The sequence below is a fragment of the Crenobacter intestini genome (genome assembly GCF_004919095.1).
GTDB classification, from domain to species: domain Bacteria; phylum Pseudomonadota; class Gammaproteobacteria; order Burkholderiales; family Chromobacteriaceae; genus Craterilacuibacter; species Craterilacuibacter intestini.
Genome location: NZ_STGJ01000003.1, coordinates 225,859 through 268,189, shown reverse-complemented (window position 1 = coordinate 268,189; position 42,331 = coordinate 225,859). Strand labels below are relative to the sequence as shown.

Annotated in this window: 40 protein-coding genes (1 of these 40 cut by a window edge); 19 read left to right on the top strand and 21 right to left on the bottom strand. The window is 67.7% G+C overall.

Annotated features, from left to right (window positions below; all coding sequences use genetic code 11):
- The coding region (locus tag E5K04_RS05225) for a helix-turn-helix transcriptional regulator (protein ID WP_136551830.1) at positions 1-262 on the top strand (262 nt) is incomplete at its 5' end.
- A 98-nt stretch (positions 263-360) separates the two neighbouring features.
- Here E5K04_RS05225 and E5K04_RS05220 read toward each other — a convergent pair.
- The 5 genes from E5K04_RS05220 to E5K04_RS05200 all read right to left on the bottom strand — a co-directional run bounded on the left by E5K04_RS05220 (position 361) and on the right by E5K04_RS05200 (position 6,205).
- Positions 361-1,479 (bottom strand): hypothetical protein, encoded by a 1,119-nt coding sequence (locus E5K04_RS05220; RefSeq protein ID WP_205700301.1) that lies wholly within the window; start codon positions 1,477-1,479, stop codon positions 361-363.
- Between the two features lie 440 nt (positions 1,480-1,919).
- A complete protein-coding gene (locus tag E5K04_RS05215) occupies positions 1,920-2,711 on the bottom strand; it encodes an SDR family NAD(P)-dependent oxidoreductase (protein ID WP_136551829.1) in 792 nt (263 codons plus the stop codon).
- Positions 2,708-3,478: an SDR family NAD(P)-dependent oxidoreductase gene (locus E5K04_RS05210; RefSeq protein ID WP_136551828.1), complete on the bottom strand. Its 771-nt coding sequence runs from the start codon at positions 3,476-3,478 to the stop codon at positions 2,708-2,710. The genes E5K04_RS05215 and E5K04_RS05210 overlap by 4 nt, the downstream gene beginning before the upstream one ends.
- 1 nt (position 3,479) lies before the next feature.
- Entirely contained in the window at positions 3,480-4,856 is a 1,377-nt protein-coding gene (locus E5K04_RS05205) for an aspartate aminotransferase family protein (protein ID WP_136551827.1), read from the bottom strand.
- A gap of 11 nt (positions 4,857-4,867) precedes the next feature.
- Complete coding sequence (locus tag E5K04_RS05200) at positions 4,868-6,205, bottom strand: glutamine synthetase family protein (protein WP_136551826.1); 1,338 nt, start codon at positions 6,203-6,205, stop codon at positions 4,868-4,870.
- Positions 6,206-6,369: 164 nt separating this feature from the next.
- Between E5K04_RS05200 and E5K04_RS05195 the strand changes: the two genes are divergently transcribed.
- Positions 6,370-7,020 (top strand): GntR family transcriptional regulator, encoded by a 651-nt coding sequence (locus E5K04_RS05195; RefSeq protein WP_136551825.1) that lies wholly within the window; start codon positions 6,370-6,372, stop codon positions 7,018-7,020.
- Between the two features lie 13 nt (positions 7,021-7,033).
- Here the strand turns inward: E5K04_RS05195 and E5K04_RS05190 are convergent, their stop codons facing one another.
- The 8 genes from E5K04_RS05190 to E5K04_RS05155 all read right to left on the bottom strand — a co-directional run bounded on the left by E5K04_RS05190 (position 7,034) and on the right by E5K04_RS05155 (position 16,133).
- Complete coding sequence (locus E5K04_RS05190; protein ID WP_136551824.1) at positions 7,034-9,010, bottom strand: methyl-accepting chemotaxis protein; 1,977 nt, start codon at positions 9,008-9,010, stop codon at positions 7,034-7,036.
- Between the two features lie 137 nt (positions 9,011-9,147).
- Positions 9,148-10,119 carry a M14 family metallopeptidase gene (locus E5K04_RS05185; RefSeq protein ID WP_136551823.1) on the bottom strand — a complete coding sequence of 324 codons (972 nt, stop codon included), beginning with the start codon at positions 10,117-10,119 and terminating at the stop codon, positions 9,148-9,150.
- A gap of 79 nt (positions 10,120-10,198) precedes the next feature.
- A complete protein-coding gene (locus E5K04_RS05180) occupies positions 10,199-11,002 on the bottom strand; it encodes a penicillin-binding transpeptidase domain-containing protein (RefSeq protein WP_168929163.1) in 804 nt (267 codons plus the stop codon).
- A 75-nt stretch (positions 11,003-11,077) separates the two neighbouring features.
- The gene (locus tag E5K04_RS05175; protein WP_136551821.1) at positions 11,078-13,393 is read right to left on the bottom strand and encodes a Tex family protein; all 2,316 of its coding nucleotides are present in this window, start codon (positions 13,391-13,393) and stop codon (positions 11,078-11,080) included.
- Between the two features lie 63 nt (positions 13,394-13,456).
- Positions 13,457-13,807, bottom strand: coding sequence for a SpoIIAA family protein (locus E5K04_RS05170; protein WP_136551820.1), 351 nt, complete (start codon positions 13,805-13,807; stop codon positions 13,457-13,459).
- A gap of 37 nt (positions 13,808-13,844) precedes the next feature.
- Positions 13,845-14,708: a DMT family transporter gene (locus tag E5K04_RS05165; RefSeq protein ID WP_235844274.1), complete on the bottom strand. Its 864-nt coding sequence runs from the start codon at positions 14,706-14,708 to the stop codon at positions 13,845-13,847.
- A 10-nt stretch (positions 14,709-14,718) separates the two neighbouring features.
- A complete protein-coding gene (locus E5K04_RS05160) occupies positions 14,719-15,606 on the bottom strand; it encodes a DMT family transporter (RefSeq protein WP_235844272.1) in 888 nt (295 codons plus the stop codon).
- Positions 15,603-16,133 (bottom strand): hypothetical protein, encoded by a 531-nt coding sequence (locus tag E5K04_RS05155; protein WP_136551819.1) that lies wholly within the window; start codon positions 16,131-16,133, stop codon positions 15,603-15,605. The genes E5K04_RS05160 and E5K04_RS05155 overlap by 4 nt, the downstream gene beginning before the upstream one ends.
- A 203-nt stretch (positions 16,134-16,336) precedes the next feature.
- Here E5K04_RS05155 and E5K04_RS05150 point away from each other — a divergent pair, with 203 nt between their 5' ends.
- The 3 genes from E5K04_RS05150 to E5K04_RS05140 all read left to right on the top strand — a co-directional run bounded on the left by E5K04_RS05150 (position 16,337) and on the right by E5K04_RS05140 (position 19,349).
- Positions 16,337-17,863: a methyl-accepting chemotaxis protein gene (locus tag E5K04_RS05150; protein ID WP_136551818.1), complete on the top strand. Its 1,527-nt coding sequence runs from the start codon at positions 16,337-16,339 to the stop codon at positions 17,861-17,863.
- Between the two features lie 98 nt (positions 17,864-17,961).
- Entirely contained in the window at positions 17,962-18,990 is a 1,029-nt protein-coding gene (locus tag E5K04_RS05145) for a histone deacetylase family protein (RefSeq protein WP_136551817.1), read from the top strand.
- 107 nt (positions 18,991-19,097) lie between these two features.
- Positions 19,098-19,349, top strand: coding sequence for a hypothetical protein (locus tag E5K04_RS05140; protein WP_205700300.1), 252 nt, complete (start codon positions 19,098-19,100; stop codon positions 19,347-19,349).
- Positions 19,350-19,405: 56 nt separating this feature from the next.
- On the opposite strand, the gene E5K04_RS05135 is transcribed toward E5K04_RS05140, so the two are convergent.
- Positions 19,406-19,894: a glutathione peroxidase gene (locus E5K04_RS05135; protein WP_136551815.1), complete on the bottom strand. Its 489-nt coding sequence runs from the start codon at positions 19,892-19,894 to the stop codon at positions 19,406-19,408.
- Positions 19,895-20,443: 549 nt separating this feature from the next.
- Here E5K04_RS05135 and E5K04_RS05130 point away from each other — a divergent pair.
- The 8 genes from E5K04_RS05130 to E5K04_RS05095 all read left to right on the top strand — a co-directional run bounded on the left by E5K04_RS05130 (position 20,444) and on the right by E5K04_RS05095 (position 27,372).
- The gene (locus E5K04_RS05130; RefSeq protein ID WP_136551814.1) at positions 20,444-20,881 is read left to right on the top strand and encodes a ProQ/FINO family protein; all 438 of its coding nucleotides are present in this window, start codon (positions 20,444-20,446) and stop codon (positions 20,879-20,881) included.
- A 163-nt stretch (positions 20,882-21,044) separates the two neighbouring features.
- The gene (locus tag E5K04_RS05125) at positions 21,045-21,830 is read left to right on the top strand and encodes an oxygen-binding di-iron domain-containing protein (RefSeq protein ID WP_136551813.1); all 786 of its coding nucleotides are present in this window, start codon (positions 21,045-21,047) and stop codon (positions 21,828-21,830) included.
- Position 21,831: 1 nt separating this feature from the next.
- Positions 21,832-23,235 carry a hypothetical protein gene (locus E5K04_RS05120; RefSeq protein WP_136551812.1) on the top strand — a complete coding sequence of 468 codons (1,404 nt, stop codon included), beginning with the start codon at positions 21,832-21,834 and terminating at the stop codon, positions 23,233-23,235.
- A gap of 3 nt (positions 23,236-23,238) precedes the next feature.
- Positions 23,239-24,363, top strand: coding sequence for a hypothetical protein (locus tag E5K04_RS05115; RefSeq protein ID WP_136551811.1), 1,125 nt, complete (start codon positions 23,239-23,241; stop codon positions 24,361-24,363).
- Positions 24,364-24,377: 14 nt separating this feature from the next.
- Complete coding sequence (locus E5K04_RS05110) at positions 24,378-24,920, top strand: GTP-binding protein (RefSeq protein ID WP_136551810.1); 543 nt, start codon at positions 24,378-24,380, stop codon at positions 24,918-24,920.
- A 1-nt stretch (position 24,921) separates the two neighbouring features.
- Positions 24,922-25,557, top strand: coding sequence for a roadblock/LC7 domain-containing protein (locus tag E5K04_RS05105; protein WP_136551809.1), 636 nt, complete (start codon positions 24,922-24,924; stop codon positions 25,555-25,557).
- A 25-nt stretch (positions 25,558-25,582) separates the two neighbouring features.
- Positions 25,583-25,945 carry a roadblock/LC7 domain-containing protein gene (locus E5K04_RS05100; protein WP_136551808.1) on the top strand — a complete coding sequence of 121 codons (363 nt, stop codon included), beginning with the start codon at positions 25,583-25,585 and terminating at the stop codon, positions 25,943-25,945.
- A gap of 38 nt (positions 25,946-25,983) precedes the next feature.
- A complete protein-coding gene (locus E5K04_RS05095; RefSeq protein ID WP_136551807.1) occupies positions 25,984-27,372 on the top strand; it encodes a diguanylate cyclase in 1,389 nt (462 codons plus the stop codon).
- A 70-nt stretch (positions 27,373-27,442) separates the two neighbouring features.
- Here the strand turns inward: E5K04_RS05095 and glyA are convergent, their stop codons facing one another.
- From glyA to ilvD, 4 genes are all read right to left on the bottom strand, one after another.
- Positions 27,443-28,696 carry a serine hydroxymethyltransferase gene (gene glyA, locus E5K04_RS05090; protein ID WP_136551806.1) on the bottom strand — a complete coding sequence of 418 codons (1,254 nt, stop codon included), beginning with the start codon at positions 28,694-28,696 and terminating at the stop codon, positions 27,443-27,445.
- Positions 28,697-28,779: 83 nt separating this feature from the next.
- Positions 28,780-29,880, bottom strand: coding sequence for a hypothetical protein (locus E5K04_RS05085; RefSeq protein ID WP_205700299.1), 1,101 nt, complete (start codon positions 29,878-29,880; stop codon positions 28,780-28,782).
- Positions 29,881-30,268: 388 nt separating this feature from the next.
- On the bottom strand, positions 30,269-31,039 hold the full coding sequence (locus E5K04_RS05080) for an ABC transporter substrate-binding protein (RefSeq protein WP_205700298.1): 771 nt from the start codon (positions 31,037-31,039) through the stop codon (positions 30,269-30,271).
- Between the two features lie 90 nt (positions 31,040-31,129).
- The gene (ilvD, locus tag E5K04_RS05075) at positions 31,130-32,986 is read right to left on the bottom strand and encodes a dihydroxy-acid dehydratase (protein WP_136551804.1); all 1,857 of its coding nucleotides are present in this window, start codon (positions 32,984-32,986) and stop codon (positions 31,130-31,132) included.
- A gap of 170 nt (positions 32,987-33,156) precedes the next feature.
- Between ilvD and lgt the strand changes: the two genes are divergently transcribed.
- From lgt to E5K04_RS05045, 6 genes are all read left to right on the top strand, one after another.
- Complete coding sequence (lgt, locus tag E5K04_RS05070) at positions 33,157-34,008, top strand: prolipoprotein diacylglyceryl transferase (RefSeq protein ID WP_136551803.1); 852 nt, start codon at positions 33,157-33,159, stop codon at positions 34,006-34,008.
- Positions 34,009-34,148: 140 nt separating this feature from the next.
- Positions 34,149-34,994 (top strand): putative selenate ABC transporter substrate-binding protein, encoded by an 846-nt coding sequence (locus E5K04_RS05065; RefSeq protein WP_136551802.1) that lies wholly within the window; start codon positions 34,149-34,151, stop codon positions 34,992-34,994.
- 9 nt (positions 34,995-35,003) lie between these two features.
- The gene (locus tag E5K04_RS05060; RefSeq protein ID WP_136551801.1) at positions 35,004-35,798 is read left to right on the top strand and encodes a phosphonate ABC transporter ATP-binding protein; all 795 of its coding nucleotides are present in this window, start codon (positions 35,004-35,006) and stop codon (positions 35,796-35,798) included.
- Positions 35,799-35,854: 56 nt separating this feature from the next.
- A complete protein-coding gene (phnE, locus tag E5K04_RS05055; protein WP_235844271.1) occupies positions 35,855-37,363 on the top strand; it encodes a phosphonate ABC transporter, permease protein PhnE in 1,509 nt (502 codons plus the stop codon).
- A gap of 437 nt (positions 37,364-37,800) precedes the next feature.
- Positions 37,801-39,588, top strand: coding sequence for a sulfatase-like hydrolase/transferase (locus E5K04_RS05050; RefSeq protein ID WP_136551799.1), 1,788 nt, complete (start codon positions 37,801-37,803; stop codon positions 39,586-39,588).
- A 184-nt stretch (positions 39,589-39,772) separates the two neighbouring features.
- A complete protein-coding gene (locus E5K04_RS05045; protein ID WP_168929161.1) occupies positions 39,773-40,867 on the top strand; it encodes a GGDEF domain-containing protein in 1,095 nt (364 codons plus the stop codon).
- A 7-nt stretch (positions 40,868-40,874) separates the two neighbouring features.
- Here the strand turns inward: E5K04_RS05045 and E5K04_RS05040 are convergent, their stop codons facing one another.
- The 3 genes in view from E5K04_RS05040 to bufB are tightly spaced (at most 12 nt apart) and all read right to left on the bottom strand, a layout consistent with a single transcriptional unit that may run on beyond the window.
- Positions 40,875-41,315 (bottom strand): DoxX family protein, encoded by a 441-nt coding sequence (locus tag E5K04_RS05040; RefSeq protein ID WP_136551797.1) that lies wholly within the window; start codon positions 41,313-41,315, stop codon positions 40,875-40,877.
- Between the two features lie 12 nt (positions 41,316-41,327).
- Positions 41,328-42,044, bottom strand: coding sequence for an HvfC/BufC N-terminal domain-containing protein (locus tag E5K04_RS05035; protein ID WP_136551796.1), 717 nt, complete (start codon positions 42,042-42,044; stop codon positions 41,328-41,330).
- A protein-coding gene (gene bufB / locus E5K04_RS05030; protein WP_136551795.1) for an MNIO family bufferin maturase crosses the window boundary here: on the bottom strand, positions 42,041-42,331 show its final stretch. The gene runs 537 nt beyond the window's last position; 291 of the gene's 828 nt are visible here — the last part of the coding sequence; its start codon lies beyond the right edge, outside the window — the gene reads right to left on this strand; it ends in the stop codon at positions 42,041-42,043. The genes E5K04_RS05035 and bufB overlap by 4 nt, the downstream gene beginning before the upstream one ends.

Below are 42,331 nucleotides of genomic sequence, written 5' to 3'. Positions count from 1 at the left end.
ACACCTCCTTGTGGCGCCTAGTGTGAGGCTCTCGTGGTGTCTAGGAAAGGAGGGGCGATTCACCTCCCCTTTGCGATACATAAAAGAAATCAGGCTGAATAAGGCCAAGAGCCTGCTTGTTCACGAACATTTGCCAATAAATGTCGTACTGGAACAAGTTGGATATAAGAGCGCCTCGCAGTTTAGCCGAGAATTTAAAGAGTACTTTGGTCACCCTCCCAGCGAGGCTGCCAACATTTCTTATTCCTATATAAAACAATGAATTTATTGGTCTCATGGCACTGTGGCTTCGTAGGGACTTCCACTTAATTAGAAAAAACCAGACTAACAAGGAGTAAATCCCATCGTATCGATGCCGACTCATTGCGGAAACAACACTGGGCGCGCCGGCTCAGAAACAAAAACGCAGGTTACGTCGTGAGCACACCCTGGCACGATGGCCAACGAGTGACTGGAAGCAAGGAAACGCTTATCGTAGGCCGCATAGGCCAACCCGCGCTGAAGGCGATAGGACCCTTGAAGATTGGCCGCGCACGAGCGATCCAGAATTTTGAAAAAAGCGCCGTGATGCTCTCCGGTGTCCAGAGCGCCTTCCAGATAGGCCACCTCCGCCTCGGCGTAACGCGCTCTCGCTTGGCGGGCGTCCGACCCCAGCGCCGCCGGAAGGCCCTCGGTGCCGTATTTCCAGCGGTTTGCTTGCGGGCAAGCGGCCAGTTCTGCCGCGCTTAGCGGCGCCCAATCAAATTCGCAGTTCAGATCCTGGCATTGGGCCCAAGCGATCGCTTGGCCATTGTCGACCGGCGTTGGCCGCTGGGCGTCGAAATACAGCCACGAACCCGGGTCGGCGACCACGTAACGTACGCGCACACCGCTTGGCGGTCGTGCGAAACCGACGTAGCGCTGCACGAATTGTCCGCCCGCGGAAAAACCTGCGACCGTGACCGACTTCAGACGCGGCCACCGCTCAACAAGACGCTGTTGAAGTGCGTCGAGTGCCTGAAAAGAAGTCACGCCGCCTTCTTTTGCTTGGCCGCCGTCGATCCACGATGAACAGCTCCACAAGGCATCATTTTTTTTGGCGGCAGGCACCCCGGGGAAATCACAGCTTTTTGCGACGGAAGTTTCGACCTGGAACAGCGGTGCGACCACCACGGTGTCAGCAGCGCACCCCGCCTGTTTTGCAGCGCGCGCTGCGGCAAGCAGGGTTCGATTGGCGTCACGGGGATAACCGTGAACAACGACCAGTGCTGACTTCACTTCACGACGATCCGGAAGTTCTCCGGAGGGGAGGCGCGCCGTGTAAAAACCCAACACGCCGGAGGCGCCAAGCTTTACGCTCGCGGCTTCAGCGAGGGTCGACAGGGCCGGCACGGCCAATGGGTGCGCAAAGGTGAAACCCGGGGCCGACATCACGGCGAGTGCAATCGACAGTCGCATGGCAGCTACCCCCACCCCCTTCACGACCTCAAGCGTTGGCATGTTGGTTTCTCCAACAAAGTGCATCTACACGGAGCGTCTCTATGCAAGCCTGCGTATGCCAATGATGCCGGCTGCCATACACCCGACGCCAACAGAATGCTTACTTGAAGCGCACTGAACTGTGCCAGCCAACACACCCTTTTGCCATAGATGCGGAGATTGGTAGCGTGCCTCAACGCACGCACACTGCGCGCAAGCCAGTCTGGCGCCAGCACGGCCCAGTCTGTCGCCGCCCGCAAATACAGGCCACCTCGGCAAAGCGAGTGGGAATCGTGCCCGCCACGGCAACAGGTGGGCAGCGCAGGATTCTCGCAACGCGGCTTCGCCTTCCACGCGGCACATTGACCAGCAAGCAGCACCCCAGGCCGAAGGGATCGGTGGCTTTCACTCGCCGGCAACAAGCGCCCCCTTTACGACTGCGGCCACAGACGACCGCGCGTTCAATACCCCGCAGTCAACCCGAAGTCGAGCGCGGCGCTGGCGCCGCTGACCGCCGCGGCGGCGGGAGACAGCAGGAAGGTGATGTAGGCGGCGACTTCGTCCGGTGTGATGAAGCGCGCGGCCTCGCGTTGCGGGTAGTGTGCGAGCAGGCCGGCGAAGTAGGCTGCCGGGTTGCCGTTGCCGTAGCGGTCGGCCTGGAACTGCAGCATCGGGCTCATGATGTCGGACGGGCACAGCGCGTTGACCCGCACGCCGAAGTGCGCGAGCTCCAGCGCGAGCGCCTTGCTCATCACGGTGAGCCCGCCCTTGCTCGCGCAGTAGATGGCGGCGCCGGCGTTGCCGACCACGCCCGCGTCGGAGCTCACGTTGACAATCGCCCCGCGGCTTTGTTTCAGCGCCGGGATCGCCCGGCTGCACAGGAAGAACGCGCCCTTCAGGTTGACGTCGATGCAGCGCAGCCAGTCGTCCTCGCTCGCCTCGGCGCTGTCGCCCTCCACCCACACCCCGGCGCAGTTGATGAGCGCGTCCAGCCGCCCGTAGTGCGCCAGCACGTCGGCGACCAGACGTTCGCAGTCGACGACGCGGGTGATGTCGGCGCTCAGCGCCACACCACCGCAGTCGCTCGCCAGCGCGGCGAGTTGCGCGCGCGGGTGGTCGGCCAGCGCGAGCGATGCCCCCAGCTGCGAGAGCTGGCGGGCGCAGGCGCTGCCGACGCCGCCGGCGGCGCCGACGATCAGCACCACCTTGCCGGCGAACAGGCCCGGCGCAAAGATTCTGGTATCTATGTTCATATGCCCTTCTTTTCCTGCAGGCAGTTGCCGCCGTCGACCACCATCAGCTGGCCGGTGATGTAGCTAGCGCCCGGGCTCGCCAGGAAGGCGACCATCGCCGCCATTTCCTCGGGGCTGCCGGCACGCTCAAACGGCGTGTGGCGCGACGCGACGATTTCGCTGTCGGTCTGCGACGCGGTCGCCACCCAGCCGGGCGCGACGTTGTTGATGGTGACGCCGAAACGGGCGACGTCGAGCGCGATGCTGCGGCTCATCCCCACCATCGCCGCCTTGGCCGCGCTGTACGCCGCCTCGCCCGGGTTGCTGACCAGCGGGCCGGTCACGCTGCTCACGTTGACCACCCGCCCCCAGCCCTGCGCCACCATCGCCGGCAGGAAGGCGCGGGTGACGTTGTAGCAGGTGGTCAGGTTGCGGGTGATCGCCGCGTCCCAGTCGTCGTCGCTGCCCTCGTGAAACGGCGCGAACGCTTCGGGCACGCCCACCTGCGCCATCCCGGCGTTGTTGACCAGGATGTCGACTTTGCCGATGGCCGCGGCGAGCGCACGCACCGCTTCGCGCCCGGAGAGGTCGCACACCCGGCCCTCGGCCGCGTGGCCGGCGGCGCGCAATTCTTCGGCGCGCGCGTGGATGCGCGCGGTGGTCGACACCAGCACCACCTCGGCGCCCAGCTCGGCGAGCAGGCGCGCCGACGCGAAGCCGATGCCGGCGGCGCTGCCGGCGCCGGTTACCAGCGCGCGCTTGCCCTGCAATGCAAACAGCGGGTGCATGTCAGCCTTTCAGCTCAAGGAGCAGCGCGTCGAACACTGCGATGAAGCGGGCGATGTCGGCGGGCGGGGTGTCCGGGCACACCAGCATCATGTTGTGGAAGGGCGTGATCAACAGGCCGCGGTTGAGCAGGTAGAGGTGCACGATCTGCTCGAGCTCACTGTCGAGGATCGCGTCCGCTTCGCTGCCGTTCTTCGGCGGCACCGGGCAGAACTGGAACTCGGTACGCGCGCCGACCTGCGTCACGCACCACGGCAGGCCGTGCCGCGCGATGGTTTCGCGCAGACCCGCCGCCAGTTGCCCGGCCAGACCGAACATGGTGCGGTAGGCCTCGTCGGTCATCACCTCGGCGAGGTTGGCGCGCATCGCCGCCATTGCCAGCATGTTGGCGCTCAGCGTGGTGCCGATGCCAGAGTGGCCGGCCGGCGCTGCGCGCTTGGCCGCCTCGGCGCGGCGCGCGGTGTCGGCCGAAAAGCCGTACACCGCGCAGGGCACGCCGCCTGCCACAGGTTTGCCGAGCACCACGATGTCGGGTGCCATGCCGTGCGCGCGGGCGTAGCCGCCGGGGCCGCTACTGATGGTGTGCGTCTCGTCGATCAAGAGCAGCGCACCCGCTTCGCGGATCAGCGCCTCGGCCGCCGGCCAGTAGCCGTCTTCCGGCAGCACCATGCCGATATTGGTCATCGCAGGCTCAGCCAGCACGCAGGCGACGTCGCCCTTGGCCAGCGCTGACTTCAGCGCTGCAAGGTCGTTGAATTCGACGACGCGGGTGTGGTATGTCAGGTTGTAGACCTGCCCCAGCAGGCTGGCGCGCTGCACCGGGCGGCCGCCTTCCAGGTCGACGAACACGTCGTCGACGGTGCCGTGGTAGCAGCCGTTGAACACCAGGATCTTGTCGCGGCCGGTGATCGCGCGCGCCCAGCGGATCGCGAAGCGGTTGGCGTCGCTCGCGCTCAGCGCGAACTGCCACTTGTCCATGCCGAAGCGGCGGGAGAGCTCGGCTGCGACCCACGGCGCGTCGGGCGACGGCAGCATGGTGGTGAAGCCGCGCTGGCACTGCGCGGCGATGGCGCGCGCCACCGGCGCCGGCGCGTGGCCGAACATGGCGCCGGTGTCGCCCAGGCAGAAGTCGGTGTAGGCAAAACCGTCGACGTCGCGGATGCTGGCGCCCTGCGCCGCCTCCACGTACAGCGTGAACGGCGTCGACCAGTCGTCCATCCAGTGCAGCGGCACGCCGAACATCAGGTGTTCGGCGGCGTCGGCCGACAGCGCGCGCGAACGTGGCCGCGCAGCGGCGAAGGCCGATCGCTCGCGCTCGCGCAGTTGCAGCGCCTTGTCCCAGTTCACGCCGTGGCGCAGGGTCTGTGTGTTTTGTTCCATGTCGATTCCCCTTAGACGTGCAGTTGCAGGTGTTCGCGTTCCCACGCGGTGATGCCGCGGTTGAAGGTCTCGAATTCCTTCTCTTTGACCGCGCAGAAGGCATCAACAAATTCGCGGCCGAGGATCTCGGAGAGTTCGCTGGACGCCTGCATCAACTCGACCGCGTCTTCCAGGCTGCGCGGCAGCTCGAAGTCGAGGTCGTACGCGCTGCCCTCCATCGGCGCTGAGGGCTCTAGTCCCTGCACCATACCCAGGTAGCCGCAGGCGAGCGTCGCCGCCATCGCGAGGTAGGGGTTGACGTCGACACCCGGCACGCGGTTTTCCACGCGGCGGCCCTCTGCGCCGGACGGCGGCACGCGGATGCCGCAGGTACGGTTGTCATACCCCCAGCGCACGTTGATCGGCGCGGCGGCGTGACGGGTCAGTCGGCGGTAGGAGTTCACGTAGGGCGCGAGCATCGGCATCACCGCCGGCAGGTAGCGTTGCATGCCACCGATGTGTTGGAAGAAGAGCTCGCTTGCGCTGCCGTCGTCGCGGCTGAACACGTTGCGTCCGCTGGCGGTATCGACCACGCTCTGGTGGATATGCATGGCGCTGCCCGGCTCGCCCTCCATCGGCTTGGCCATGAAGGTCGCGAAGATGCCGTGGCGGTACGCGGTCTCGCGCACCGCGCGCTTGAAGAGGAACACCTGGTCGGCCAGCGCCATCGCGTCGCCGTGGCTGAAGTTGATCTCCATCTGGCAGGCGCCGACCTCGTGGATCAGCGTTTCGACCTTCAGTTCGGCCGCGCTGCAGAAGGTCGAGAGTTCCTGAAAGAAGGGGTCGAAGTCGTTGACCGCGTCGATCGAGAAGCTCTGACGGCCGATCTCGCTGCGCCCGGCGCGCCCGGTCGGCGGGCGCAAGGGCTCGTGCGCGTTGTTGTTCTGCGCGATCAGGTAGAACTCCATCTCCGGCGCCACCACCGGCCGCCAGCCGCGCGCCTCGTAAAGCCCCAGCACCTTGCGCAGCACCGCGCGCGGCGACATGGCGATCGGCTTGCCGTCGAAGTCTTCGCAGTCGTGGATCACCACCGCCACCTGCTCCATCGCCCACGGCACCAGGCGGATGGTCGACGCGTCGGGCACGCACACCATGTCCGGGTCGTGGGCGCCAGCGAAGCGCGCGTAGTCGGCGAACTCGCCGTTGACGGTGATGGTCAGCACCGCGCGCGACATCTTCATGCTGTCCTCGGCGAGGAACAGGTTTTTCGGGACGATCTTGCCGCGCGCCATTCCCGTCATGTCGGGGATCACGCACTCGATCTCGTGGATCGCGTGTTCGCGGATAAAGGCCTGCATCGCTTCGTTCATGGGGTTCTCCGTTGCCGTGGCGGGCGGCGGCATGCGTGAGCCGGCTGCCCTGTTGTGAGCGCAGCATAGATTTGATCAAATCTTAATGTCAACATTTGATCAAATATTGGCAGCCGCAGGCACCCCTGCTATGCTCGGCCGACCTTATCCGCTTGCGATCCACCATGAAGACCGACGACGCCTCGACCCTGCAGGACCAGACCTACCAGCGGCTGCGCGAAGCGCTGATGCTCGGGCGCTGGCTGCCGGGCGAGCGGCTGAAGATCCAGCCGCTCGCCGCGGAACTTGGCGTCGGCACCATGCCGGTACGCACCGCGCTGCAGCGGCTGGTCGCCGAGAAGGCGCTGATCAACGTCCCCAACTGCGGGGTGACCGTGCCGCAACTGGACGTCGGCGCCTTCGACGACATCCTCGCCACCCGCATCCTGCTCGAGGGCGAGGCGGCACGGCTGGGCGCGCAGAGGCTGGATAGTGCAGAGCGCGCCGCGCTGCAGGCGCTGGTGGGGAAGATGGACGCGGCGATCGCCGCGGGCGACGTGAAGGGGTATCTGGATGCGAACGAGGCGTTCCACCTCGCGCTCTATCGGGCGGCGGGCTCGCCGATGCTGATGACGCTGATCGAGACGGTGTGGCTGTACGTCGGACCGATCTCCAACAACCTGCAGCAGGACCCGGCGGTGTGGGCGAGCATGAACGACGCGCACACCGCCCTACTGCTGGCGCTGGAAAACGACGACGCAAACAGCGTGGCTGGCGCGATCGCCGACGACCTCAAGACCGCCGGCGCCTACCTGCGCACGCTGTGCACGGCGTAGGCCACGCGCGCAGCTAAGCGTAGTGGACCGGCCGCCCAAGCTGGTTCAGGCAGGCCCTCAGTTGCTCGCGCGCGGCCGGATCGGCGCTGAACTGGATGGCAACCGCCGTCAATGCACCCTCGGCCGTCTGGCGGACGATGCGGCCGGACAGACGGATAGGCTGCTGGCTGCGATACGCGTCGAGCGAGTCCTGCGGCGGACGCAATTCGAGCTGCACCGGCGCGGCGGCGTCCGGCAGCGCCTGCGGCAGCCTGACCAGCATACCCCCGAGCGACAGATTCTGTGAAATGCCCTCCTCGCACACGCCACCTTGCTCGAGCACGACGACCAGCTTGTTGTCCGCGCGCGGCTCGGCGCGCTGCTCGTCCGACTCGCCCGCCTGCCCCCCGCTCTTGTCGAACTGGAAGTCCGCGAGCAAGGCGCTCATCTGCCCGGCCACCTGGTAGAGGTCCTGGCTGATCACGTCGGTGATGTTGATGCGCGAAGTGCTCTGTTCGAGCGTCGTATACAGCCCGGAGAGCTGGCGGGTCTGGCTGCCCAGATGGCGGTTCTGCTCGTCGACCACCCGGTGGATGCCCTCGGCGCACGCACGGGTGGCCTGAGTACTGTCCGCGATCACGTCCATGCAACGGGAGCTCTGCCTCGATTGTTCAAGCCCAGCCGCGAGGCTGTGCTCGATCGCTTCCATCGCCTCGCGGCACGCGCAGAGCGAGCCACCAAAATGCTCGACGATGCGCATGATGTCGTTGGCGGCCAGCGAGGTGCGCTGGGCGAGCCCGCGCACCTCGTCCGCCACCACGGCAAAGCCGCGCCCGGCCTCGCCGGCGCGGGCCGCCTCGATCGCAGCGTTCAGCGACAGGATGTTGGTCTGCTCGGTGATGCGGCGGATGGTGTCGACGATCAGGCCGATATTGTCGCCGGCCTTGCTCAGCTCGCCGAAACGGTTCTCGGCCTCGCGCGCCTGCGCGGCGATATTGGCGAGCTCCTGCTGGCTGCGCGCCACGGCCGCGCGGCCGTTCTCGACGCGTTCGAGCGCGTCGCGCACCTGCTCAAGCGTCTCGTCGGACAACTGCTTGACCTGGTCGGCGGTGCCGAGCAGCGCGTCGGAGATCTGGTTCACCTCGTCCGCCTGCGTCGACTGCTGGGTGTTGACCGTCACGATATCGTTGCTGATATCGGAAATCTGGTAGGACGACACCGAAATCTGCTGGCTGACCTGATGGATGCGCCGCATATGGTCGGCCAGCTGCACGACCATGCGTTCAAGCTGGCCAAGCAGGCTGTCTGGTGGATAGCTGGCCTTGGGTTCATGCAGCTTGCCGGCAGCCACTTCGCTCGCCATGCGCAAGGCATGGGTTGGCTCGCCGCCGAGCAGGGCGAATAGCCGCCGCCCCAGCAACAGGTTGCTGCCCAGCAGCAGCAAGGCGGCCACGGCGACGGCCAGCCCGAAATGGACCATCGAATGCAGGGAGCCGGACAGCTCGCCGTCCGCCTGCGCCGCCCGGGCTTCGAGCGACGCGGACAACTGGTCCAGCGCCGAGGTCAAGGCCAGCGCCTCCTGGTCGAAGCCGCCGGCGCCCTTCATCAGCGCGTTGCCGGCGTCCCGCCCCTCGCGGATGTAGGCGAGCGCCATCTTTTCACCGGTCTGGTAGTAGGACGGCAGGCGGGCCGCCACCGCGTCCAGCGCGGCGGCCTGCCCTGGCTGCTGACGCTGCAAGTCGGCCAGCAGCGCCTGTGCCGCCGTGTAGTGCTGCCTGGCGTCGGAAAAGTCGGCCTCGCCGACCGCCGAGGCGTCGGTCAGGAACTGCTGCACCTGCACCACATGAAAGCGCAGGTCCTTGAACTGGCGCACGGCTGCCTCGGATTGCCGGGCCGACTGGCTGGCCGCCAGCAAGTCGCGCCCCTCCAGCCAGAGCGCAAAACAGCCGATGGACAGAAGCAGGGCAAAAACAAGGGATTGCCGCAATAGCAACTTGCGCAGGGAAAACATGGTCGGGCTCAATATCGATATGCAAGATCTGAATAACCTTGCACTATATATGACAATAGCCTTATTTGTCTTCCGCGCCAGCGCGCATGGCCGAACCGGTGCCCGGCCACCACCGCCAGGCGGCCGCCCCTACGCGTTTAGCCGAGCCGGCCGCTGTCGCGGGCAAGGTAGAACCACTCCTGCCCGGCCTGCGCCTTGGTGTTGGGGAACACGATGCGCCCGTCGTCCACCGCCAGCACCGGCGTGCCGTCGGCGCGGGTGCCGATGCGCTGCCCCTTGGTGACCGCATCGAAGCTGGTCCATTCGCGATCGAACGCGTCGTCCGCGTGCAGGCGGTCGACCACCTCGTAGAGCGACAGCGACTCGATGCCAGCCACCACCGCAGGTTCGGCGGCGTCAATCAGGCCCAGGTGGGCGAGCGTGCGCTCGATCGCGTTGTAGGCGACTTCCGGCGCCGCCGGGTCGTCGTGGCGGCCGCACTCCAGCGTCAGCGCCCAGCCGCCGCTGCGGCGCATCCACTCGGTGGTGCCCATGCCGTAGCGCGGGTCGCTGTTGAGTTCGGCCTGGCGGGTTGCCGCCTCGCCATAGCGCTCGACGCGGCGCTTCACCCCCAGCGCGTAGGTCGACAGCCAGCCGTCGACCGCGCGGCCCACGCCCAGACGGCGCGCCAGCGCCTCTTCCTTGGCGGCGTGCGCGAAGGGTTCGAGCCCCGCCTCGTTGTCGCGCGGGCCGAGAAACACGAAGGCCTCGCCGCGCGACTGGAAGGAATGCAGGTCGAGCAGCACGTCGTGGCGAGCCAGGAGCGGGCACAGCCAGTTGGCGACATGGTCCTCGAACTCGCGCGGGGTGTCGGTCGGCGCGAGGTTGCGGTTGAGGTTGCGGTCGCCCGAACGCTCGCCCTTCTGGTAGGCGAGCGGGTTGGTCACCGGCACGAAGGTGACGGCGCCGGCCTTGAGCGCGCGCTCGCCGGTATCGAACTCGCGGACCATGCGGCGGATCGCCGCGGTACCGCACACCTCGTTGCCGTGGACGGCGCCGAGGACGATCAGGCGCGTCCCCGCTTGCGGGGACGCGTAGGAATGGGCAGCAAACTGCAGGGGAAGGGTCATGACGGTCTCTGTTCGGCTAACCGCAAGAAGATAAACCCTAAGCGCACCTCATGCCAATGAGGTGCACCCCACCCCCGTTTCAGATGGCCAGCCCCAGCGCAGCCAGCGCCTCGCGCGCGAGTGCCTCGCGCTTGGGCAGCTCGTCCATGCGCCCGCCCGCGACCTCCATGTTCAGCGCGAACGCGTACGCCTTGCCGCCCTGCTCGACCCAGCCTGCGAACCAGCCGACCGACGGCAGCTGACGACCGCTCCAGCCGGTCTTGCCGTAGAGCCGCCACCCGTCGCCGCTCTCCTTGAGCGCGATCCCGCGCACCGATGCCTGCACCGCGGCAGGCAGCGGCAGGCGGCCGCGCGCGAGCCTGGCGAGGAAGGCCGCCTGTTCGTTCGCGCTGATCCTGAGCGCGCCGCCTTCCAGCCAGAAGTTGTCGACGGCCGGGCCGATGTCGCGGTTGCCGTAACCCAGCCTGTCCAGACCCGATTGCATGCGCTTGGGGCCGATCGCGCGCGCGATTTGCTGGAAGGCCGGCACGTTGGACGCGGCGAAGGCCTGGCCAAGGTTCATGTCCTGTTTCCACGCAGCGAGGAACACCGGCCGGCCGTCGTAATGCCAGAACACCGCGTCCGCCGACGGCACGACGCCGTAGTCGAGCGCGAGCAGGCTGTTGACGAACTTGAAGGTCGACGCCGGCAAATAGGGCGTCGCCGCACGCTTTCGGTTGTACGCCAGCGTCTCACCGCTGTCGGCGTCGACCAGCACGAAGGTGACGGCCTCGCCGTGGCGGGAGAGTGCGGCGTCCAGCGCCTGCTGGCGGCTCCCGGCCTGCGCGGCCAGCGGCAGGCAAAGCAACAGGGCGGCGCCCAGTGCAAACAGTTTCTTGAACATCCAGCCGGACCTCATTCAGTCATTCAAAAACAAACCCCGCCAAGCGGCGGGGTTGGAGAGCGCGCGCATTTTACACTAGCGCTTGAGGCGGGCAAACGCCTCGGCCATCGCGTTGTTCTGCGGTGCCTTCTCGGGTGCGCGGCCCTTGCCCTGGCCGGCCCCCTGAGACGTGCGCGGGCCGCTGCGGCGTTCGGCGGCGGCACCGGCGGCCGGTGCCTTGTCGTCCAGCCGCATGGTCAGCGCGATGCGCTTGCGCGGCACGTCGACCTCGAGCACCTTCACGCGCACCACGTCGCCGGCCTTCACCACCTTGCGCGGGTCGTCGACGAACTTGTTCGACAAGGCCGAGATATGCACGAGGCCGTCCTGGTGCACGCCGATGTCGACGAAGGCGCCGAAGGCGGCGACGTTGCTGACCACGCCCTCCAGCAGCATGCCGGGTACCAGGTCCTTGATGTCCTCGACGCCGTCCTGGAAAGTGGCGGTCTTGAACGCCGGGCGCGGGTCGCGGCCGGGCTTGTCCAGCTCCTTCAGGATGTCGACCACCGTCGGCAGGCCGAAGCGCTCGTCGGTGTAGTCGGCGGCGTTGAGCGACTTGAGGTAGCCGCTGTCGCCGATCACGCCAGCCACCGCGCGGCCACTCGCCTTGACGATCTTCTCGACCAGCGGGTACGCCTCGGGGTGGACCGCGGAGGCGTCCAGCGGGTTGGCGCCGCCGATCACCCGCAAGAAGCCCGCCGCCTGCTCGAAGGTCTTCTCGCCCAGCCGCGGCACCTTCATCAGCGCCTTGCGGTCGGCGAACGCGCCGTGTGCGTCGCGGTAGGCGACGATATTGCCCGCCAGCGTCGCGTTGAGGCCGGAGATGCGCGCCAAGAGCGGCGCCGACGCGATATTGACGTCGACGCCGACCGCGTTCACGCAGTCCTCGACCACCGCGTCCAGGCTCTTCGCGAGCTGGCTCTGGTTGACGTCGTGCTGGTACTGGCCGACGCCGATGCTCTTGGGCTCGATCTTCACCAACTCGGCCAGCGGGTCCTGCAGGCGGCGCGCGATCGACACCGCGCCGCGGATCGAGACGTCGAGGTCGGGGAATTCGCGCGCGGCAAGCTCGGACGCCGAGTACACGGAAGCGCCGGCCTCAGAGACCACCACCTTGTGCATCGCAAGCTCGGGCAGGCCGCGCACGAGTTCGCCGGCGAGCTTGTCGGTCTCGCGGCTGGCGGTGCCGTTGCCGATCGCGATCAGCTCGACCCTGTGCTTCACGCACAGCCGCGCCAGGATCGCGAGCGCGCCGTTCCAGTCGCGGCGCGGCTCGTGCGGGAAGACGGCAGCGGTGTCGACCAGCTTGCCGGTGTCGTCGACCACCGCGACCTTCACGCCGGTGCGCAAGCCCGGGTCGAGGCCCATCGTCGCGCGGCGGCCGGCCGGCGCGGCGAGCAGCAGGTCGTGCAGGTTGGCGGCGAACACGCGGATCGCGTCGCCGTCGGCCGCGTCCTTCAGGCGGCCAACCAGTTCGATCTCCAGCGACAGGAACACCTTGGCGCGCCAGGCGAGGCGCACGGTGTCGAGCAGCCACTTGTCGGCGGCCCGGCCCTGGTCGGCCACGCCGAAGCGCGCCGCGATCAGCCCCTCGTACACCGAGCGTTCGGCTACCGGCGTGTCGTCCGGCTGGTACTTGAGCGCGACGGCGAGCACCCCCTCGCCGCGCGCGCGCAGGATCGCCAGCGCGCGGTGCGAGGGCAGCGAGCGGATCGGCTCGCGGTGGTCGAAGTAGTCGGAGAACTTGGCGCCCTCGCCTTCCTTGCCTTCCACCACGCGGGTGGCGAGTTCGCCCTCGGCCCACAGCCGCTCGCGCAGACGGCCGATCAGCTCGGCGTCCTCGGCGAAGCGTTCGATCAGGATCGCGCGTGCGCCGTCGAGCGCGGCCTTGGCGTCCGCCACGCCCTTGTCGGCGTCCACATACGCGAGTGCGGCGTCTTCGGGCGTGAGTGCCGGGTTTTCCAGCAGCGCCAGCGCCAAAGGCTCGAGCCCGGCCTCGCGCGCGATCTGCGCGCGGGTGCGCCGCTTGGGCTTGTAGGGGAGATACAGGTCTTCGAGCGTGGTCTTGTTGTCGGCCGCCTCGATCGCGGCCTGCAAGGGCGCATCAAGCTTGCCCTGCTCGGCGATGCTGGCGAGGACCACCTGCCGGCGTGCGTCCAGTTCGCGCAGGTAAGTCAGCCGCTCGGCAAGCGTGCGCAACTGGGTGTCGTCGAGCCCACCGGTGACTTCCTTGCGGTAGCGGGCGATAAAGGGGACGGTCGCGCCCTCGTCGATCAGCGCGACGGTCGCTGCAACCTGCGATTCGCGCACCGAGAGTTCGGCGGCGAGGCGGCGCTCGATGGATGGGATCATGCGGCTTTCCGTATCAACCGGGAAAAGCCGCTACTCTACCGCCGGTTGCGGCGATTGCAAGCGTCAGCCGGCGCGGGCGAGCCAGACCTGCGCCTCTTCGACGGTCTCGAAGTACTGTGCCTTGGCGTCGGACAGCATGCCGGCCAGGTGCGCGGCGAGCTTGATCCACACGTCGTCGACGACGATGGCGATGCGGCCGAAGTCCTCTTCGTGCGCGCGCACGAACTTCACTTCCTCGATCGCCATGTCGATGGTGAAGTCACGCATCTCGGAGAGGTCGAGCAGCACGTCCGGCTTGCCGTGCTCGGCCAGCCGCTTCATCAGCGCCTCCTCGAACAGCTTGAAGTCGGCAAGGGTAAACTCGTTGAAGAGCGCGACGTCGAGGCCGTAGTCCTGTTCGCGGATCGAGATCATGGTATGCCTTTCCTGCAGTGGTTATGCTGTGCTCATTCTACCGCCGTCCGGCGACGATGCCACTGACGACAATCAATACTATGGCAGCGATCGACGACACGGGCAGCGGCTCGCCCCACAAGCCCACCCCCAGCAGCGTCGAAAACACCACGGTCAGGTAGGAGAGGTTGGCCGCGAACAGCTTGCTGCCGACCTTGTACGCGCGGGTCATCGCCAGTTGCGCGAGCGTCGCGGTCAGCCCGACGCCGGCGATCGCCAGCCATGCGTCCCGGTCCGGCATCTGCCAGTCGCCGGTAAGCGAGATCATCAGCGCGCCGCCGATCGTCGACACCAGCGCAAAGAAGAACACCACCCGCCACTCGGGCTCGCCGCGCCGCCCGAGTTCGCGTACCTGCAGGTAGGACCAGCCGGCGAGCAAGCCCGACGAGAGCCCGAGCACGCCGGCCAGCCACGCGTCGGCGGCGAGCGTCGGCCTGAGCAGCAGCACCACGCCGGCAAAGCCCGCGGCCAGCGCGACAAGCGCCCCTGCGCGCAGCCGCTCTCGCAGCAGCAACACCGAGAGCAGCGCGAGGAACATCGGCGAGGTGTAGTTGAGGGTGACCGCGGTCGACAGCGGCAGGTGCACGATCGCATAGAAGTAGCCCAGCAGCGCGCAGTACGCGACCACGCCGCGGCGCAGGTGCACCGGCCAGTTGGGCGTCGCGAAGCGCTGGCGGCGCGCGAGCGCCGGCACGCCGATCAGCACCACGCCGAACAGCGAGCGCCAGAACACCAGCTCGACCGACGAGAGCGTCGCCGAGCCGAGCTTGACGAACACGCCCATCTGGGCAAACAAAAGCGCGGCGACCACCATCCAGCCGGCACCCAGCCGCACGCCGGCGGTCGCAATTAATTTCTTCATCAGTCGGTTTCTAGCGTGACAGGCGCGCGGCGAGCACGCCCGAGGCAATCACCATGGCCATCGCGGCGACGCTGGCAGCGCCCAGGGGCTCTCCCCACAGCGCAAAGCCCAGCAAGGCCGAGAACACCACGGTCAGGTAGGCAAGGCTCGCCACCGCGAAGCGCCGCCCTTCGCGGTAGGCACGGGTCATGCAAAGCTGGCCGGCAAGGCCGGACACCGCGACCCCGGCGAGCGCAGGCAGGCTCGCCGCGTCCGGCGCCGAGAAGCCCGGCCCCAGCGCGAGCAGCAGCGCGCCGACGCCGCTGGCGATCCAGAAGAACCAGAACACCGTCCGCCAGGCAGGCTCGCCCAGCTGGCCAAGCTCGCGCACCTGGAACACCGCGAAGCCCGCGCTGACGCCCGAACCCAGCCCGATCAGCGTCGGCCACCACAGGCCGGAGGAGAAACTCGGCTGCAACAGCACGATCACGCCGGAAAAGCCCAGCGCGAGCGTCCCCAACAGCGCGGCCGATGGCCGGTCACCCAGCTTCGCCACGCACAGCAGCACGAAAAACAGCGAAGACGTGTAGTTGAGGGTGACCGCGGTCGACAACGGCAAGTTGGCGAGCGCGTAGAACAGCATCCCCATCGACGCGTAGCCGATCAGCGCGCGCTTGGCGTGCGCGCCCAGATGCGGCGTGCGCGGCGACTGGCCGCGCAGCGCCATCAAGCAGGAGAGCACCAGCGCACCCAAGAGCGTGCGCCAGAACAGGATCTCGAACGGGCCGTGCCGGGCAGCGCCCAGCTTCACGCACACGCCCATCAGCGCGAAGGCGGCGGCGGCGAGCACCATCCACCACGCGCCAAGGCCGCGCGTGCGTACGCCCGCCCAGGGCAGACGGGAGACCTGCGCCGTCATCGTTTACCCCCGCCCACGCGCAGGCCGCGGCACAGCCGCGCGAAGTCCTGCCGGTAGCGGTGGAATTCGGACGCGTTGGCGCTGCAGTCGGCGTCCAGCAACTGGCGGCCGTCGGCGCCAAGCTGCATGACCCGCAGGTGGCGGCGCACGATCCACAGGCCGTTAGCGACGTTCTCGCTTTGCCGGTAATCGACCTCGAGCCGGCCTTGCTTGCGGTCCAGCCGCACCGCGTCGGCCGCCTCGCGGCCGCCAGACGCCTTGCGGTAGCGCCGCTCGAGCCGGCCGAGCACGTCGCCCTTGCCCGCCTTGCGCCAGGTGATGCTCGCACGCGCGTCGCCGCGCTCGCGGTCTTCCATGCTTTTGGGGTGGGCGGCCAGTTCGCGCTTGTTGCCGTCGCCGACCGCGCTCACCCGCCAGCGCTCGGGCACGTCGAGCGTCAGCGGCCACGCGCGGTCGCGGTACGCCGCCGCGTGGCTCGCGCAAGGGATCAGCATCAGGCAGAACAGGGACAGCAACAGGCGTTTCATCGGCGTTTCCGGGGGGACTCGCCCGTTGGCGGGCGAGCCTCCTATTGTGCCCCAACTCATACTGCATCAACCACCCCCTGCCGGAAACCCTGATTGCGTGAAACGTAAGTTGCCGTTTTCAAACGGTTGTTTTAGAGTCACGCGTCATAAGCCATGCCGGCGCGTCGACCGGCCTCACGGCATACAACACGAGGAGACTTGCCATGAACGTCCAGTCATTGCTTGAGTGGTTCATCCCGCCCGAGGTACGCACCCAGCCCGAGCTGCTGATCCGCGCCCGCACCCTGGTCAGCGCCGCGCTGACCGCCGGCCTGCTCGCGCCCTTGTTCGCGCTCTCCTACTTCAAGCTCGGCCACGCGCTGATGGGCGAAGGCATCCTCGCCGGCTGCGTCGCGCTGCTGGTGGGGGTGTTCGTGCTCAAGGCGACCGGCTGGGTGAAACTGACCGCCGAGTATGTGGTGTGCTGCCTGTTCGGCCTCGTCAACTGGATGGTGATCGTCAACGGCGGCATCCTGTCGACCAGCGCAGTCTGGTTCGCCGCCGTCCCGGTCGCCGCGGTGTTCGTCGGCGGCCGCGTCAGCGGCATGGTGTGGGCGGTGCTGACCCTGCTTGCCATCATCGGCGTGCTGCTCGCGTCGCAGGCCGGCCTGTTGCCGCCGACCCCGATCCCGCACGAAGAATTTCCGGTGTTGCAGGCCAAGTCGCTGGTCGGGCTCGCGCTGACCGTGTTCATCCTGTCGCTGTCCTTCGAGAAGGCCAAGAGCCGCGGCTTCGAGCGGCTGGAAGCCGCACGCCGCGACAGCGAGCGCGCGTCGCAGGCGCTGCGCGAGATGATGGAGCAGGTCACCCGCTCGATCGACGCGGCCGGCGCCGAGAGCCGCGACATCGCCGCCAGCTCCGCGTCGATGGCGCGCACCATGGGCGAACAGAAGCAGCGCTCGGATTCGATGGTCGTCGAAGTCAGCCAGATGACCGCGCTCAACGCGCAAAACGCCGAAGGCGCCGAACGCGCCAACCGCACCGCGGGCGAGGCCGGCTCGGCGGCCAGCGGCGGCGGCGAGGCGATGGACCTTGCCGTGCGCCAGCTCTCCGACGCGCGCGCGGTGATCCGCCAGGCAGCGCAGAAGCTGGAGGAACTGGGCGAGCGCAGCGCCGAAGTCGACAACATCGTGCAGATGATCCGCGAGATCGCCGACCAGACCAACCTCCTGGCGCTCAACGCGGCGATCGAAGCGGCGCGCGCCGGCGAATCCGGCCGCGGCTTCGCGGTGGTCGCCGACGAAGTCAGGAAACTGGCCGAGCGCACGCAGAAGGCGACGCTCGACATCGGCGACAAGATCCGGCTGATCCTCGAGGGCACCCAAGCGTCCATCGTCGCCATGCGCGATGGCAACGCGCAGATGAAGACCGGCGGCGAGCACGCGCAGCTGGCTCAGGAAAAGCTCTCCGGCATCATCAGGAGCACGCACGAACTCGCCTCCCTGCTCGACACCGTCAGCGCCTCGCAAAACCGGCAGAACGCGGTGTTCGGCCACTTCAGCCAGGACATCCACGCCGTCGGCGAGGCCAGCGGCCAGCTCTTCAGCGAGACCGAGCACATCGCGCAGGCGACCCGCCGCCTCGACACCCTGCTCGCCGAGCTCGCCGGCACGGTGCGCCGCCTGGACCATGCACCGGCGCACGGCACGGCCAGCTTCACCGAGGCCGCCCACCGGCCGGCTTACGCTTAAGGCCACCTTTGCGGCGGGTCAAGTTTTGGCGGCCCGCCGTTTGACCCGTCCGCCCGCGCGGCGCAGCATCGCATTTTTACCGACCCGGGCCACCCAAGATGCTGACCGTCTACACCGACGCCCACCGCCTGCACGCGGGGCGCGCCGAACTCTATAACGGCACGATCACGCCGTGCTTCGAAAAACCCGAACGCGCAGACATGGTGCTCGCGCGCGTGCGCGACAGCGCCCTGGGCGAAGTGCGCGCCCCTAAGGATCACGGCCTCGCGCCGGTGCTCGCCGTGCACGATGAAGGCTATGTGCGTTTCTGGGAGACGGCATGGCAGCGCTGGAGCGAGGGCGGCCGGGACTGGGACGCCCTGCCCAAGATGTGGCAAGTCCGCCGGCTGCGCGCGACCATCCCCGACCATGTCGAAGGGCAGCTCTGCTACTACTCGATGGACGCCGGCACCCCGCTGACCGCCGGCACCTGGCAGGCGATCACCGGCGCCGCCAACGTCGCGGTCACCGCCGCCGACCACCTCCTGAGCGGCGCGAAGAGCGCGTTCGCACTGACCCGCCCGCCCGGCCACCACGCCGCGCGCGACTACTGCGGCGGCTACTGCTACTTCAACAACGCGGCCATCGCAGCCGAGCGGCTGCGCGCGGGCGGCGCGCACCGCGTCGCGCTGCTCGACGTCGACTACCACCACGGCAACGGCACGCAGGATATCTTCTACCAGCGCGACGACGTGCTGTTTTTGTCCATCCACGGCGACCCGCGCACCGAGTACCCGTTCTTCCTCGGCCACGCCGACGAGACCGGCGAAGGCGCGGGCCTGGGCTACAACGCGAACTTCCCGCTGGCGGCGGGCAGCAGCGTGGACGCCTGGTTTGCCGCGCTGGACGCCGCATGCAAGCGCATCGAGGCGTATGGCGCGGACGCGCTGGTGATCTCGCTCGGCGTCGACACCTACGAGGGCGACCCGATCTCGCGCTTCTCGCTCGCGCACGACGACTTCCTGCGCATCGGCCAGCGCCTCGCCCGGCTGGGCCTGCCGACTCAGTTCTGTTTCGAGGGTGGCTACGCGGTGGAGCCGATCGGCGTCAACGCGGTCAACGTGCTGCAGGGCTTCGAATTAGGGTAATTGATCTAGATCAGATGGCTTTCGCTTGTCACTACCCTGCCGCTGTTGCGCCGCCTAGGCTGAAATCAGGACACAGCCCGATGGCTGCACAAGCAAGGGAGGACATCATGGGACAAGCGATCAAGACGCTGCTGGCCACGCTGGAAGCCAACAAAGAGACCAAGGATCTGTACTGCCCGAGTGGTGGTCCGCCGCTGAAGGCGGCCGTCAGCCACGAGCTGTACGCGGAACTGATGGCGATGTCGGCACTGTTCGAACGCGACATCCAGTGCTTGGCGGGCGACCTGCTCGCCGCCGCGATCCGCGATCTTGAAACCGAGTTGAACGCTCAGCTCGACGAAATGGTGCCTAAAGCCTGAACCCAAATCAGGCAGCAGGCCTCCCCAAGAGCCGCCTTGCGCGGCTCTTGTCTCGTTCAGAGCAGGCGCTCGATATCGGCTGCCAGCTTGGCCGGCCGCGTCTGCGGCGCGTAGCGTTCGACGACATGGCCGTCGCGGCCGACCAGGAACTTGGTGAAGTTCCACTTGATCGCAGGCAGGCCCAGCAAGCCCGGTTTTTCCTGCGTCAGGTAGCGCCACACGGGGTCGGCCTCGGCACCGTTGACGTCGACCTTGGCCATCACCGGGAAGCTGACGCCGTAGTTGCGCTGGCAGAATGCGCCGATTTCGGCACTGTCCCCCGGTTCCTGCTTGCCAAACTGGTTGCACGGAAAAGCGAGCACGCAAAAGCCTTGTGCACGGTAGCGTTCAAACAGCGCCTCAAGCTCCGCGTACTGCGGCGTAAAGCCACACCGGCTCGCGGTGTTCACGATCAGCAGCACTTCGCCGCGGTGGCGCGACAAGGGATAGGGGCTGCCGTCAAGCGCCAGCGGCGTGAAGTCGTACAGGGAAGCGGTGTCGGGCATCGCGGGCTTTCGCGCAGGTCAGGCTGGTCAGGCTAGCACGGCTGCATGCCCGATGGGCAAAAAGAGAGGCGTGGCGGCAAGGGGGAACCGCTACGCCCCGAGGAAGAAACAGCTTGCTGTGCGGGAACCCGGCTTGCGCCAAAGCTAAAGCCCGGATCCCAAATTCAGGTTAGAGCAAGATTATGAAATTGCGAGACGCAATTCTTGCGAAGGGTCTGCGGCAGAGCTGCTTCGCCGCGCTGGGCGAAGGCCTGCTGGCTGCAGGCAAAAAAATACCCCGGACGAGGAGTCCGGGGCCAATGCAAACAACAAAGGAGAAACCATATGAAGCGATACGGATATTAGCAATTCGCGATATTGTAATCAAGCACCCAAACCGTATACCTGAATTAGGAGTCGCATTTTTGTAAACCAGCGGGTGGACAGCACCGAAAATCGGCCGCACAGGCTACGACAGCGCCCGCTGAGCGTGTAGAATCCCCGCTTGACCCATCCGCCGCTCGCGCCGCGGATCCGTGCACTCTACCGTATAAGGCACCACGCATTACCATGGCCCAAAACAAAGAAACCGCACTGAGTGAAGCCCTCAAGGCAGCCGTGCAATCGATGAGCAAGAAGAAGCAGACCGAGATGATTGCCGGCAACCTTTACTCCAGTTACCCGGTTTTCAAGCAGTTCAAGCCGCTGGCAATCGGCATCCACGAAGCGCTGGGAGCCGCCTTGCCGCAGTACGACACCCAGCTGATCGGCCGCGTGCTCTCCAACCACTGCCGCAAGCCGCGTTACCTCAAGTCGGTCGCCCGCGGCGGCAAGCGCTTCGCGCTCGACGGCAAGCCGGTGGGTGCGGTGACCGAGGAAGAACAGGCGGCCGCCCAGCGCCAGTGCGAACAGCTCGAGGAACGTGCGCGCCTGGCCGAGCAGACCGCCAAGCCGCAGGCTGCCGCACCGGCGGCACCTGCTGCAGCGCCGGAAGCCGACCAGTCCTGAGCGCTTCCCGCTTCATTGCAACGCCCGCCCGGCCATGCCGCGCGGGCGTTGTGCATTGCGCCAGAAAAACCCCAAATGGATAGATCTCGATTGATAAATATCAATAACGGGTAATGCTCAATGGGTAATGATTGCCGGATCCAACCAATCCGGGAATGCAAGCATGGCAGTCACCCTGTACGACGACGGCACCCACAAGTGCATCGGCTTTACCGAGCTGGTCCAGGGAGAGGGCATCCAGGCCAACCAGTTCGCCATCATCCACAACGGCGAGGGCATGCTGCTCGACCCGGGTGGCAACCTGACCTACAAGCACCTGATCGCCGAGATGGCGGATTTCTTCCTGCCCTCGCACACCCGCTACATCTTCGCGTCACACCAGGACCCCGACATTATCGCGTCGGCCAACGGCTGGCTGCTGATCACCGACGCTCAGATCATCATCGCGCAGGAGTGGACGCGCTTTTTGCCCCACTTCTGCGTGAAGGGCGCGACCGAGGGACGCCTGATCGCGATCCCGCCGCGCGGCATGCAGATCGAACTGGGCGGCAGCCCGCTCGAGATCGTCCCCGCGCACTACCTGCACACGGTCGGTTTCTTCCAGGTCTACGACCCGGTCAGCAAGATCCTGTTTTCCGGTGACATCGGCGCGTCGCTGGTCAGCGGCGGCGCCGCCGCCGCCCCCGTCACCGACTTCGACCGCCACCTGCACGACGCGCACATGCTCGCGTTCCACCGCCGCTACATGAGCAACAACAAGGCGTGCCGGCTGTGGGCGCAGATGGTGCGCCGGATGGACGTCGAGTGGATCGTGCCCCAGCACGGCAGCTCCTTCCGGGGCAAGGCAATGGTCGGCCGCTTCCTCGACTGGTTCGAGACGCTGGAATGCGGCACCGACCTGGTCGGCGAAGCCGACTACCCGCCGCCGTCCGGCCGGGCGGCGTCCTAAGATGGCCTCCCCGCTCGAACTGGCGCCACTCGCGCTGCTGCCCTGCCTCGTGCTGGCCTGGTACCTGTACCGGCGACGGCTGGCCCGCCGGCCGCTTTCACTGCCGCAGGCCACGGCCAGCCGCGCTGAAAGCGCCGCGACAACGCACGCCGCCGCCATGATGCCTATGCCCGCGCCCCTCGCAGAGCCGGGGGAAACGGACGCGACAGCACTCGAGGGGAGCGACGCCACGGCGATCGACGTCGACGCGGTCGACCCGAAGACCGAGGCGCAGATCTACATGTCCTTCGGCTACCTCGAACGGGCGGCCGAAGTGCTGCGCGCCCATATCGGCGAGGCAGGCGGCGACGAGGAAACGCTCGCCACGCTCTGCCGGCTCTACCTGGAACTGCGCCTGCCGGACGAGTACTGCGACATCCTGCAAAGAAGGCAGCTGGACAAGGCCGAACTGGAAGCCGCGATCCGCAGCGGGCTCAGGCTGTCGCGCAACCACCTCGGGCTGCACGTGCTCGCCGACGAGCGGCTGGGGCTGGGCCCCGCCGCCTTCGCACCGGCCACGCCCGCCCTGCCGCCCGCGCAGGCAATAACCGGGGCGCCGGCGCGCCAGGCGGCGACGCACGCGAGCGCCGTCCCGTTGCCGCAGGGCGAGTCGGCACGGCTGATCGCCGCGAACGACGCCAGCCTTGGCGCGCTCAGCGCCGACGAGACGCGCGTGGTGCGCCTGTTCATGCCGGCAACGCGCCGCATCCGCCTGTTCCTCGCGGCCGAGGACGCCGAAAACGCCCTGCCCGCGCTGCGCGAAGCGCTGCGGGCGCAACCGGACAAGCCGTCCTTGCTGATCGACCTGATGCAGGCGCACTACCTGCAGCGCAATGTCGACGCCTACGCCCGCACCCTGTGGCAGTTCTTTGCCGCGCTCGGCGACAACGGCGCGGCCCTGCGCGACAAGCTGCTGCACTACGGCCTCGCGCTGGGCCACCACCCGGCGTTCGCCGCGCTCGCCGAGGCCCGGGGACGGGCCGAGCTCGAGGCGATCGGCCGCCGTTACGGTTTTTGCGCGCAGCGCCCTGCCGCCAAGGCAGACAGGTGGCTGGTCAGCCGCGACACGCCGGACAATGCCGCCAGCGCGCAAAGCCAGGACCTGCTCGCCGAAGCGGACAGTTACCTGAGCTTCGGCCAGCTCGACGAGGCGCTCGCGCTGCTCGAAGCCGCAATCCTACGCACCCCGCACGAGCTCGCGCTCTACCCGCCGCTGTTAGAACTCTACGAACGGATGGGCGAGCCTTCACGGCTCGCTGCCCTGCAGCACGCGCTGGCGGGGCAGGCTGTCGGCGCCCCCGCGGAAGCAAAGGCCTTGCTTGGCGCCTGCGCAAGGCGCCTGCACCCCATGGACGAGGTGGCCTGAGACATGATGACCCCACCCCAGACCCAAGCTGTCACGGTCCTGCCGCTGGGCATGGACGAGCGCAAGCTCGCCGTGCTGCGCATGGCCTTCAGGATGCACCAGGCCATCCGCTACCAGCTGGCCGAAGCTGCCGGCGACACCCCTGCACTCGCCATCGTCGACGTCGACAACCCGCAAGGCTGGCAGGTGTGGGACGAATTGCGCGGCGCACACCCGGCGCTGCCCGCGCTCGTGGTCAGCGCGTACCCCCAGCCGGACGCGCCGGCGCCTTTGCTCGCCAAGCCCATCCGCGTCGAGACGCTGTTCCCCGCGCTGCAGCAACTGCTCACCAAGCCGGCCGTACCGGCCATGCCGCCCCGCGCAGCCGAGCCGGCGGCGGTGCTGCCGCCCGTACCGCCGCCCGCCACCAGGCCCGCCCCCCAAGCGCCGGCGGCCAGCGACGCCGGCCTCACCCGCAGCGCGATCGAACGCGCGCAACAGGTGAGACCGGCCAGGGAATGGCCGGACAGGGTCGAATCCTTCGACCCGACCGCGGGGCTGTACGGGGTGCTCACCTCGCTGTACCGGCAAAGGCGGGCCGCCGCCGTCTTCGTCGACGCGCAGGAAGTGCTCCGCCTCTATCCCGCCGAAGAGCGCTGCGTATGCTGCGTGGCGCCGGACACGCTGGCGCGCCTGTGCGCAGCCCCCACGCCGGCGATCAAGCTGCGCGCGCTGCAGGGTGCGCACGAACACCCGCCGGTCGACGCGCCCACCGCCCAGTCGGTGCTGTGGCAGCTCGCGCTCAAGAGCGCGCGTGGCCGCATGCCGGAAGGCGTCGGCGCCGACAGCCTGATCCGCCTGCGCCACTGGCCGAACCTGACCCGGCTCGCGCCCTTGCCGGACGCGATGCGGATGGCCGCGTTCTGGACGCGCACGCCGGCCAGTCCGCGCATGGCACTGCGCATGCTGGGCGTCGAAGTCGCCGACCTGTGCAACTTCATCGCGGCCTGCCACGCGATCGGCCTGATCGACACCCGCCGCGCCTCGCCGCAGACGGCCACGGCGGCCGCGCAAGTCGCACCTGCGCCGGCAGCCGCGGCGCCGCGCGGCCTGCTCTCCCGCCTGCTCGCGCGCCTGCGCGGCCAATAGAATCAGGAAGACCGATGCGTCAACAGGACAACAAGATCATCTTTACCGGCCCGGTCGGCGCCGGCAAGACCACCGCGATCGGCAGCATCAGCGAGATCGCGCCGGTCAAGACCGACGCGCGCGCGAGCGACATGACGCTCGCGCGCAAGGCCGAGACCACCGTCGCCCTCGACTACGGCCGGCTTTCGCTGGAAGGCGGGGTGCGCGTGCACCTGTACGGCACCCCTGGCCAGGAGCGCTTCGACTTCATGTGGGAAATCGTCAGCCAGGGCGCGCTCGGGCTGATCGTGCTGGTCGACAATACCCGCCCCAACCCGAGCGCCGACCTGCAGTTTTTCCTGACCGCGTTCAAGGCGCTGCTGAACGACGCGCCGCTGGTGATCGGCGTGACCAAGACCGACCTGTCCGCGCAACCGAGCGCCGAGGACTACGCGAACCTGATGGAGAAGTTCGGCCTGCGCCCGCCGATCCTCGAAATCGACCCGCGCGATGGCGACGACGTGCGCCAGCTCCTGATGGCGCTGCTGTTCTCGATCGACCCGGGCCTGGAGGGATGAGATGAATACGACTTACCAGCTGTGCGGCCCCTACTACGCGCGGGCGACGCCGGGCGGCGCGTACTACGCGACGACCACCCCGCACCGCGACCCCGGCCGCGACCTGATGATGCATATCCTGCGCGACGGCGCACGCGTGCCGCTGGACGGCGCGACGCTCGCCGCCTGGTACCCGGATGAGGCGCCGGAAACGCTGCTCGAGCGGCTTTACCGCCTGCAGAAGCTCGAATTCGTCGAGGCACTGGAGGGACCACCCACTCCCGTCGAAGCAAGGCTGGAAGCCCTGCTGCCGCCGTGGCTCGCGCAGCTCTCGGCGAACGGGCGCGCGCTGCTCGCCGACGACAACGGCCTTTGCTACGCGAACGCGGGCTTTGCCCACGAGACCGCGGAAGAACTCTCGGCGCTGTGCGGCGACCTGATCACGCTGACCCGCCGCCACAGCCGCCTGCTGCACAACAACCTGCAACTGGCGAGCCAGGCCTGGGCGCTCACTTCGCCCGGCGGCGACGCCGAGCTGGGCTTTCACCCGCTTTTGATCGGCGAGCAGCCCTTCATGCTGGTGATCGGCGGCGCCCCCCGACTGACCTCGCCACGCCTCGTCGACCTGATCGAGGCGCTGTGCCGCCGCTACGCCTGACCTCAAGCTTTCACGGAGAACCCCCATGCGCGAACAAATGCTCAAATCGATCCTCAGCGACCTCAACGGCGCCAGCGCCGACATCGAGGCCTCCGCGATCATCTCGTCCGACGGCTTGACCATGGCCGCGCTGCTGCCGCAGGACGTCGACGAAGACCGCGTCGGCGCGATGGCGGCGGCGATGCTGTCGCTGGGCGAGCGCACCGCGCGCGAACTTGCGCGCGGCGAACTCGAACAGGTGATGATCAAGGGCCAGGAAGGCTACATCCTGATGAGCCACGCCGGCCGTGACGCGGTGCTGACCGTGATCGCCCGCAAGGAGGCCAAGCTTGGCCTGATCTTCCTCGACGCGCGCCGCGCGGCGAAGAGCGTCGCCGAAATCCTGTAAGCCGCTCCCCCACCAGACAAGGACAACGGAAGCGCCCCATGCAGCAGGACGTGCCTACAAACCCGCATTACACCCGAGAGGAATGGCTGCGCCTGATCGGGGAGACCCCGCCGCCTTTGCGCGCGCTCATCCGCGCGCTGGCCGAGACGCACCGCGCGGCGCTCGCCGACCACTTCTACCGGCACATGCTCGCGACCGACGAGGGCCGCCAGTTCCTCGACCACGACACGGTCAACACCCGGCTGCGCCACTCGATGCAGCACTGGCTGGTCGAACTGTTCCGCTGCGACGGCGAGGCGGACATCGACGCGGCGATCGCGCACCAGCGCCACGTGGGCGAAGTGCACGCGAGGATCCACCTGCCGGTCCACCTGATGACCCGCGGCGCGCGCCAGTTGCGCCAGCAGCTGTACCGCCTGCTCGCCGCGCAGGACCTGCCGCGCCAGGCGCTGACCCGCGCGCACGCCTACGTGTGCGAGACCATCGACCTGGCGATGGAACTGATGAACGCCGCGTACACGCGCAGCACCGCACGGCAGACCCGCACCGAGGAGGCGTACCGCCACTACGCACTGGGGCAGAACCTGTCGCTCGAGCGCGAACGGCAGCGCGCGTCGCTGCTGGACTGGAGCCAGAACGTGCTGTTCTCGCTGCACCTGCACGACGCCAGCGCCCCGCTGCCTTCGCTTGGCCGCAGCGAGTTCGGCATGTGGCTTTCCCACAAGGCCGAGGTGATCTTCGAGCGCTCGGACGAGCTCGAGCAGATCGAAGCGCAACTCGAACGGGTCGACAGCATCGTGCTGCCCCGCCTGCAGCAGGCCGCCGACGCGGGCCAGCGCCGCCTGCGATCGCGCGAACTGCAGGAAACGCTGGACGAGATCCACTTCCTGCTGGGCACGCTGTTCGACCGCCACGTCGAGGTCGAGAACGGGCGCGACGCGCTGACCCGGCTGCTCAACCGCCGCTTCCTGCCGGCGGTGCTCAGCCGGGAAATCCAGCTGCACCAGCGCAGCCAGCAGCAGTTCGGCGTGCTGCTGATCGACCTCGACCACTTCAAGGCCATCAACGACACGCACGGCCACGAAGGCGGCGACCGCGTGCTGCAGCAGGCCGCCCAGTTGATCACGGCCTGCGTGCGCGCCGGCGACTTCGTGTTCCGCTACGGCGGCGAAGAGGTCCTGGTCGTCCTCGTCGAACTGGGCCACGATGACCTGATGCGCATCGCCGAGACCTTGCGCGGCCGCTTCGAGGCGCAGGCGTTCACCGTGACCAACGGCCTGGAAATCCGGGTGAGCGTCAGCATCGGCGTCGCGCTGCACGACGGCCATCCGGACTACCAGTACCTGATCGGCCGCGCCGACGACGCGCTCTACCGCGCCAAGCGCGGCGGGCGTAACCGCGTCGTCGACGCCGGCGCGATGGCCTGAGCGCGGCGACGCCGCAAAGAAAAAACGCCACGGCAAGCCGTGGCGTTTTTTACGGATGCAGCGGCTGGACTCAGCCCTGCTTCACGTAGACCGGGAAGCGGTGGCACAGCGCGGTCGCCTCGGCGGCCACGCGGGCGAGCACGGCCGCGTCTTCCGGCGCGTCCAGCACGTCGGCGATCATGTCGGCCACCAGCACCGCCTCGGCTTCCTTGAAGCCGCGGGTGGTGATCGCCGGCGAACCGATACGGATGCCGGAGGTGATGAACGGGCTCTCCGGGTCGTTCGGGATCGAGTTCTTGTTGACGGTGATGTGCGCCTTACCCAGCGCGGCGTCGGCCGCCTTGCCGGTCAGGCCCTTGCCGCGCAGGTCGACCAGGAACACATGGCTCTCGGTGCGGCCGGAGACGATGCGCAGGCCGCGCTCGGACAGGCGCTTGGCCATCGCCTGGGCGTTCTTCAGCACCTGCTGCTGGTAGTCCTTGAATTCCGGCTCGAGCGCTTCCTTGAACGCGACGGCCTTGGCGGCGATCACGTGCATCAGCGGGCCGCCCTGCAGGGTCGGGAACACCGAGGAGTTGAGCGACTTCTCGTACTCGGCACGGGCCAGGATGATGCCGCCGCGCGGGCCGCGCAGCGTCTTGTGGGTGGTCGAGGTCACGAAGTCGGCGTGCGGCACCGGGTTCGGGTAGACGCCGGCGGCGATCAGGCCCGCGTAGTGCGCCATGTCGACCATGAAGTAGGCGCCGCACTTCTTGGCGATCTGCCCCATGCGCTCGAAGTCGAAGCGCAGCGCGAAGGCGGAGGCGCCGCCGATGATCAGCTTCGGACGCTTCTCCATCGCCACGCGTTCCATGTCGTCGTAGTCGATCTCTTCGTTCTCGTTGAGGCCGTACGCGACGATGTTGAACATCTTGCCGGACAGGTTGGCCGGGCTGCCGTGGGTCAGGTGGCCGCCGTGGCCGAGGTTCATCCCCATCACGGTGTCACCTGGCTTGAGGATGGAGAAGTAGACGGCCTGGTTGGCCTGGCTGCCCGAATGCGGCTGCACGTTGGCGTACTCGGCGCCAAACAGCTGCTTGATGCGGTCGATCGCCAGTTGCTCGACGACGTCGACATGCTCGCAACCACCGTAAAAGCGCTTGCCCGGGTAGCCTTCGGCGTACTTGTTGGTCAGCTGGGAACCCTGCGCTTCCATCACCGCGTGGCTCACGTAGTTTTCGGAAGCGATCAGCTCGATATGGTCTTCCTGGCGCTGGCACTCGGCCTTGATCGCAGCGTCCAGTTCGGGGTCGAACTTGGCAATCGTCTCGTCAGCAGCAAACATCTTCGACTCTTTCCAGTTGGGGGTGTGCGGAATGCACGGATTCTACATCATTTGCGCCATGCGCATGGCAAGCGGCAGTGCGTTCAGTGCAGCCGCGCCGCCGGCGTCACGTCGGCCGGCGCGAGAAACGCGCGGCCATCGCCCAGCGTCGCGGGCTGCACGGCAGGCACCACCCGCACATCGTCGACCTGGCACTCGGCCAGCAGCTCGCACGCCATGCGCTCGACCTCGGCCACCCCGTCCAGCGGGGAGAGCGACCACACGAAGCCCTCGTGCGCGCCCTCGCCGCCTTCGCTGGCGATGGTCAGCCTGATTTCGCCGCCTTCGTGCGCGGCGAGCACCGCGACGGGGCGCGCCTGCGCGTCGCGCAGCCGGCGGATCTGGCTGCTGGCGAACACCTGTAACGCGACCGACTGGCGCACCTTGCCGCCTTCTACCATCGCCGGCAGTACCGGCAGCGGCGGGCGGGCGATCGGGAACAGGGTCACCCCTTCGGCCTTCAACTGGCCGCCGAGGAACTTCATCATCGGCAGGCCCCAGCTACTGACCTCGCCGCCCAGGCGCACCGGCGCCGGGCGCCCTTCTTCCTGCACGGTCGCGCCGACGAGGTAGCGCAGGAACACGCCGTCGCGGTCGATTTCGATGCCGCGCCCGGCAAGCCCGGGCAACACGGACAGCGCGGTCGCCGCCTCGCGCGCGGTCTTGTAGAGCACCGGCGCGGACAGCGCGCTCAAGTCATCCGGATGCACCAGCGCGCCCGACACGAAGGCCTCGGCGCCCGGCGTGAACACGCCGTGCTCGCGCAGCAAGGCGTTCAGCCCCGCCTCGTCGGCCAGCGCGGCGGGCAAGGCGGCCTTACCACCAGCGCCCGCGACCAGCACCACCGGCAGCGCGAACACGAGGACATGGCGGCCCGGCGCGCGCGAAGTCACCTCGCACAGCGCCTGCCACAGCGTTCGGTACACCGCCTGCGACGGCGCCATCGCCAGCGCGACCGACAGCATCAGCATGTCGGCGCGTTCGGCCAGCGCACCGATCTGCGCGCACAGGTCCTCCCGCCACAGCGCGGCATCGTCCGCGCTGGCCGCCCTGAGCACGGACTCGGCGGTATGGATCAGCCGGTTGGATTCGAGCGCCTGCGGTTTCTGGCGCGGGTCGGGCAACTCTGGGGCGAAGGCTGGCATCGTGTCGTCAAACGGCAATGTAAAGAGGATATTTTGTCATAGTTCGCGCGGGCTGCACACGGCCGCCAGCCGTTCGCTTTCAAACACCTGAAACACAAAACGAACAAACATGACAATTTTTGACGCTTTCCGAAAAAATCACCGTTGACAAGCGAGTGTCCGATCCGGATAATCCGATTTCGTTGAGACGCAGCAATGTTTCTTGATAGTTTCTCCTCTATTTCTCCTTTGTAGACTTGGCGCGGGCCGATAAATCCCGCGCATTTTTTTTGCCCGCCGCCCGCGCAAAAAAAGGGCCGGCAGTGCCGACCCCCTCTTCGATGTTCGTTCCGGCCTTCTTCCCCGCCAAAACGAACATTTATGAACATCCAAGTCCTGCTTCGGCGCCCTACCCCTCCAGCAGCGCGGTCAGGTGCGCGAGCGTCCCGTCCTCGCGCAGCGCCTGCAGCGCGGCATTCACCTCCAACAGCAGCGCATCCTCGCCCTTGGCCAGCACCACCGCGTACGTGTCGAGCCCGAAGGCGGCATCCAGCCCCAGTTCACCCGATACGTTCTTCTGCAGCGCGAGGAGCAGATGCTCGTCGCCGAACAGCGCGTCGACCTCGCCCGCGCGGTAAGCGCGCTCCATGGCCACGGCGTCCGGTAAATCGACAATATGGCGCCTGGCCACCCCCAGTCTGGCCAGATGCCCCTCGGCCGTACTCTCCTCGAGCACGCCGATGCGCGCGAGCTGCTGCACCGGTTGCGCGGCGAGCGCGGCCGGGCGCAGCAGTGCCTGCCGCTCGCTGTAGTAAGGCGTGGACAACAGAAAGTTGCGCTGGCGGATGGGCGTGACCGCGATCGCCGAGACCACCATCTCCAGCCGGCCCTGCGACAGGGACTGCAGCAGGCGCCGCCACGGCAGGTTGACGAACTCGACCTCGCGCCCCATGCGCGCGGCGAGCTGGCGCGTCAGGTCGATGTCGAAGCCGACCGGCTGCCCGGCCGCGTCCAGCGACTCGAACGGTGGGTACTCGGCGTTGATGCCGACCCGCAAGGGCGACGCGCGGTCGCGCCCGAACAGCGTGCTGACTGCCCCTTCCTTGCAGGCGGACAAAGCCAGCACGCCCAACCCGACCAGAAACCCGCGGCGTCCCGCCACCTTACTACCTACTGCCACCCCTACCCCATCCTTCAAATGCAATCCATGAAAAAGGCCGCCCCGCACGGGACGGCCTGTTGCCGATTATCGCACAAGCGCCGGCTTTGCCTAGCGGCGCGTAAGCTGGTCGACGTCGCGCACCGCGCCGGTGTCGGCGCTGGTGGTCATCGCCGCGTAAGCGCGCAGCGCTGCCGACACCGCGCGTTCGCGCGACACCGGCTTCCACGCCGCCTCGCCGCGAGCCTCCATCGCGCGGCGGCGCGCCATCAGTACCTCGGCGTCGACGGCCAGCTCGATGCTGCGCGCGGGGATGTCGATCCGGATCGGGTCACCCTCTTCAACCAGCGCGATCGCGCCGCCTTCGGCCGCCTCCGGCGAGACGTGGCCGATCGACAAGCCCGAAGTGCCGCCGGAGAAACGGCCGTCGGTCAACAGCGCGCACGCCTTGCCTAGGCCTTTGGACTTCAGGTAGGAAGTCGGGTACAGCATCTCCTGCATGCCCGGCCCGCCTTTCGGCCCCTCGTAGCGGATCACCACCACGTCGCCTTCGACGATGCTGTCGGCGAGGATGGCGGCGACCGCGTCATCCTGACTCTCGAACACGCGGGCGCGCCCGTCAAATTTGAGGATGGACTCGTCGACGCCGGCGGTCTTCACGATGCAGCCGCGCTCGGCGATATTGCCGAACAGCACGGCCAGGCCGCCGTCCTGCGAGTAGGCACCGGCCTTGTCGCGGATGCAGCCGTCGGCGCGGTCAAGGTCGAGTTCCGGGTAACGCATGCTCTGGCTGAACGCGATGGTGGTCGGCACCCCGCCCGGCGCCGCGCGGTAAAAACGCGCAGCCTCGCTGTCCGGCCCCTGGCGCGCCACGTCCCACTGGCCCAGCGCCGCGGCGAGCGTCTCGCTGTGCACGGTCGGCACCGAGGTATCGAGCACGCCGGCGCGGTCAAGCTCGCCCAGGATGCCCATCACGCCGCCCGCGCGGTGCACGTCTTCCATATGGTACTTCTGCGTCGCAGGCGCGACCTTGGCCAGGCAAGGCACCGAACGCGAGATGCGGTCGATGTCGGCCATCCTGAAGTCGACCCCCGCCTCGTTCGCCGCGGCCAGCAGGTGCAGCACGGTATTGGTCGAGCCGCCCATCGCCACGTCCAGGCTCATCGCGTTCTCGAACGCGCGCTTGCTCGCGATCGCGCGCGGCAGCACGTTCATGTCGTCGCCTTCGTAATGGCGGCGCGCCAAATCGACGATCAGGCGGCCGGCCCTGAGGAACAACTCCTTGCGGTCGGCGTGTGTCGCGACCAGCGAGCCGTTGCCCGGCAGCGACAGGCCGAGCGCCTCGGTCAGGCAGTTCATCGAGTTGGCGGTGAACATGCCCGAGCAACTGCCGCAGGTCGGACACGCCGAGCGCTCGATCGCGGCGACGTCATCGTCCGATACGCGGCTGTCGGCCGCCTCGACCATCGCGTCGACCAGGTCGAGCTTGCGCGTCTGCCCGTTCCAGTTGACCTTGCCCGCTTCCATCGGGCCGCCGGAGACGAACACCACCGGGATGTTCAGGCGCAGCGCGGCCATCAGCATGCCCGGGGTGATCTTGTCGCAGTTGGAGATGCATACCAGCGCGTCCGCGCAGTGCGCGTTGACCATGTACTCGACCGAGTCGGCGATCAGGTCGCGGCTGGGCAAGCTGTACAGCATGCCGCCGTGCCCCATCGCGATGCCGTCGTCGACGGCGATGGTGTTGAATTCCTTGGCCACCCCGCCGGCCTTCTCGATCTCGCGGGCGACCAGCTGGCCCATATTGTGCAGGTGCACATGGCCCGGCACGAACTGGGTGAACGAGTTGGCGATGGCGATGATGGGCTTTTCGAAGTCTTCGTCCTTCATCCCGGTGGCGCGCCACAGCGCGCGGGCGCCGGCCATGTTGCGGCCGGCCGTCGTGGTGCGGGAGCGGTATTGCGGCATGGTCTATCCTTGGTTTTCTTGCGGTTTGCTGTCGGCGCGCCACGCGCGGCGTCTTGTGCCGCCGGCCGGCAAGCAGCCTTGCCCCGCACCGCTTTCGCACGCGGCAAGTGGCGCTTTTCCGTATAATTTCTTCATCATTCCTTTTACCGCATTCGCACAGCTCCTGACAAATGCTTATCCATCCGCAATTCGACCCGGTGGCCGTCCACCTGGGGCCGCTGTCCATCCACTGGTACGGCCTGATGTACCTGGTCGGCTTCATGCTGTTCATCTGGCTGGGCAACCTGCGCATCCGCCGCGGCAATACCTTCATGACGGCCAAGATGCTCGACGACCTGCTGATGTACGGCGTGCTCGGCGTGGTGCTCGGCGGCCGCCTGGGTGAGGTGCTGTTCTACCAGCCCGGCTACTACCTTGCGCACCCGGCCGAGATCCTGATGGTGTGGAAGGGCGGCATGTCCTTCCACGGCGGCTTCATCGGCGTGCTGGTCGCCATGGCGCTGTTCGCCCGCCGCCACGGCCGCGGTTTCTGGGAGATCACCGACTTCATCGCGCCCCTAGTGCCGCCGGGCCTTGCCGCCGGGCGCATCGGCAACTTCATCAACGGCGAGCTGTGGGGCCGGGTCACCAGCGCCAACACGCCGGGCGCGATGGTCTTCCCGCAGGCACGCGCCGAGGACATCGCCTGGGTCGAGCGCCACCCCGACCTCATGAACACCTGGCTTGCCTACGGCGGCCTGCCCCGCCACATGTCGCAGCTCTACCAGTTCGCGCTCGAGGGCGTCGCCCTGTTCGTGATCCTGTGGCTCTATTCGGCCAAGCCGCGCGCGACCGGCCGCGTCTCGGCGGTGTTCCTGATCGGCTACGGCGCGTTCCGCTTCATCGCGGAATTCTTCCGCACGCCGGACGCCGGCATCTTCGGCCAGTCGTACACCATCAGCATGGGGCAGTGGCTGAGCCTGCCGATGATCGCCGTCGGCGTGCTGCTCTTCCTGTGGCCGCAGAAACCCAAATTGAATTAGAATCGCGGCCGGCCCGTTCCCGGGCCTGGCGGTTCCCCGGCGGCCTTTAGTCCGCCTGACCGGCTCGCGCCGGTTTTTTTATGGCAGCGCACGCTGCCAGTTTGCATGCGGCCTTTAGTCCGCACACGAAAGCCTGAGACATGATGAAAGCCAGAATCCTGCTGGCGGGCGTATTCGCGTCCGCCGCCTTTGCCGTGCACGCCGACGGCGTGCTGCGCGTCACCGCCATCCCGGACGAGTCGCCGACCGAGCTGCAACGCAAGTTCGCGCCGCTGGGCGAATACCTGTCCGGCCAGCTGGGCATGAAGGTCGAGTTCGTGCCGGTCACCGACTACGCGGCGGTGGTCAGCGCGCTGACCGCCGACCAGGTCGACCTCGCGTGGCTGGGCGGCTTCACCTTCGTGCAGGCGAATACCCGCGGCAAGGTAGTGCCGCTGGTGCAGCGCGAGGAAGACACCCGCTTCACCTCGCGCTACATCGCCGGCACCAACAGCCAGATCAACAAGGTCGCAGACCTCAAGGGCAAGACCTTCGCCTTCGGCTCGGTCTCCAGCACGTCCGGCCACCTGATGCCGCGCTACTTCCTGCAAAAACAGGGCATCAAGCCGGAAACCGCGTTCCGTCAGGTCGGCTACTCGGGCGCGCACGACGCGACGGTCGCCTGGGTCGCCTCGGGCAAGGTCGACGCCGGCGTGCTCAACGCGTCGGTATGGGACAAGCTCAACGAGGCGGGCAAGGTCGACCCGGCCAAGGTCAAGGTGATCGGCAGCACCCCGCCCTTCTACGACTACAACTGGACGGTGCGCGCGTCCTTGCAGCCGGCGCTGCAAAAGCGCATCCGCACCGCCTTCCTCGCGCTCGACCCGGCGCGCCCCGAGCACAAGGCCATCCTCGAACTGCAGCGCGCGACGCGCTTCGTGCCGACCAAGGCGGCCAACTACGCGGGCATCGAAGCGGCGGCCCGCGAAGCCGGCCTCTTGAAGTAAGGGCGCGCGATGAGCCTGACCCTCGCCGCGGCGTCACTCACGCGGGGCAAACGGCGCCTGCTTGACGGGATCAGTCTCACGCTCGCCCAGGGCGAGCAGGCGGCGCTGATCGGCCCGTCCGGCGCCGGCAAGAGTTCGCTGATCTCGCTCGCCGCCACGCTCGCGGCGCCTGACGGCGGGCAGGTGTCGCTGCTGGGCGAAGCGCCGTGGCAGTTGGGCGCGCGCGCGCGCCGCGCCTTGCGCGCGCGCATCGCCTGCGTGTGGCAGTCGCCGCCTTTGCCGGCGCGCCAGCGGGTGATCCACGCGGTCGCCGCCGGCCGCCTGGGGCAGACCGGCACGCTCGCCGCGCTCGCGCGCCTCATGCTGCCGCGCGACGGCTCCGCCATCGAGCGGACGCTCGCGCGGGTCGAACTCGCGCACAAGCTGTGGGCGCGCAGCGATGTACTGTCCGGCGGCGAGCGCCAGCGCGTCGGCGTCGCCCGCGCGCTCTACCAGGCGGGCGAGCTCGTGCTCGCCGACGAGCCGGTGTCGGCGCTCGACCCCTACCTTGCCGCGCAGACGGTGCGCGTGCTGTGCGAGGACGCGCGCGCGCGCGGCGCGACCTTGCTGATGAGCCTGCACTCGGTCGAACTCGCGCTCGCGCATTTTCCACGCATCATCGCACTCAGGGACGGCCGCGTTGCCTTCGACCTGCCCGCGTCCGAGGTCGACGAGGCCCGGCTTGCCGCGCTCTACGAGGGCGACAGCCCCGCCGGCCCGGCCCTCTCCTCGCCCGCTACCGCACTGACGCCCGCCCGATGCTGAACCCCGTGCCAGACCCCCTGTTCGCGCGCCGTGCAAGCCTAGGCGCCGGCCTTGTCATGCTGCTTTTGCTGTGCGTCAGCGCGACCGGCTTTAACCCGGCCTTGCTGACGGACCCGGCCACGCTCGCGTCGCTGGCCGGCTTCACCGCCCAGTTCTGGCCGCCGGCCTTGGGCAGTACGCTGCTTGCCGAAGTGGCCGCCGCCACCGTCACCACGCTCGCCTGCGCGACGCTCGGCCTTGCGCTGGCCATGCTGGTCGGCGCGCCCGCCGCCTACTTTGGCTGCCGCACGCTGGGCGAGGCTGCGCTCAGCCACACCCGAGCGCAGCCGCTGGCCGCCGCGGCGGGCGCACTGTTGCGCGGGGTGCTGGTCGCGATGCGCGCGGTACCCGAAGTGGTGTGGGCGCTGCTCTTCGTGCGCGCGATCGGGCTGGGCACGCTGCCCGCCGTGCTTGCGCTGGGCGTCGCCTACGGCGGCATGCTGGGCAAGGTGTACGCCGAAATCCTCGAATCGCAACCGCCAGAGAACGCACGCGCGCTCGGCGCGGCCGGCGCCGGCCGCCTTGCGCGGCTGGCCTACGGCGTGCTGCCCGGCGCCTTGCCCGAACTGGTCAGCTACACCGTCTACCGCTTCGAGTGCGCGGTGCGCGCCAGCGCCCTGATGGGGCTGGTCGGCGCCGGCGGGCTCGGGCTGTTGCTCGACAACAGCCTCAAGATGATGAACGGCGCCGAGACGGCGACGCTGCTGATCGCCTTCTTGCTGCTGGTCGGCGCGGCCGACGCCACCAGCCGCCTCGCCCGCCAGGCACTGGCCACCCCGCGCGGCACGACGGCGCTGGCACTGGCCTTCGCCTCGGCGGTGCTCGCCAGCCTGTGGCAGCTGGACACCCTGTGGCAGGGCGGCGTCGCCAACGCAGACGCGCTCGCGCGCTTTGCCGCCGAATTCTGGCCGCCGGACCTATCCGCCTCGCTGTGGGCGACGCTCGCTGAGGCCCTGTGGCAGACGCTTGCGATGTCGGTGCTGGGCACGCTGCTCGCGGTGCTGGTCGCCGTGGCGCTGGCGCTGCCGGCCGCAGGCGAACTCGGCGTGCTGCTGCAACTGGCCGCGCGCGCGCTGCTCGCACTCTTGCGCGGCATCCCCGACCTCGTCTGGGCGATGCTCGCGGTGCTCGCGCTGGGGCTGGGCCCGGCCGCCGGCGTGCTCGCGCTCGCGCTGCATACGTCCGGCGTGCTCGGCCGACTGTTCGCCGAGACGCTGCAGAACACGCCGGCCGAATGCCGCCAAGCGCTCGCGGTGGCCGGCGCCGGCCGCGCCACGGCCTTCGCCTACGGCGTGCTGCCGCAAGTGCTGCCGCAGTGGCTCGCGTACACCCTGTACCGCTGGGAGAACAATATCCGCAGCGCGTCGGTGCTCGGCATCGTCGGCGCCGGCGGCGTCGGCGGCGCGCTGTTCTTCGCGCTGTCTTTGTTCCAGATGCCGACCGCGGCGACGCTGATCGTCGCGATGGTCATGCTCTCGTGGCTGGCCGAGACGGCCAGCGCCCGCCTGCGCGCACAGTTGGGCTAGACGCTGCATTGCCAAAGCCGCGCCGACCGGCTGGCCGGCGCCTCCCCTGCCCCTCCCCGCCACACTGTGGCGGGGCACTGCAGCACGATGCCTTGCTCATTCACAACGCCTGGGGCGGCCCGCGTCGCCCCCCCATTTGCGTGAACCCCCGATCCTCGCGCTCGCGATCAAGCCAAGCAGAAATCCATGGCATCCGTTTCTGCATCGTTACTCCTCGATATCGTTGCCGCCCCTTGCCAATCTGCCCAACTGCGGCCGCGACCCAACCACGCGCAAGCAGCGCCATCGAGTGCGGCGCTGACAAGCAATAAGCGCCAAAGCGGACCTCACCCACTACTTGTCCCGGTTGCAGAAAATGCCTGAATCGTTGCCAGTTGACAGCCATATGTCGTGAGCTAGCTTGAGCAGATGCCTTTACCCCGGAACAGAGGTCAGCCATGAACGACAGCAAACAACAGCCTCTCGCAATTTCCCGCAGAGAGTTCATGGCACTCGGCGGAGGCCTTGCCTTGTCCCAATTACCGGGGATCGCCCAAGCCGCCCAGACAGCCCCCAGCACAGGGGCGCAGGTCTCCTCGGCTAAGTTCAACAGCCGTAACCGAAGGCCGAACGTACTGTTTGTCTTCACCGATCAGGAACGGTATCTGGACAACTTGCCGATTGGTTTTGCACGTCCGGGCCACGAGAAACTGATGCGTCAGGGAGTGACCTTCCACAATCACTACTGCCCCGCGGTGATGTGCACCAGTTCGCGTGCAGTCATGTTGACCGGGCTGCAGACACCCGACAACCGGATGTTCGAAAACACCGACATGCCCTATGTAAAGCCACTGTCCACGCAAGTGCCCACCATCGGGCACATGTTGCGCAAGGCTGGTTACTACACCACATACAAGGGAAAATGGCACCTCAACAAGGATTTTGACACGGGCACGCCGACGCGTTTGTTTGACAAGGAAATGGACGCGTACGGATTTTCCGACTTTGCATGGCCTGGGGATGTACTCGTGCATTCGCTGGGCGGATACAAGCACGATCATATGATCGCCGACAGCGCGGTTTCGTGGATGCGCGAGAAAGGGCAACAACTCAACGCCGACGGCACACCCTGGGCGATGGTTGTAAGTCTGGTCAACCCTCACGACATCATGTATTTCAACACGGATCGGCCGGGAGAGCCCGTGCAGGACAACGGCCGACTCCTCATGCACGCAACGCGTGCCCCGCAGCACGCCATGTACGCAAAGAAGTGGCAGACGAAACTCCCTGCCACACTCGGACAGCCGCTTGATGCGGCAGGCCGGCCTGCCGCGCACGCGGAGTTCAATAAAGCATGGGGCTATACCTTGGGCGCGATCCCCATGGAGGAAGAGCGTTGGCAGCGGTTCAACGACTTTTACTTCAACTCGCTACAGGCCGTGGATACGCAACTATTAAAGCTTCTGGGCGAACTGGACGCGCTGAACCTCACTGACAACACCATTGTCGTCTTTACTGCCGATCACGGAGAGATGGGCGGCGCCCACGGCCTGCGTGGCAAGGGGCCATTTGCGTATCAGGAAGCCATTCACCTTCCCCTGCTGGTTTCCCACCCGGATGTGAATGGGGGGCAGCATTGCAAGGCGTTGACCGGGCATATCGACCTTGCCCCGACACTGCTCTCACTGTGCGGCGTCACGGAAACACAGGCGGCCGAATTTGCTGGACGGAAGCTGCCAGGCAAGGACCTGTCCCCACTGTTTAACTCACCGCAAAATGCAGGGCTGCACGCCATCAGGGAAAATATCCTCTTCACCTACAGCGGAATTTCCACCAACGACAGCGAAATGACCCGACTGGTTTCCGAAGCAAAGGCTGCCGGGAAGGACCCCAAGACTGCCATTCAGGCCACGGGCTACCGTCCGGACCTGAAAAAACGCGGCAGCTTGCGTACGGTCTTTGATGGCAGACACAAGTTTACCCGCTACTTCGCACCGGTCGACCGGAACCGGCCGGCCAACCTGGACGAGCTATTTCGCTGGAACGATGTCGAACTGTTCGACCTCAAGACAGACCCTTCCGAAGTCACCAACCTGGCGACAGGACCGACCGCCAATGCGGCACTCCTTCTGGCGATGAATCAAAAACTGGAATCCGCAATCAAATCGGAAATAGGTGTCGACGATGGCCGTGAAATGCCGGAGGTTGACCGTATCGACTGGAGCATCGATCGGCTGGATCTATAAAACCCCTCGGCGGGTCCTTGCAACGACGGCCAACCTTGCCAGGTTGGATGACCGCCGTCGAAGCCGCCCCGATCGTAAGCACAATGGCATTGTGCGTGATTTTGCCTTACAGTCCCCACACAGGCCTGCCCAAAGACAGGCTGGGCCGCCCACGCGCGGCCACCACAGGACGAGGGGCTTCACGATGTTCCGCACGACGATTCCGCCGGCACTGATGCCGGCCTATCTCGCCGCCGGCATGCACAACGCCGCGCGCGCGTACATCCAGTGCATCCGGCTGGCGATGGTCACCCTGCTCGTGTTCGGCGTGCGCGACTGGCTTGTCGCGCCGCACGATGTCGCGCAGCAGACCATCGCAATCCGCTGCCTGCCGCTGGCGCTGGGCCTGGCGCTGCTGATGCGCACGCACGCGCGCCCCGGCGCGCGCGAACTTTACTGGTCGGCCTACCTGTTCATGAACGTGATGATCGTCAGCCTCGCCGCGATCTACGCGCTGTTGCCCAACGGCCTCCTGCTCAACCATACCGCGCTCTTCATGGTGCCGATGCTGGGCGCGCTGTTCACGCCCACGCTGCCGCCCATGTTGTTCGCGCTGGCCAACTGCGTGGTATCGACCCAGCTTGCGCTGTGGTGGCAGCCGCCTGACCCGCTCGCGCTCGCCAGCCTGAACGCGAGCCTCGCCATCGTGTTCGCCTTCACCGTCTTCCTCGCGCTGCACGGCATCCGCGCCCGCCAGCGCCAGTTCCTGCTCGAGCGCAGGCTGCACGAGGACGCGACGCGCGACCCGATGACTGGCGCGTACAACCGCCGCTACTTCCGCGACATCGCCGAGACCGAAATCAACCGCGCCAAACGCCACCAGCGCCCGCTGTCGCTGCTGCTGTTCGACCTTGACCACTTCAAGTCGATCAACGACCGCTACGGCCACGCCACCGGCGACCGGGTGATCTGCCAGAGCGTCGACACCCTGCAGCGGGGGCTGCGCGCAAGCGACGTGCTCGCCCGCGTGGGCGGCGAGGAGATCGCCGTGCTGCTGCCCGAGACCGACCGCGCCGCCGCGCTGCAACTGGCCGAGCGGCTGCGCTTGGCGATCGCGGACGGCCAGCTCGCGCTCAACGCCGACGCCTTGCTGCACTGGCAGACCAGCGTCGGCGTCGCGACCCTGCGCGACACAGACACGCAGCTGGAAGACCTGCTCGCGCGCGCCGACACCCGGCTTTACCAAGCCAAGCGCGGCGGGCGCAACCGCGTGGTTGCCTCCACTGTGCCGGCAGTTTGAGGACGCGTCAGCGTATCCCGAGCGGGCGGTCGAGCGACAGCCGCCCGGCCCCTTCGGCGATCAGGTAGAGCAGGCTGGCGGCCCACACGAGGTGGACCGGCCACGCGTCCGGGTAGACGAACAGCTGGATCACCGCCGTCATCGCGAGCAGGGCCAGCGCCGAGAGCCGGGTGAACAGCCCCAGCACCAGCAAGAGCGGAAACAGGTGTTCGGCGTAAGCGGCCAGATGCGCGGCGAGCACGGGGTCGAGCACGGGCAGCCGGTACTCTTCGCGGAACAGCATCACCGCGCCGTCGTTGACGGCAAGCAAGCCGTCGACCTTAGTGCGTCCGGATAGGAAGAAGGTCGCGGCGATGCCAAGACGTGCCGCCAGCGGCACCAGCGGTCGGACGAGCTGCGCCACGCGCCCGGCGGCGCTGCTGTAGAGCGCGAAGCGTGAAGTGGACATCGAACAACCCTCCTAGCGTGGCACCAGCGCGCCGGCGCCGGCGAGTTGCTGCATCAAGCCTGAAAAATCGGGCGACGCGACCGCCGCGCACACCGCGTCGACCGCGCCGTCCAGCGCCTGCCCAGCCGCGAGCGCGTCCAAGAACACACACGCCTCCTGCGGCACCGGACAGGCCAGCACCTCGCCGGCGGGGCGGCTGAGCAACACCCCCTCGCCTTGCCACTGCAGGTTTTCCGGCGGGCAGCCAGATCGCGCGCTCGACCACAACTGCCACAGCGGCCATTGCCCGCTCCACACCCAGCGCGCCGCCGGATGCGGCGCGAGCGCCGTATCCGCGGCAAGCGCGGCAAGCGAAGCGGCGGGCACCGGGTCTGCGTCGGCTGCAAGGTGGCATTCGAGCCAGCCGTAGTCGAGCGCGCCGACTTGCCCGAGCCACGGCCACGCCTCAGCGCCGGGCATCCCTGACGCAAAGGCGGCGAACCCGGCGCCGTAACGCACCAAATACGCGTCTTGCGGCGGGTAGGCACGCACGTAGTCGCGCGCGCAGCCGGCAAGCCACGCTTCGCCCATCAGCGTGACGAGCGAGGGGTGGTTGGCGATCAGTGCGTCGACACAGCCTGAGATCACCGTATTGCGGTAGACGGCGAAACCCGGCTGGGCGACCAGGCCGCCGGCGTCGCCCCTGCCCCATAGCGCGGCCGCAAAACCCGCGTAGTCGAAGCTGTTCATACGCAAACCTCCGCCCCGTCCAGCACTGCTTGCGCGCGCGCGCGCTCGGCCTGCAATTCGGCGAAGCCGGGCACTTTGCCGTCGCGCTCGATCAGCGTCGGGCGCGCGCCGATGCGTGCGATCAGCCGTCGGTAGAGCGCCCACACCGGCTCGGCGACTGCGCAGTCGTGCGAGTCGACCAGCAAGGCGTCCCCCAGCAGCGGGTCGGCGCTGTGGCCGGCCAGGTGGATTTCGGCGACCGCATCCGCGTCGATGGCGGCTAGCCACGCCTCCGCGTCGTAGCCGAG

Bases quoted from the DNA above. Each gene is read 5' to 3' on its own strand.
- E5K04_RS05140 (WP_205700300.1), top strand. From the start codon at position 19,098: ATGGGACAAGCGATCAAGACGCTGCTGGCCACGCTGGAAGCCAACAAA.
- E5K04_RS05045 (WP_168929161.1), top strand. From the start codon at position 39,773: ATGTTCCGCACGACGATTCCGCCGGCACTGATGCCGGCCTATCTCGCC.
- E5K04_RS05050 (WP_136551799.1), top strand. From the start codon at position 37,801: ATGAACGACAGCAAACAACAGCCTCTCGCAATTTCCCGCAGAGAGTTC.
- E5K04_RS05130 (WP_136551814.1), top strand. From the start codon at position 20,444: ATGGCCCAAAACAAAGAAACCGCACTGAGTGAAGCCCTCAAGGCAGCC.
- E5K04_RS05155 (WP_136551819.1), bottom strand. From the start codon at position 16,133: ATGAAACGCCTGTTGCTGTCCCTGTTCTGCCTGATGCTGATCCCTTGC.
- E5K04_RS05175 (WP_136551821.1), bottom strand. From the start codon at position 13,393: ATGATCCCATCCATCGAGCGCCGCCTCGCCGCCGAACTCTCGGTGCGC.
- glyA (WP_136551806.1), bottom strand. From the start codon at position 28,696: ATGTTTGCTGCTGACGAGACGATTGCCAAGTTCGACCCCGAACTGGAC.
- E5K04_RS05170 (WP_136551820.1), bottom strand. From the start codon at position 13,807: ATGATCTCGATCCGCGAACAGGACTACGGCCTCGACGTCGCGCTCTTC.
- E5K04_RS05215 (WP_136551829.1), bottom strand. From the start codon at position 2,711: ATGAACATAGATACCAGAATCTTTGCGCCGGGCCTGTTCGCCGGCAAG.
- E5K04_RS05115 (WP_136551811.1), top strand. From the start codon at position 23,239: ATGATGACCCCACCCCAGACCCAAGCTGTCACGGTCCTGCCGCTGGGC.
- ilvD (WP_136551804.1), bottom strand. From the start codon at position 32,986: ATGCCGCAATACCGCTCCCGCACCACGACGGCCGGCCGCAACATGGCC.
- phnE (WP_235844271.1), top strand. From the start codon at position 35,855: ATGCTGCTTTTGCTGTGCGTCAGCGCGACCGGCTTTAACCCGGCCTTG.
- E5K04_RS05100 (WP_136551808.1), top strand. From the start codon at position 25,583: ATGCGCGAACAAATGCTCAAATCGATCCTCAGCGACCTCAACGGCGCC.
- E5K04_RS05210 (WP_136551828.1), bottom strand. From the start codon at position 3,478: ATGCACCCGCTGTTTGCATTGCAGGGCAAGCGCGCGCTGGTAACCGGC.
- E5K04_RS05065 (WP_136551802.1), top strand. From the start codon at position 34,149: ATGATGAAAGCCAGAATCCTGCTGGCGGGCGTATTCGCGTCCGCCGCC.
- E5K04_RS05220 (WP_205700301.1), bottom strand. From the start codon at position 1,479: ATGCCAACGCTTGAGGTCGTGAAGGGGGTGGGGGTAGCTGCCATGCGA.
- E5K04_RS05150 (WP_136551818.1), top strand. From the start codon at position 16,337: ATGAACGTCCAGTCATTGCTTGAGTGGTTCATCCCGCCCGAGGTACGC.
- E5K04_RS05200 (WP_136551826.1), bottom strand. From the start codon at position 6,205: ATGAACGAAGCGATGCAGGCCTTTATCCGCGAACACGCGATCCACGAG.
- E5K04_RS05185 (WP_136551823.1), bottom strand. From the start codon at position 10,119: ATGACCCTTCCCCTGCAGTTTGCTGCCCATTCCTACGCGTCCCCGCAA.
- E5K04_RS05040 (WP_136551797.1), bottom strand. From the start codon at position 41,315: ATGTCCACTTCACGCTTCGCGCTCTACAGCAGCGCCGCCGGGCGCGTG.
- E5K04_RS05110 (WP_136551810.1), top strand. From the start codon at position 24,378: ATGCGTCAACAGGACAACAAGATCATCTTTACCGGCCCGGTCGGCGCC.
- E5K04_RS05105 (WP_136551809.1), top strand. From the start codon at position 24,922: ATGAATACGACTTACCAGCTGTGCGGCCCCTACTACGCGCGGGCGACG.
- E5K04_RS05195 (WP_136551825.1), top strand. From the start codon at position 6,370: ATGAAGACCGACGACGCCTCGACCCTGCAGGACCAGACCTACCAGCGG.
- E5K04_RS05120 (WP_136551812.1), top strand. From the start codon at position 21,832: ATGGCCTCCCCGCTCGAACTGGCGCCACTCGCGCTGCTGCCCTGCCTC.
- E5K04_RS05060 (WP_136551801.1), top strand. From the start codon at position 35,004: ATGAGCCTGACCCTCGCCGCGGCGTCACTCACGCGGGGCAAACGGCGC.
- E5K04_RS05125 (WP_136551813.1), top strand. From the start codon at position 21,045: ATGGCAGTCACCCTGTACGACGACGGCACCCACAAGTGCATCGGCTTT.
- E5K04_RS05165 (WP_235844274.1), bottom strand. From the start codon at position 14,708: ATGAAGAAATTAATTGCGACCGCCGGCGTGCGGCTGGGTGCCGGCTGG.
- E5K04_RS05095 (WP_136551807.1), top strand. From the start codon at position 25,984: ATGCAGCAGGACGTGCCTACAAACCCGCATTACACCCGAGAGGAATGG.
- E5K04_RS05085 (WP_205700299.1), bottom strand. From the start codon at position 29,880: ATGCCAGCCTTCGCCCCAGAGTTGCCCGACCCGCGCCAGAAACCGCAG.
- E5K04_RS05190 (WP_136551824.1), bottom strand. From the start codon at position 9,010: ATGTTTTCCCTGCGCAAGTTGCTATTGCGGCAATCCCTTGTTTTTGCC.
- E5K04_RS05135 (WP_136551815.1), bottom strand. From the start codon at position 19,894: ATGCCCGACACCGCTTCCCTGTACGACTTCACGCCGCTGGCGCTTGAC.
- E5K04_RS05205 (WP_136551827.1), bottom strand. From the start codon at position 4,856: ATGGAACAAAACACACAGACCCTGCGCCACGGCGTGAACTGGGACAAG.
- E5K04_RS05160 (WP_235844272.1), bottom strand. From the start codon at position 15,606: ATGACGGCGCAGGTCTCCCGTCTGCCCTGGGCGGGCGTACGCACGCGC.
- E5K04_RS05180 (WP_168929163.1), bottom strand. From the start codon at position 11,002: ATGTTCAAGAAACTGTTTGCACTGGGCGCCGCCCTGTTGCTTTGCCTG.
- E5K04_RS05145 (WP_136551817.1), top strand. From the start codon at position 17,962: ATGCTGACCGTCTACACCGACGCCCACCGCCTGCACGCGGGGCGCGCC.
- E5K04_RS05035 (WP_136551796.1), bottom strand. From the start codon at position 42,044: ATGAACAGCTTCGACTACGCGGGTTTTGCGGCCGCGCTATGGGGCAGG.
- lgt (WP_136551803.1), top strand. From the start codon at position 33,157: ATGCTTATCCATCCGCAATTCGACCCGGTGGCCGTCCACCTGGGGCCG.